At 35.7% G+C, this 57,671-nt stretch carries 49 protein-coding genes and 1 tRNA gene (1 of these 50 cut by a window edge); 32 read left to right on the top strand and 18 right to left on the bottom strand.

The genetic code is table 11. The features are described from left to right. Nucleotides 1-74: 74 nt before the first annotated feature. Both FTRAC_RS07925 and FTRAC_RS07930 read left to right on the top strand, forming a co-directional pair. On the top strand, nucleotides 75-1,223 hold the full coding sequence (locus tag FTRAC_RS07925) for a methionine aminotransferase (RefSeq protein WP_013453718.1): 1,149 nt from the start codon (nucleotides 75-77) through the stop codon (nucleotides 1,221-1,223). Beyond that, the gene (locus FTRAC_RS07930; RefSeq protein WP_013453719.1) at nucleotides 1,211-2,005 is read left to right on the top strand and encodes an amidohydrolase; all 795 of its coding nucleotides are present in this window, start codon (nucleotides 1,211-1,213) and stop codon (nucleotides 2,003-2,005) included. Before FTRAC_RS07925 ends, FTRAC_RS07930 begins: the two co-directional genes overlap by 13 nt. Nucleotides 2,006-2,088: 83 nt before the next feature. Here the strand turns inward: FTRAC_RS07930 and FTRAC_RS19250 are convergent, their stop codons facing one another. Both FTRAC_RS19250 and FTRAC_RS07940 read right to left on the bottom strand, forming a co-directional pair. Next, nucleotides 2,089-3,615 (bottom strand): fasciclin domain-containing protein, encoded by a 1,527-nt coding sequence (locus FTRAC_RS19250; protein WP_013453720.1) that lies wholly within the window; start codon nucleotides 3,613-3,615, stop codon nucleotides 2,089-2,091. Nucleotides 3,616-3,712: 97 nt separating this feature from the next. Continuing rightward, a complete protein-coding gene (locus FTRAC_RS07940; protein WP_013453721.1) occupies nucleotides 3,713-5,890 on the bottom strand; it encodes an FG-GAP-like repeat-containing protein in 2,178 nt (725 codons plus the stop codon). Between the two features lie 89 nt (nucleotides 5,891-5,979). Between FTRAC_RS07940 and FTRAC_RS07945 the strand changes: the two genes are divergently transcribed. Beyond that, nucleotides 5,980-7,290, top strand: a complete 1,311-nt coding sequence (locus tag FTRAC_RS07945; protein WP_013453722.1) for a UDP-N-acetylmuramoyl-tripeptide--D-alanyl-D-alanine ligase — start codon at nucleotides 5,980-5,982, stop codon at nucleotides 7,288-7,290. Between the two features lie 95 nt (nucleotides 7,291-7,385). Here the strand turns inward: FTRAC_RS07945 and FTRAC_RS07950 are convergent, their stop codons facing one another. Both FTRAC_RS07950 and FTRAC_RS07955 read right to left on the bottom strand, forming a co-directional pair. Continuing rightward, nucleotides 7,386-8,447, bottom strand: a complete 1,062-nt coding sequence (locus FTRAC_RS07950) for a beta propeller repeat protein (protein ID WP_013453723.1) — start codon at nucleotides 8,445-8,447, stop codon at nucleotides 7,386-7,388. Then, complete coding sequence (locus FTRAC_RS07955; RefSeq protein ID WP_013453724.1) at nucleotides 8,422-10,911, bottom strand: AsmA family protein; 2,490 nt, start codon at nucleotides 10,909-10,911, stop codon at nucleotides 8,422-8,424. The genes FTRAC_RS07950 and FTRAC_RS07955 overlap by 26 nt, the downstream gene beginning before the upstream one ends. A gap of 309 nt (nucleotides 10,912-11,220) precedes the next feature. Here FTRAC_RS07955 and FTRAC_RS07960 point away from each other — a divergent pair. The 3 genes from FTRAC_RS07960 to FTRAC_RS07970 all read left to right on the top strand — a co-directional run bounded on the left by FTRAC_RS07960 (nucleotide 11,221) and on the right by FTRAC_RS07970 (nucleotide 12,010). Next, nucleotides 11,221-11,298: transfer RNA gene (locus tag FTRAC_RS07960), tRNA-Val, on the top strand. 62 nt (nucleotides 11,299-11,360) lie between these two features. Then, the gene (locus tag FTRAC_RS19595; protein WP_013453725.1) at nucleotides 11,361-11,615 is read left to right on the top strand and encodes a GIY-YIG nuclease family protein; all 255 of its coding nucleotides are present in this window, start codon (nucleotides 11,361-11,363) and stop codon (nucleotides 11,613-11,615) included. 140 nt (nucleotides 11,616-11,755) lie between these two features. Continuing rightward, the gene (locus FTRAC_RS07970; protein WP_013453726.1) at nucleotides 11,756-12,010 is read left to right on the top strand and encodes a GIY-YIG nuclease family protein; all 255 of its coding nucleotides are present in this window, start codon (nucleotides 11,756-11,758) and stop codon (nucleotides 12,008-12,010) included. Nucleotides 12,011-12,243: 233 nt separating this feature from the next. Here the strand turns inward: FTRAC_RS07970 and FTRAC_RS07975 are convergent, their stop codons facing one another. Further along, on the bottom strand, nucleotides 12,244-13,839 hold the full coding sequence (locus FTRAC_RS07975; RefSeq protein WP_013453727.1) for a GMC oxidoreductase: 1,596 nt from the start codon (nucleotides 13,837-13,839) through the stop codon (nucleotides 12,244-12,246). Nucleotides 13,840-14,052: 213 nt separating this feature from the next. Between FTRAC_RS07975 and FTRAC_RS07980 the strand changes: the two genes are divergently transcribed. Together FTRAC_RS07980 and FTRAC_RS07985 are read left to right on the top strand one after the other, a co-directional pair. After that, nucleotides 14,053-14,703, top strand: coding sequence for a hypothetical protein (locus FTRAC_RS07980; RefSeq protein ID WP_013453728.1), 651 nt, complete (start codon nucleotides 14,053-14,055; stop codon nucleotides 14,701-14,703). A 51-nt stretch (nucleotides 14,704-14,754) separates the two neighbouring features. Next, nucleotides 14,755-15,663, top strand: coding sequence for a hypothetical protein (locus FTRAC_RS07985; RefSeq protein ID WP_013453729.1), 909 nt, complete (start codon nucleotides 14,755-14,757; stop codon nucleotides 15,661-15,663). Between the two features lie 78 nt (nucleotides 15,664-15,741). Here FTRAC_RS07985 and FTRAC_RS07990 read toward each other — a convergent pair whose 3' ends face one another. Together FTRAC_RS07990 and FTRAC_RS07995 are read right to left on the bottom strand one after the other, a co-directional pair. Continuing rightward, a complete protein-coding gene (locus tag FTRAC_RS07990; protein ID WP_013453730.1) occupies nucleotides 15,742-17,451 on the bottom strand; it encodes a M3 family oligoendopeptidase in 1,710 nt (569 codons plus the stop codon). Between the two features lie 198 nt (nucleotides 17,452-17,649). Next, nucleotides 17,650-18,756, bottom strand: a complete 1,107-nt coding sequence (locus FTRAC_RS07995; RefSeq protein WP_013453732.1) for a ferredoxin--NADP reductase — start codon at nucleotides 18,754-18,756, stop codon at nucleotides 17,650-17,652. A 163-nt stretch (nucleotides 18,757-18,919) separates the two neighbouring features. On the opposite strand from FTRAC_RS07995, the gene FTRAC_RS08000 reads away from it, so the two are divergent. Together FTRAC_RS08000 and FTRAC_RS08005 are read left to right on the top strand one after the other, a co-directional pair. Then, nucleotides 18,920-19,405, top strand: coding sequence for a hypothetical protein (locus FTRAC_RS08000; protein ID WP_013453733.1), 486 nt, complete (start codon nucleotides 18,920-18,922; stop codon nucleotides 19,403-19,405). 221 nt (nucleotides 19,406-19,626) lie between these two features. Further along, on the top strand, nucleotides 19,627-20,391 hold the full coding sequence (locus tag FTRAC_RS08005; RefSeq protein WP_013453734.1) for a tetratricopeptide repeat protein: 765 nt from the start codon (nucleotides 19,627-19,629) through the stop codon (nucleotides 20,389-20,391). A gap of 188 nt (nucleotides 20,392-20,579) precedes the next feature. On the opposite strand, the gene FTRAC_RS08010 is transcribed toward FTRAC_RS08005, so the two are convergent. Next, a complete protein-coding gene (locus FTRAC_RS08010) occupies nucleotides 20,580-20,975 on the bottom strand; it encodes a TerB family tellurite resistance protein (protein ID WP_013453736.1) in 396 nt (131 codons plus the stop codon). 366 nt (nucleotides 20,976-21,341) lie between these two features. Between FTRAC_RS08010 and FTRAC_RS08015 the strand changes: the two genes are divergently transcribed. Together FTRAC_RS08015 and FTRAC_RS08020 are read left to right on the top strand one after the other, a co-directional pair. Continuing rightward, nucleotides 21,342-22,556 (top strand): bifunctional alpha/beta hydrolase/OsmC family protein, encoded by a 1,215-nt coding sequence (locus FTRAC_RS08015; protein ID WP_013453737.1) that lies wholly within the window; start codon nucleotides 21,342-21,344, stop codon nucleotides 22,554-22,556. Nucleotides 22,557-22,696: 140 nt separating this feature from the next. After that, nucleotides 22,697-24,484 (top strand): sodium:solute symporter family protein, encoded by a 1,788-nt coding sequence (locus FTRAC_RS08020; RefSeq protein ID WP_013453738.1) that lies wholly within the window; start codon nucleotides 22,697-22,699, stop codon nucleotides 24,482-24,484. Here the strand turns inward: FTRAC_RS08020 and FTRAC_RS08025 are convergent. After that, complete coding sequence (locus FTRAC_RS08025) at nucleotides 24,468-24,788, bottom strand: DUF962 domain-containing protein (RefSeq protein ID WP_041649637.1); 321 nt, start codon at nucleotides 24,786-24,788, stop codon at nucleotides 24,468-24,470. The two genes, FTRAC_RS08020 and FTRAC_RS08025, sit on opposite strands and share 17 nt — an antisense overlap. A 60-nt stretch (nucleotides 24,789-24,848) precedes the next feature. After that, a complete protein-coding gene (locus FTRAC_RS08030) occupies nucleotides 24,849-25,211 on the bottom strand; it encodes a hypothetical protein (protein ID WP_148230054.1) in 363 nt (120 codons plus the stop codon). Between the two features lie 123 nt (nucleotides 25,212-25,334). Here FTRAC_RS08030 and FTRAC_RS08035 point away from each other — a divergent pair, with 123 nt between their 5' ends. Beyond that, complete coding sequence (locus FTRAC_RS08035) at nucleotides 25,335-26,105, top strand: prohibitin family protein (RefSeq protein WP_013453741.1); 771 nt, start codon at nucleotides 25,335-25,337, stop codon at nucleotides 26,103-26,105. A 57-nt stretch (nucleotides 26,106-26,162) separates the two neighbouring features. Here FTRAC_RS08035 and hemB read toward each other — a convergent pair whose 3' ends face one another. After that, nucleotides 26,163-27,137, bottom strand: coding sequence for a porphobilinogen synthase (gene hemB, locus FTRAC_RS08040; RefSeq protein WP_013453742.1), 975 nt, complete (start codon nucleotides 27,135-27,137; stop codon nucleotides 26,163-26,165). Between the two features lie 185 nt (nucleotides 27,138-27,322). On the opposite strand from hemB, the gene FTRAC_RS08045 reads away from it, so the two are divergent. Together FTRAC_RS08045 and FTRAC_RS08050 are read left to right on the top strand one after the other, a co-directional pair. Beyond that, nucleotides 27,323-28,129, top strand: coding sequence for a 5'-nucleotidase, lipoprotein e(P4) family (locus FTRAC_RS08045; protein WP_013453743.1), 807 nt, complete (start codon nucleotides 27,323-27,325; stop codon nucleotides 28,127-28,129). Between the two features lie 239 nt (nucleotides 28,130-28,368). Continuing rightward, nucleotides 28,369-30,186 carry an ATP-binding protein gene (locus FTRAC_RS08050; protein ID WP_013453744.1) on the top strand — a complete coding sequence of 606 codons (1,818 nt, stop codon included), beginning with the start codon at nucleotides 28,369-28,371 and terminating at the stop codon, nucleotides 30,184-30,186. 1 nt (nucleotide 30,187) lies between these two features. Here FTRAC_RS08050 and FTRAC_RS19255 read toward each other — a convergent pair whose 3' ends face one another. The 5 genes from FTRAC_RS19255 to FTRAC_RS08080 form a co-directional block, all read right to left on the bottom strand. Further along, entirely contained in the window at nucleotides 30,188-31,633 is a 1,446-nt protein-coding gene (locus tag FTRAC_RS19255; protein ID WP_013453745.1) for a GAF domain-containing protein, read from the bottom strand. A gap of 295 nt (nucleotides 31,634-31,928) precedes the next feature. Next, nucleotides 31,929-32,282: a hypothetical protein gene (locus FTRAC_RS08065; protein WP_013453746.1), complete on the bottom strand. Its 354-nt coding sequence runs from the start codon at nucleotides 32,280-32,282 to the stop codon at nucleotides 31,929-31,931. Between the two features lie 198 nt (nucleotides 32,283-32,480). Beyond that, nucleotides 32,481-32,804, bottom strand: a complete 324-nt coding sequence (gene hpf, locus FTRAC_RS08070) for a ribosome hibernation-promoting factor, HPF/YfiA family (RefSeq protein ID WP_013453747.1) — start codon at nucleotides 32,802-32,804, stop codon at nucleotides 32,481-32,483. Continuing rightward, a complete protein-coding gene (locus FTRAC_RS08075) occupies nucleotides 32,804-33,154 on the bottom strand; it encodes a hypothetical protein (RefSeq protein WP_013453748.1) in 351 nt (116 codons plus the stop codon). The genes hpf and FTRAC_RS08075 overlap by 1 nt, the downstream gene beginning before the upstream one ends. A 459-nt stretch (nucleotides 33,155-33,613) precedes the next feature. Beyond that, nucleotides 33,614-34,114, bottom strand: a complete 501-nt coding sequence (locus tag FTRAC_RS08080; RefSeq protein ID WP_013453749.1) for a Fur family transcriptional regulator — start codon at nucleotides 34,112-34,114, stop codon at nucleotides 33,614-33,616. Nucleotides 34,115-34,362: 248 nt separating this feature from the next. On the opposite strand from FTRAC_RS08080, the gene FTRAC_RS08085 reads away from it, so the two are divergent. The 9 genes from FTRAC_RS08085 (at nucleotide 34,363) to gcvT (ending at nucleotide 44,238) form a co-directional block, all read left to right on the top strand. Beyond that, a complete protein-coding gene (locus FTRAC_RS08085; RefSeq protein ID WP_013453750.1) occupies nucleotides 34,363-36,792 on the top strand; it encodes a heavy metal translocating P-type ATPase in 2,430 nt (809 codons plus the stop codon). Further along, nucleotides 36,789-36,995, top strand: a complete 207-nt coding sequence (gene ccoS / locus FTRAC_RS08090) for a cbb3-type cytochrome oxidase assembly protein CcoS (RefSeq protein WP_013453751.1) — start codon at nucleotides 36,789-36,791, stop codon at nucleotides 36,993-36,995. The genes FTRAC_RS08085 and ccoS overlap by 4 nt, the downstream gene beginning before the upstream one ends. Beyond that, nucleotides 36,985-39,102, top strand: a complete 2,118-nt coding sequence (gene ccoN / locus FTRAC_RS08095) for a cytochrome-c oxidase, cbb3-type subunit I (protein ID WP_013453752.1) — start codon at nucleotides 36,985-36,987, stop codon at nucleotides 39,100-39,102. The genes ccoS and ccoN overlap by 11 nt, the downstream gene beginning before the upstream one ends. Nucleotides 39,103-39,115: 13 nt before the next feature. After that, the gene (locus tag FTRAC_RS08100) at nucleotides 39,116-39,319 is read left to right on the top strand and encodes a hypothetical protein (RefSeq protein WP_013453753.1); all 204 of its coding nucleotides are present in this window, start codon (nucleotides 39,116-39,118) and stop codon (nucleotides 39,317-39,319) included. Continuing rightward, on the top strand, nucleotides 39,303-40,265 hold the full coding sequence (locus FTRAC_RS08105; RefSeq protein WP_041649640.1) for a c-type cytochrome: 963 nt from the start codon (nucleotides 39,303-39,305) through the stop codon (nucleotides 40,263-40,265). The genes FTRAC_RS08100 and FTRAC_RS08105 overlap by 17 nt, the downstream gene beginning before the upstream one ends. Nucleotides 40,266-40,517: 252 nt before the next feature. Further along, a complete protein-coding gene (gene ccoG, locus FTRAC_RS08110; protein ID WP_013453755.1) occupies nucleotides 40,518-41,927 on the top strand; it encodes a cytochrome c oxidase accessory protein CcoG in 1,410 nt (469 codons plus the stop codon). A 2-nt stretch (nucleotides 41,928-41,929) separates the two neighbouring features. Further along, a complete protein-coding gene (locus tag FTRAC_RS08115; RefSeq protein WP_013453756.1) occupies nucleotides 41,930-42,349 on the top strand; it encodes a FixH family protein in 420 nt (139 codons plus the stop codon). 3 nt (nucleotides 42,350-42,352) lie between these two features. Further along, nucleotides 42,353-43,054, top strand: a complete 702-nt coding sequence (locus tag FTRAC_RS08120) for a sulfite exporter TauE/SafE family protein (RefSeq protein ID WP_013453757.1) — start codon at nucleotides 42,353-42,355, stop codon at nucleotides 43,052-43,054. Between the two features lie 95 nt (nucleotides 43,055-43,149). Continuing rightward, nucleotides 43,150-44,238: a glycine cleavage system aminomethyltransferase GcvT gene (gene gcvT, locus FTRAC_RS08125; RefSeq protein WP_013453758.1), complete on the top strand. Its 1,089-nt coding sequence runs from the start codon at nucleotides 43,150-43,152 to the stop codon at nucleotides 44,236-44,238. A gap of 54 nt (nucleotides 44,239-44,292) precedes the next feature. On the opposite strand, the gene FTRAC_RS08130 is transcribed toward gcvT, so the two are convergent. Together FTRAC_RS08130 and FTRAC_RS08135 are read right to left on the bottom strand one after the other, a co-directional pair. Beyond that, complete coding sequence (locus tag FTRAC_RS08130) at nucleotides 44,293-47,880, bottom strand: ABC transporter permease/M1 family aminopeptidase (protein ID WP_013453759.1); 3,588 nt, start codon at nucleotides 47,878-47,880, stop codon at nucleotides 44,293-44,295. An 11-nt stretch (nucleotides 47,881-47,891) separates the two neighbouring features. Next, complete coding sequence (locus FTRAC_RS08135; protein WP_013453760.1) at nucleotides 47,892-48,776, bottom strand: ABC transporter ATP-binding protein; 885 nt, start codon at nucleotides 48,774-48,776, stop codon at nucleotides 47,892-47,894. A gap of 281 nt (nucleotides 48,777-49,057) precedes the next feature. Here FTRAC_RS08135 and FTRAC_RS08140 point away from each other — a divergent pair, with 281 nt between their 5' ends. The 8 genes from FTRAC_RS08140 to FTRAC_RS08175 all read left to right on the top strand — a co-directional run. Continuing rightward, entirely contained in the window at nucleotides 49,058-49,816 is a 759-nt protein-coding gene (locus tag FTRAC_RS08140) for a peptidase associated/transthyretin-like domain-containing protein (protein ID WP_013453761.1), read from the top strand. A gap of 164 nt (nucleotides 49,817-49,980) precedes the next feature. Further along, nucleotides 49,981-51,258 carry a hydroxymethylglutaryl-CoA reductase gene (locus FTRAC_RS08145; RefSeq protein WP_013453762.1) on the top strand — a complete coding sequence of 426 codons (1,278 nt, stop codon included), beginning with the start codon at nucleotides 49,981-49,983 and terminating at the stop codon, nucleotides 51,256-51,258. Further along, on the top strand, nucleotides 51,255-52,226 hold the full coding sequence (locus FTRAC_RS08150; RefSeq protein ID WP_013453763.1) for a UbiA family prenyltransferase: 972 nt from the start codon (nucleotides 51,255-51,257) through the stop codon (nucleotides 52,224-52,226). The genes FTRAC_RS08145 and FTRAC_RS08150 overlap by 4 nt, the downstream gene beginning before the upstream one ends. Beyond that, nucleotides 52,223-54,829, top strand: a complete 2,607-nt coding sequence (locus tag FTRAC_RS08155) for a PEP/pyruvate-binding domain-containing protein (protein WP_013453764.1) — start codon at nucleotides 52,223-52,225, stop codon at nucleotides 54,827-54,829. The genes FTRAC_RS08150 and FTRAC_RS08155 overlap by 4 nt, the downstream gene beginning before the upstream one ends. Next, nucleotides 54,826-55,914, top strand: a complete 1,089-nt coding sequence (locus tag FTRAC_RS08160) for a DUF3419 family protein (RefSeq protein ID WP_013453765.1) — start codon at nucleotides 54,826-54,828, stop codon at nucleotides 55,912-55,914. The genes FTRAC_RS08155 and FTRAC_RS08160 overlap by 4 nt, the downstream gene beginning before the upstream one ends. After that, nucleotides 55,911-56,570 (top strand): diacylglycerol/polyprenol kinase family protein, encoded by a 660-nt coding sequence (locus tag FTRAC_RS08165; protein ID WP_013453766.1) that lies wholly within the window; start codon nucleotides 55,911-55,913, stop codon nucleotides 56,568-56,570. Before FTRAC_RS08160 ends, FTRAC_RS08165 begins: the two co-directional genes overlap by 4 nt. Then, the gene (locus FTRAC_RS08170) at nucleotides 56,567-57,577 is read left to right on the top strand and encodes a GNAT family N-acetyltransferase (RefSeq protein WP_013453767.1); all 1,011 of its coding nucleotides are present in this window, start codon (nucleotides 56,567-56,569) and stop codon (nucleotides 57,575-57,577) included. The genes FTRAC_RS08165 and FTRAC_RS08170 overlap by 4 nt, the downstream gene beginning before the upstream one ends. Next, nucleotides 57,577-57,671: the beginning of an AMP-binding protein gene (locus tag FTRAC_RS08175; protein WP_013453768.1), read on the top strand. The gene runs 1,441 nt beyond the window's last position; only the first 95 of its 1,536 coding nucleotides appear in the window; the start codon lies at nucleotides 57,577-57,579; its stop codon lies off the right edge, out of view. Before FTRAC_RS08170 ends, FTRAC_RS08175 begins: the two co-directional genes overlap by 1 nt.

Raw genomic sequence — 57,671 nt, forward strand, 5'->3', positions numbered from 1 at the left:
GCAGTTTTGTCAGCCTTTTTTTTTGACTTATTTTTAATAATCATTCTAGAAAATGATTTCAAAAATTATTTAAAATGACAGAAATTCAATCCAAACTACCTAAAGTTGGCACTACAATATTCACCGTCATGTCTCAAATGGCTGCTGAATCTAATGCCATCAACCTCTCACAAGGATTTCCTGATTTCCCGGTATCAGAAAAATTGATAGACCTTGTATATCAAAATATGCAAATTGGGCATAATCAATATGCGCCTATGCCTGGACTTCCTCAACTCAGAGAAGCCATTGCCAACAAAATCAAAAATACGGGAGGTGTAAATATTAATATAGATACAGAAATTACCGTATCCGCAGGAGCTACAGAGGCTATTTTCTCCAGTGTTTTGGCCACCGTAAATCAAGGCGATGAGGTAATTGTACTCGAACCAGCTTATGATTGCTACATCCCTGCTATTGAATTGGCGGGCGGAAAAGTGGTTCCTGTAGGTTTAAGTTTACCCAATTTTACTCCAGATTGGCAAAAAGTAAAAGATAATATCACGAAGAAAACCCGTATGATCATTATCAATTTTCCGCACAATCCTTCAGGGGCTATTTTAACTCAAGATGATATTACTGCATTAAAAGAGCTATTAGAAGAAAACCCTCAGTTGATTATTTTAAGTGATGAAGTTTACGAGCACATCATTTTTGATGGAAACACACATCTTAGTGTCTTAAAGGATAAGTTTTTAGCAAGAAGAAGTATTGCTGTTTCTTCTTTCGGAAAAACTTTTCATGCCACAGGTTGGAAAATAGGCTATATGGTAGCACCTGAAGCAATAATGAAAGAAATTAGGAAAGTGCACCAGTACAATTGTTTCTCTGTTCATACGCCTAGTCAATATGCTATGGCTGAATACTTACAAAATGAGAAAAACTATTTAGGCCTGAGTGCGATGTATGAAAAGAAGAGAGAATTTTTCCAGCAAGCCATGCAAGATTCTAAATTTAAGATAATTCCTTCTTATGGGACTTATTTCCAAGTATTGGATTTTAGTGAAATTTCGGATATGGGCGATATGGAGTTTGCACAATACCTCATCAAAGATAAAGGAGTTGCATCCATTCCTGTTTCAGCATTCTATTCTGACAAGCAGGATGACAAATTACTAAGGTTTTGCTTTGCAAAAGGAGAAGAAACATTACAAAAAGCAGCAGATATATTATGCAAGATTTAAAAGTAACGCTTATTCAAACGCCTTTGTATTGGCAGGATAAACAAGCTAATATTTCCATGTTTGAAGAAAAAATATGGGAAATACAGGAAGAAACTGATTTAATTGTGTTGCCTGAGATGTTCAATACAGGTTTTAGTATGGAAGCCGAAAAAATGGCTGAACCTATGAATTTGCATACTTTCAAATGGATGAGGCAGATGGCGAGTCAAAAAAAGGCTGTGGTTACAGGGTCATATATTGTGAATGATAATGGAAATTATTTCAATCGCTTAATATGGATGCAGCCTGATGGCGACTATTTCACTTACGACAAAAGACATCTCTTCAGAATGGCAAATGAGGATGAGCATTATTCGCCAGGGCAAAAAGATTTGATAGTAGAATTAAATGGTTGGAAAATAAAGCCGTTAGTTTGCTATGACCTGAGATTTCCCGTTTGGTCTCGAAATAGATCAAATGATAAAAATGAGTTGGAATATGATTTAATCCTTTTTGTAGCAAACTGGCCGGCTGTTCGGGTAAATGCATGGGATACTCTTTTAGAAGCCAGAGCTATTGAAAATGTAAGCTATTGCCTTGGGGTAAATAGAATTGGAGATGATGGAAAAGGGATTGCGCACAATGGTCATTCTGGAATTTATGGCCCTAAAGGCAATGCATTATATTTTGCTGATGACAGAGAGGAAATTAAAACAGTCACTTTATCAGGTGAAGAATTATTAAGATTTAGAGAAAAGTTTCCAGCTCAGTTGGATGCGGATGGGTTTGTGATTAATAACTAAAGACTGATCATTATTTATTATTAATAAGGAAGGCAGCAGAATTTAAAATTATAAAATCCTGCTGCCTTTTCAATTTTTACAATTTATTGGTCAAAAAGACTTTTTTTCATAAATCTGTTTTTGACTCTCAATTTACTTTTAATAGATGCAGCAGTTTTAGATCGATTAGAATTCTTAGAAATATTGAGATCCCCCTGATAAAGCCCAGTTATCGTTCTGTCATACTGATCTGTTAATTCAAATGTAATATCTAATACATTGTCAGATGTAGAAACATTTATAACTCCACTGTTAATGTATAAGGTGTTTTCTGTTCCTTGATTGACATTGATATTAAACACAGAATAACCGAAATGATTTTCTCCTGCTGTATAAGTATCGTCAAAAACATATTCCCCGTCAATAAACTCTTCAGTAGATTCCGAAAATAATTCAATATAAAAATAATGAGCACCTGTTAAATCAGCGGCATCGGGATCTCGACTAAATAGTTCGATATCAATATTATAACCACTACCATCAAAATCACCATAGTCAATCACATTCGACTGCGAAACTGGGAATCTAACTTCTTCAACGTAGATATTATAATCTGACTGATAATCATCTCCGGTATTCGTAATTTCACCACTTCCACCATCCTCATTCTCTTGTTCTTTAAAAGGATAGCTAATGTGAGCTCTTAAATCTTCACCATTAACTAAAGTCAATTCCATGGTAACGGTATAAATATCTCCCTCAATCGCAATGTCAACATACCCACCATCTATTTCGATCTCTTCTTCAAGACCTCTTAACCAAACATTACCACTATAAATGAATTTTTCGACCCCTTCATCGAAACCATTCTCATTAAACTCAAAACGTCCTTCTGTAAATGATGCACCTTCTGATTCCAGCCACAAATAGATAAAATGGTCAGAGAGCAAATCGTCAGTCTCTTCAACTTCATTTAAGTTCTCTTCAACTTCAGTCATTATAAGATCGTAATTTGTATACCCAGAGTTGGCTCCATAATTATAATAAAAGCCCCAACCTAACGAATACCTTTCCCCTTTATACATAAATTCATTTTCCAAGGGTAAATAAGCCCTAGGCAATAAAACTGCATCAATTACATGAATAACGCCATTCTCTGCCTCTACATCTGGGGAACTTATATCAGCAATATCATTTAATTTCACAGCATTCCCATTTACGACCATATTAATGAACTCACCTAATAGTGTTGCTGGAGAATCACCTGAAACCATATCTCCCAATCTTAGGACAGTGCCAGAGATAACATGATATTCTATGAAATCAAGAAGTACTTCATCTTCCAAGTCACTCATACTATTTACCCCTTCCATTGACTCTATAAAGTCTTCAAATGCTTGATTAGATGGAGCAAAGACTGTGAATTCAGAAGTTAAATCACCTAAATCATCTAATAAATCTGGGTTTCGTTCAAATGCTGATTTAAACATGCTTAAATCAGCATTTTCATTAATCACTTGTACAAGAGACTTAGTCTCTTCTTCCACTAGCTCGTCTGACTTGAACAGATCACATGAAACTAATAATCCGCCAATCAACAAAAACCATAAAAAATCGATCACCTTTTTCATAAAAAAACTTTTTTTAAATGAAATTAATGATTTTCTTTATGATTACAATTAATTACATAAGTTTATTTTACTCTAGTATTAAAAATTATTACTATTTTTAATACAAAACCACCTTCCGACTTACTCTTCTACCATTTTCAAAAATGGCACTAACAATATAAATACCTCCTTCTAAATTAGAAACATCAATAGCTTGATTAGCAAAGGCTTGATAAAATTGATCTTGTAAAACTTTTTGTCCATTTAAGCCTATAATGGAAACTGATATATCTTGATTGGTTTTAATGTAAAGTTGCCGACTTTGATTAGGATTAGGATAAACTTGAAAGACTAATTCTTCCCCACTTTGAACTGGTAATTCTTCACTATTTCTAAATATTCTTATTCCACCAGAAACTGTCCCTAAAACCAAGGCAGGATAATCATCATTGAATAGTGGAGCAAAAGCCAAATTATTTCTTTTACCGAAATAGAAATCATCGAAATTTTGACCTAATGCATTATAAATATTTAATGAATCAAATTCATCTTCATTTGCTCTCAGATTGGAAAAAACTCTTATGTTCCCGCTCAGGTCTGCTGTAATCAAATCGTTTTCGTTATCATTATCAATATCAGCTACATGAACCCTTAAAGCTGAACGGAAAAAATCATCTCCTATTCCCAAATACGAATTATCTTCTAATTGAAATTGAGGGTTTCTGCCTGCTCCAATATTTTCATATAAAATCAATCCGCCAGAAGATTTTCCTACTAGCAAATCAGCATTATTGTCTCCAAATACATCTGCGAAGTGCACAGAATAACCAAAACCAATAAACACATCCTCTATTGAAATTGTAGAGTTTAGATCCAACCCTGATTCGTTTTGAAAAATGATCCGCAATTGATTAATATTCTGCAGTGTACCCTGTAACACCAAATCTTTTCTTCCATCTAAATCAATATCTACCCACTGAATAAATAGATTAGCTAATCCTTCTTCCGACAAATTGAGATAATCATTGGTCACGAACTTGAAAGTCGGATTCTCACTGGTGCCGGTATTCTCGTAGAGCACAATAGCACTGAACAAGGTGTCGGCTCCACTCAAATCTGTATAGGCTAAGAATAAATCCAAATCACCGTCATTATCATAATCATGAAAAGCGGGACTTGCCTGAGCTCCCCAATCTATCATGTCTTCTTGCAAGAATTCTTTTGTAATCAATTCATACTCATTTCCACGTTTTTGATAAAGCCAATTGGAAGATGAAAAATCAATTGGACTACCTAAATTCGCTTCAATATTTGGGCTGATAATCAACTCTTCTTTATCATCCTCTATTACATCCATTACCATGGTATTAGGATAAAAATTGAAACTAGCTGGATTTGTTTGATTTGGAAAGTCGGAGGTAAAACTATCGAAATCAGGCCTTTGATTTGCCGTTGCAGCATTATTAAAATAATAGAGTTCTCGACACTCTTCATGACTGGTAACTAACTCCAATTTACCATCTTCGTTAAAGTCAAAAAGTGCTAAACTTTTACCACCAGCATGTCGGGCATTGCTCATCAACCTCCCGAAAACATCCTGACAATCTTGACCATCAAAAGCAAAGACGCCACAATCACAATCCTCCACAGTTCCCCAATAATTATCAACTACTTTAAAAGATCCTAAATCAGGACTTCCACTATTATCTATACTTAAGTTTTCGTAAAAAAGAATCCGGCTTTGAATGCCGGAAAAGTTAAAATTCAAAATATCAAGATCCCCATCATTATCAATATCGCCTATGAAAGGATAATCGTTAACATTTACTTGTAGATTTACTTCATTTCCTGAAAGACTTTCATAGCTAATAAAATCAAGTGCTTTTTCCCATTTTAGAATACCAGAACTAACATTTCTATAGGCTGTTATTCCTAAGTTTCCTGCGGTAAAAAGATCTGTTTTCCCATCTCCATCAAAATCTTTCAGAATAAAAAAGTTTTGGATTTCGGATGGAAAATATTGTTCATAGTGTGGTGCATAATCATAATCATTCCCGCGTTTGAGAAAACACAAAACTCTGGCCGAACTACGATCAAATCCAACCAAATCTTCACTTCCATCATTATCTAAATCTATTTTACCGTATTGAACACCATTCAATCCTCCAGCCCATGGGAAATCTTTTTCATCCTCGCCTGAGTGACTAATAGGTGTGTCCTGCCAAGGAATAAAACGATATTGTGAATAGCTTAGAAGCGGGAGTAATGAAAGAAGTAGGAAAAGGAGAAATCTCATAACACAAATTTAATGCTCTTTATATTTTTTTTATTATAAACAATAGGAAGCTTTTACAATTTTATAGATTTGTATAAACCTATTGCACGATGACTAAAATTGAAAAGCTATACGATATATATTTAAAAAGCAGCGGTATTTGTACAGATAGCCGTAAGCTTGAAAAAGGGAATCTGTTTTTTGCTTTAAAAGGACCTAATTTTAATGGAAATAAGTTTGCGCAGAAAGCTTTGGAAGAAGGAGCAGCTGCAGTAGTTATAGATGAAATTGAATATCAACAAGATCAAAAAAACACTATACTAGTAGAAGATGCACTTGAAGCGCTGCAACTTTTAGCTACACATCATCGCGAAAAATTAACTATACCCATTTTAGGAATTACTGGCTCCAATGGAAAAACTACTAGCAAGGAATTAATCCATGCAGTTTTAGCCACAAAATATAAGGTATTTGCCACTTCAGGAAATTTGAATAATCATATTGGTGTTCCTTTGAGTTTGCTATCCATTCAAAAAGACCATGAAATCGCAATCATTGAAATGGGAGCCAACCATGTAGGAGAAATCGCTTCCTATTGCCAAATGGCACAACCTACTCATGGATTAATCACCAATATCGGCAAAGCCCATATTGGAGAATTCGGTGGTTTTGAAAATATCATCATTGGTAAAAGTGAGCTTTTTGATTTTTTAAAGAAAAACGATGGCGTTCCATTTATCAATACACAGGATGCGGTTTTAAAAAACATGGAAAAACGCTTTTCAAATGCCATAACCTTCCCAAATGAGGGAGATGATCTACAGCTTAAACCTGAAAAAGGCACTGCATTTTTGAGATATTCAACGGAAGGCTTTAGCCATATTGACACACATTTAGTTGGTCAGTTTAATTATCTTAATGTGGCTGCTGCCTTGTGCATAGGAAAATATTTTGAGGTTACTATGGAAAAAGCCATTGAAGCCACTCAGGAATATATGCCTGAAAACATGCGTTCGCAAATGATCAAAACAGATAATTACACTATTCTATTGGATGCTTATAATGCCAATCCAGATTCAATGGAATTGGCTATGAAAAGCTTAAGTGCAATTGAAAATACAGAATCCGTAGTGATTTTGGGAGATATGCTGGAACTGGGAGATACTGCTGAACTTGAACATGAGAAATTAGGCGAGTTAGCAGTAGACTTAGGGATCAGCAAAAGATATTATTGTGGTAAACAAATCCAATCCGCTTCCAAAAAGGATAATTTTGGTAAGTATTTTGAAACTAAGGATGAATTGATCGAGCACCTGACCGCAAAACCATTGAAAAAAGGTAGTACGATTTTAATCAAGGGCTCAAGAAAAAACGCTTTGGAAGAGATAGTGCCTTTTTTGGTGAAGTTGGAGGGGAGATAGGAATTATTGAAACTTCGTTTCAATAAGGCAAGATACCTGCCTTCGCAGGTATCTATTGATTTTAACCAAAGGTTAAAATATCATATTCATGAAATCTATTCCAACTCCACCTTAAACATTTTGCCATTCCTGCCTGCCATTAAAGCTGTTCGGCCATCAATGAAGGTTGCTGTCCAGATATCTTCATCACTTAGGTTTTGCCACTTCTCTTGATCACCCAACCAAATCTCTGCTCCTTTTGGGCCACAAACTAACACGAAATCATTCTCTAAATAATTCGTAACTGTTAAACCATAAAAAGAACCGGAAGTCTGATGGTCAGGGAAAGCATTCCAGGTTTCTCCATTAGCTTCGGAAAAGTAAACATTTTCCAATTGTTGATCAGTAATGGCTAAGTCACCGCCCGTGATCCATAATTTATCATTTGATTTTTTAATGGCGGTCAGTCCTGCAAATTCACCTGTCATCATAGGAGTACTTTTCACTTCCCAACTTCTGCCGTAATCCTCGGTATAAAAAACTCTGGCACTTCCATTAGCTCCTGTGGCAATCCAAGCTTTTCCTTCCTCTCCCGTTAAAATATTGCTTCCGCTTGAGGCAAAACCGCCTTCACCTTTATTTGCAATGGGGGCAGTAGGGATTCGAGTCCAGCTTCGGCCAAAATCAGTGGTTTTGAGAATGTATGCTAATGAATCAATGGCATCTCCATAAACTAAACCTTGTCCGTTTCCCCAGAATTGTACTGCATCAATAAATCCTTGCTCATGTTCCATTTGAAAAACTTTTCTCCATCCTGATTCCTCATGAAAATAGAAGATTTGACTAAGTTTTCCTTCGCCTGCACTCAGCACAATAGCTTCTTTATCACTTATAGGATGAACATCGCGAAATTGAAGGCTATCGATTTCAGGATAAGTAAAAACTTTCCAGTCTTCGCCTGCATTGGTTGATTTCAGTAAGGTAGAATAAGTTCCACTTGCCCAAACTATGGAATCATTGAATGACTGCAAACCTATAATCAGCGCATCAGTTTTGGTATCAAGCTCTTTCAATTTAAAAGTCACTTTATTATTTCCACATGATGCAACAAAAAATACTGCAATTATCATTAAGCTAACGTTTGCTATTTTTTTACCAATCAAAATATTCTTCTTCATTTAATTCAACTTCTTTTTCTTCTTTCTCGGGGAGTTTTTCTCCTTTTAGGATTTTCTTAAAGGTCTTGCCTTCTTCTTTAATTCTTTCAGCCACAGATTGTAAAGAACGCTTTTTATCCCAGCTTACTTCAAAATCGTCTGTAGTGCCTATAATTCTCAAATAGAGATTGGAGTATTCCCCACTTTCTTCAATAGCTCCAAATGCTGCGTCACTATCCTGCTTTTTATAATTTTTTAAAGGTACTAATAATCTGTAACTAATCTCCTGACTAAAAGTATGCGTTCCTTGAATTAAAATATCAGATACATTCGATTGAATGGACATTTCAGGTAAATAAATCACTTTATTCTTGATTTCTATGGTGTTGCTCAATTCGCCAAAATTCAAATGTGTCAGTTCATCTTCCCGCACATAATCCGACAAACTCAGCATAGGCTCAAAATTGTTTAATTCTCCATTTTTAACTTTAGCATCAATAATTGCAGTAAAAGCATCCGATTGAAAATTTAACTTCTCATCCAGTAGAATAAAAGCCGCAACATCAGCATTTATCTTTCCTTTTAAATGGCGATCAGTCAAGAAATCCTGTTGGAAATTCTCGAAAGTATAAAATATACTATCCACATTCATCCCATCGAAATTTGCCTTAGTATTGATGCGAATCTCATTTCTCTTTTCGGCATTCACTTCTCCGCTCAAGGTCATTTTCCCACCATTGCTTTCCATTTCTAATTGTGAAGCTTCCAGAATTTGATTGGACAATTTGATATTACCCGCTATTTGCCTTCCCTCGAATCGTTTAAATTCCAATTTTGAAATATGAGAAGTTAAATCCAACTGCAATTTTGGGCTTAGAGCAAATTTAAAGGACTCTTCCTGCTTTTCGATTGAGTTTTCATCATTGGACAAACCAGACAATAATTCATTTAGATTGATGTTTTCGCTTATCGTTTCGGCTTCAATTAATAGCGACTGGTTATCCTTCAAGAAATAAGGAATAATATTGAGGAAAAAGCCGCTCAGTTCAATATCCGATTCCCCGATTTTACCCTGTAAATGATTAATAGCAATATCATTTTTATTAAACATCAACCTTCCATTCACATCTTTAATTGGCAGTGGATAATCCACATAAACACCACTCAAATTAGTCAAAATAATCTCACCTGAGTTATTGATTCTTGAAGCAGTAGAAGCTTGCTTAAAATCATCCAAATAGCCTGCTAAGCTGATATCAAAATCAACCAAGCCTTCCAGCTTAGAGTATTTTTTGTGATTCGGAAAGAAAGTAAATAAATCCTTCGTTGAAATTTGTCCTGCCGTTGAAAGATTAATGAGATAATTTTCAAAATCTTTAATACCCAAATCAGCCGTGAAAGTCTTGCCTTTTAAATTTCCTATCAATTCTTTCAATACCAATTGGGAGGTTTTAAGGCTTTGCCTTGCACCATTACTGAAATTGCCGTGAAAGCTCAAATCTAGAAATCTGGTATTGTATTCAGGCTGAAATAGTGAAGCATTCTCCACACTAAAATTAAAATTGATTTCTGGGCTTTCTGTGGATGTCAGCTTTCCAATCAAACTTCCTTCGAACTGAGCATTACCAGTGCTTTCATATTCCGATAATTGCTTTCTATAATTATTAGGCAATAAAGAAATAAGGGTAGTGAAATCAGATTCTATACCATTGACCTGAATATCCATATAACTGCTTAGGATTTCATAATTTCCGGAAACCTCAAATTCATTATTTGACAGTAGCAATTCCGAAGGTAAGATATCAACGGTTTCTGCACCTTGAGTGTAATTAAGTTTAGCCTTGACGGTCAGATTTTTATTTTCAAAATAGCTGTACTCTCCAATTTTAATCGCTTTGGAATCAATTTTTCCATCAGCAATAATATGGTAAAGATCTCCCACCTTATTTAAGCTTGCCTTCAATTCTTCTGCATATTGCAAATAAGTTTGCTTTAATGCTTCATCCACATAATTGACTTGCACAGCTTGAATCTGAATATTCTTCAAATTGAAATTGACCGATTGATTAGATGATTCACCTGAACTTTTGATGATATCATAATTTCTCTCTCCTGTTCTAGTAGTGCGAATAGTCACCTCTCCCCTTTTCAGTATAATTTTCTCAAAAGAATAATCTCCTTTCAGAAAATCTAAGGTGTTAAAGGACAAAGCAAGCTCCTCTAACTTAGCTAAAGGAAGACTGCTTCTCTCCAGTGATTCTTCAATGAAAACATCCTGAAAGCGAAGTGAGATATTAGGAAAATCAGTCCACCAATTGATATCAATAGCCCCAACTTCCACAGGCGTTTGAATCGATTTATTAACTTCAGATAGAATTTTATCAATCAGTTGGTCTTGATTGTAATACAAATAAGCCGACCCGCCCGCAAAAAGCAGGATAAAAAATAAAAAAAGATAAAGAATAAACTTTCTGATGCGTTTCAAAGTATTGCTTTTGATTGATGAACGAAATTTGTGAATAAGGGGTATAAATCCAAATTATTTTTTTTAAGGATATAAACAATTGATTTTCAACTCTATAAACAAAGGAGTGAAAAAAAGTTAAATTATTTTACAAAATCAATTTGTAAATATAAAAAGCAGTACTACATTTGCATTCCCAAAAGACAACAAAAGGTTGTTAAAAATTAAAAAAAGGGAAATATAGCTCAGTTGGTTTAGAGCATCCCGACTCACAAAGTCGGGAGAGTCAAAGGTTCGAATCCGAACTATCAACTGGTTTTTGATATAAATGGGGATATAGCTCAGTTGGTTTAGAGCACCTGCCTTACAAGCAGGGGGTCGTAGGTTCGAATCCTACTATCCCCACCAATAACCTAAAAAGCCTTTTGATTAATTTCAAAAGGCTTTTTGCATTTATAAACTCAACCAATATGTGCAATTTCTACATCCTTTTCTCCCCATCTCTCAACAAAGACTATTACGGACACACCTGTGATGAGCTTTCCGAAAGAATAAGAAAACACAATTCCAACCACAAAGGCTTCACTGGTAAAACTGATGATTGGGAACTCGCCTATAATGAAGAATACCCTACCAAATCAGATGCACAAAATCGAGAACTTCAAGTTAAAAATTGGAAAAACAGAAAAAGAATTGAAACTCTTATCAATAAATCAGAGATATAGCTCAGTTGGTTTTGAGCATCCCGTAATGCAATGTCGGGAGGGTCGTAGGTTCGAATCCTACTATCCCCACCACAAACAAAGCCTTTAGATTGATTTCGGGAGGCTTTTTTACATTTATAGCATTTATAAACTCAACCAATATGTGCAATTTCTACATCCTTTTCTCCCCATTCCTCGACAAATACTATTTCGGCCACAATTGCGATGAACTTTCCGAACGAATCAGAAAACATAACTCCAATCACAAAGGCTTTACAGGGAAAACAGATGACTGGGAACTAGTCTACCAAGAAGAATACCCTATAAAAACAGATGCCCAGAATCGAGAACTTCAAGTCAAGAATTGGAAGGACAGGAAACGAGTTCAGGCTCTCATCAATAAATCAGGGATATAGCTCACTTGGTTTTGACCCTCCCGACATGCAATGTCGGGAGGGTCGTAGGTTCGAAAGCCTTTAGCTTCGTGAGGGGAAGTGTGGCATGGATGTGGGAATGAACAATCCAACTATCCCCACCACCTAAAAGAGTTACAGACAGAAAGTTTGTAACCCTTTTTTTATTTATCTACTTTTATTGAGGTGTTAAGTTTTCTACTTATTATATCTGATAAAACACCTATAAACCAATTTTATCCCTTCTCAAAATCAGCTTGTATACTTGACTTTTCCGGCACCTGGTTCATTGCATGCTCTGCAATAGCGGTAATAGACAATGAAGGGTTAACTCCCGGGTTGGCCGATATCATGGAGCCATCTATGACCATCATATTTTTATAGCCAAAAACATTGTTATTCCTATCAATCACTCCTTTTTCAGCGTCTTCCCCCATCACAGCACCACCCAAAATATGTGCTGTTGACGGAATTCCTGCCAGCGTTTCCAGAGAGAAAGCAGTGGCATTCCCATTAATGATTTTTGCATAATCTTTAGTTAACTGAGCAGATTCCGGGATGTCCGGACTCGGTGGTTTTCCATTTCCCACTTTCGAAACCATATTGCCAAGCCATCCTCTTTTAAAGTTAATGGTGCTATCAACAGATTGCATAAATAACAAAATCACCGTTCGTTTTGACCAGCTGTTGAGCCAGTAGGTTCTGAAATAACGGACAGGCGACTTAAACATATTCACAAAGGTGTTTCCTATCCTTTTAAAAATAGTGTTCCCCTGTGACATGGGTAAATGCAGCAACTTCCAAAAGCCTGAGCCTTCAGAATAGCGACAAATCTCAAGATGTGTATTTTCATCAGTATGCAAAATACTGCCGATAGCCACTCCTTTAGACACATTAATATTTTTCTTCAGACTGGATACGCTGATCAGTGTTTCATTATTGGTTCGTATTTCTTCACCCGTTTTATCAGAAAGGAGTGGCAAGGAGCCTTTTTTCTTCAGTTTTAACAATAATTTTACGGTACCCATTACCCCACCTGAGAAAATCACTCCATTTGCAGTAAGAGATTTTTTTGTTTTAAAAAACTTTGTACTGGATTGAAGCTGAACATGATAACCATTTGACCCTTCTTTATTGTCGATTGGCTTCACATCAATTACTTCCTGTTCGGCTAATATTTCAGCGCCTTCTTGCTGGGCAAGATGTAAATAATTTTTATCCAATGTGTTCTTTGCGTCATATCGACAGCCCGTCATACAGCCCCCGCAAAAAGTGCAGCCTGTCCTTTTAGGACCTTTACCACCAAAGTATGGGTCTTCTACCTCTACCCCTGGCTTACCAAAATATACAGCCACTTTAGTAGCTTCAAATTGACTGCTGATATTTCGCTCTTCAGCCAGCTTTTGAAGGGCAAGATCACCGTCAAATAACTCTGGGTTTTCTGCAGCCCCCAACATTTTATGGGCTATTGCATAATAGGGCTTTAAGTCTGTTTCCCAATCCCTTAAACTAGCCCATGAACCCGTTTTATAAAAGGCGGCTTTAGGCACAGGTAATGTATTGGCATAAACAAGGGAACCGCCTCCTACACCAGCACCCGAGAGAATGGCTACATGCCTGAAAACTGTGAGCTTCATAATACCGAAAAAACGCAGCGATGGCAACCATAACCACTTGCGTAAATTCCAGTTGGTTTTGGCAAAATCTTTTGACTGGTACCACTTTCCTTTTTCGACCACAAGAACCTTATATCCTTTTTGTGAAAGTCTTAATGCACTAACCGAGCCCCCAAACCCACTGCCAATTACAATGTAATCGTAATCAAACTTCATAACGTTGAATTAAAGCAAATAAGTGATTGTTTTAGATATATAGATTAAATATATAGAAAATAATGATGGCGTAAGTTGTTTATGGATAATTGGTAGAATTGATTTTATAACACCTACAATCCATTATCTCTTAAATCCTGAATTTCTTCTGAATGCTAGAATTGCTCAAAACCCTTACCTCCATTATCAGTTACTGTAATCATAAATAAATCTATGGTAACCATCTCATTAATAAATTACTCTCAAAATAAATACTGGGCATTTAAACAAATGCAATTACTTCCTCCTCATCTTGCTAAAATCAAGGGTTGTGAATTTGTAAAGCTATTGGGTACAGGAAGCGGATTTGGATTTAGCTTATGGCCTGATTTTTCTACCTATGCTTTGTTGATGAAGTGGAAGGATGAGAATCAAGCTGAAGATTTCTTTCAGAATTCAAATGAATTCAATGAGCTAAAAAGTAAATCCAACTCCATAGAAACACATTATTTAGAGTCTCTGGGTGCGCATGGTAGCTGGTATGGAGAAAATCCATTTCCTGAAAAAGGAACTTACAATGGTGGTCAGATTGCCGTTATCACCAGAGCAAGAATTAACATCCATAAACTTCCACGGTTTTGGCAATTTGTACCAAAAGCCAGTAAGGCCATTGAAAATGCAAAAGGCTTAATTACTACGAAAGGGATTGGTGAATGGCCATTAATAGAACAAGCTACTTTCAGTATTTGGGAAAATGAACAAGCTATGAAAGAATATGCTTATGCCGATACTCACAAAGAAATCATTGGCAAGGTGAAAAAAGAGAATTGGTATAAAGAGGAACTATTTAGTCGTTTTAATTACATTAAGAGCATTAATCACTAACAGCTCATTCTTTAATCCGTAAGCAATAAGTAAACACCAAATTTCAAAATCATGAAAAATCTTCTACTCCTTCCGTTTTTATTAATTTTATTCCATGCCTGTGCACAAAAAGCTGACAAGCCTTCATATGAAAAAGTCAATCTTAAGCTTAATGAGCAGTTTGGAGACTATTGGTATCAGGGAAAGGCAGAGTTGACCTCCTACGATTTGGAGCAAGTCCGATATGGAGAAAAAAGAGAAGGTGAAGCAGTACTAATTTTTGTAACTGAGGATTTCTCAAAAAGCAAGCAAGTGAAGCTGGACAATCTAAAAGAGGTAGGGGATGATGCTGAAAAAGTATTGAAACTTAATTTCACTAAAAAATTCAATACGGGGATTTATCCATATTCTATAATGACCTCTATATTTTCACCTGTTTACCCTGAAAATGATTTACATGCGAGAAAAATCACCACATCGGTTCAGGAATGGTGCGGGCATGTTTTTATGCAGCTCAACAATAAGAGAAAAGATTATGATTTACTAGTTCGCTCATACTTTGAAAGTGAAGGAGATATGGAAATGAAACTTGATAAAGTTTGGATGGAGGATGAGCTGTGGACTTTATTGCGTTTAGATCCCAATCAAATTCCTGAAGGGGAAATTCAACTCTTCCCTTCCACTCAGTATTTGCGTTTAAAACATAAAGAATTGAAGGCTTATGCCGCTAACGTCAGCATCAATAGAAATGATGATTTAAACGAACTTAAAATTGAAATTCCTGAACTGGAGCGTGATTTATCTATTTTCTATAAAAATCAACATCCTTACAAAATAGAAAAGTGGGAAGAAACTTATCCTGAAAATGGAGACATGATGACCACTACAGCCACTCTAAAAGAAAGAATTATGTTGGATTATTGGAATAGAAATAATGTGAAGGATAGCACTTATAGAGAGGAGTTGAAGCTTGGATTTTAGATTTAAGTTTCAAGGGTAATAAATAAAAAAGGAAAGCTCGATTGGGCTTTCCTTTTTAAAAATAAATTTTATCAGTTTTTAAAGCTTCTCCATCTCTTCTTTTACAAAGCTCATCAATTCGCTGATGTTCTTTTTGCTGAAATCAAATTTGATATCTGCAGCTTCGTAAACTTCAGGAATAGATTTGGTATACCCCATTTTCAGAGCTTTCATATAGGATTCCAATCCTTTTTTGGGGTCTGTTTTATAGTTTTTCCAGACTGCCACTGCACCTAATTGTGCCATTCCATATTCGATGTAATAAAAAGGCACTTCATATAAATGCAATTGCTTCTGCCATAGATTATCCTTGAATTTCTCCAAGCCTGACCAATCTGTTATGGAATCTGAAAAATCATCCAAAATTTCATTCCAAGCTCTGGTTCTTTCGGCTACCGTATGCTCAGGATTTTCATAAATCCAATGCTGAAATTTGTCAATTGTAGCTACCCAAGGAAGTGTTTCAATAATTCCTTCCAAATGCTCGGTTTTAGCCCTTTTTAAATCCTCCTCATTATCGAAAAAGATATCCCAATAATCAAGTGTAATCAACTCCATACTCATGGAAGCCAATTCCGCTACTTCAGATGGCGGGTTTTTGAAATCATTCAATTCCAACTCATTCATTAGGAAAGAATGCACGGCATGTCCACCTTCATGTAATAGCGTTACCATATCACGCAAAGTGGAAGTCGCATTCATAAAGATAAAAGGAACTCCCGTTTCGGAAAGAGGATAATTGTAACCGCCTGGCGATTTCCCTTTTCTGGAATCCAAGTCCAGATGTTTCATTTCCACCATCTTTACAAGGCAATCGCCTAAAAATGGATCTAATTCATTGAATACTTTAATTGTTTTATCAGTTAAATCATCCGCTCCGTTAAAGGGCATTAAAGCTTCTTTACCTGAAATATCAACTGCTTTATCCCAAGGTCTTAATTTATCTAATCCTAACTTACTCTTTCTGTCCTTTGCTATTTCATTCAAAAAAGGCACTACCTCTGTTTTAACAGATTCATGAAAATCAAAACAATCCTGAGGCGAATAGTCAAAACGACCCATAGATGCGAACATAAAATCTCGGTAATTTTCGAATCCGGCATTTTTTGCCACTTTGGTTCTTAGCTGAATCAGTTCAGTAAAAAGGTTATCCAGCTTATCTTTATCGGCTAACCTTCTGGAAGATATTTTACGATAGATTTCTTCCCTTAATTTCCTATCGATGGATTGTAACATTACAGCTGCTTGTTGCAAGGTCATTTCCTTGCCATCATGCTCAATATCCATAGCCCCGGAAATAGAGCCGTATTTTTGAGAGAGACTTGCAATCTCGGTTTCCAGTGGAATGTTTTCTTCTCTGAAGATCTTCACATCCTTCTCCATTTCCCGAATCATGATGTCATAGCCGTCTTTCTCTTTAACTGAAGCTAAGTAAGGAGATGCCAAAGCCTTCCGGTTCAGTTTATCACTATAAGGGGCAATATGTGGCTGGATATTACGAACAAAATCTTCGAAAGAGGCCGCTAATTTTTCATCCGAAGTGTCACATGTCATTTTAATATAACGCCAAGCCATATCTTCTGAAACTACTGCTTCTAGCTCACTTAAATTGGCAAACCAATTTTCTAAATCCAGTGCGGAATTAATTTCTTCCTCCAATAATTTATCAAAATAAGGCTTTAAAGTCTCCCAATCTTTTACTTTAAAATCTTTAGGTAAAAATTGTCTTTCTTTTATTTCGAATTCCATGATATGTATATTTTAGTTCTAACTATCTTCCAGATATTCTTATTCATTCATAATTTTAATGTATAAGATTTCCGAAATGAGTGCACCAATCACTTTATGGTTTGTGAAGAAACAAACCATGGCGAACAGAGCAGGTATAAATAAAAAAAGAGGATTAAAAATCCTCTTTTATGTTTACTTATATAATACCGAAATGTTTTATCCGATTTCTATTTTCACATCAGCAGAGGTAGGATGACCTACACAGTTTAAGACAAAGCCTTCGTCCTTTTCTGCATCAGATAAGCCTTCGTCTTCTTCCATACGAACTGTTCCAGATAATAATTTGCCTCTACAAGCGGTGCATAATCCACTTTGACAAGAGAATGGTAAGTCAATATCTAAGTCTAAGGCAGTTTCTAGTATCGATTTATCCGATGGCACAGGGAATTTATATTCTTCTCCATCAAATAAAATGGTTACTTCATATTCTTGACCTTCAGCAGTTTCTCCAGTTTTCTTTTCCGCTTTATCGATAGTTCCTTGAACGAAGCTTTCTTTAAAAACATTGGCTTTATCAACCCCGAAATTCTCTAGGTATTGCTCCACATTTTTCATCATTCCTTCCGGACCACACATTAAATATTGTGTTTGATCATTTCCCCAATTTGGAATTCTATCCAATATTTTCTGAAGCATTTCCTCATTCAATAAACCAGACTCGCCTTGCCAATTGATAGGTGCATCATCCAGCACATGAATTACGTGCATTCTGCCTTCATATTCATCTTCCAGTTTATCGAATTCACTTTTAAAGATTACAGATTCCAGGTTTCTGTTAGCGTAAATCAAAGAAATAATGCTGTCTGGCTCTGCATGCAAAATGGATTTTGAAATCCCCATCATGGGTGTAATTCCACTCCCACCAGCAAACATTATTAAATGACGCTTCTTATTGGCATCAACTGTAGTGGTGAAATTTCCCATAGGTTCCAACACCTGAATTTTATCACCAGCTTTAAGGTTGTCGTTCAAATGATTGGACATTTTACCATTCTCTACTCTTTTTACGGTAACCGCAGGGTATTCATCCACTAAAGGAGAGGTGCATAAGGAATAAGCTCTTCTCACGCTTTCACCGTTGATGTCTGTGATGAGTGTCAAAAATTGACCTGCTGTATAGCTCAATTCCCATTCAGGTTTTTCAAATTCAATCACAATAGCATCAGCTGTTGCATTGATAACTTGACGAACCGTCAGTTCCTTATATCTCTTTGATTTTTTATCTTCTTTATTTTCTTTCTTTTTGAAAAAATTAAACGCCATGCTTTTTAAATTTTTATTTGAGATAACTCAATGTTTCCATAATAGTTAAGCAAAATTAACAAGCTTTAACAATTTTCACTTATTAATTCCAAAAATGCTTCAAAATTCATTACAATAATAAACTTTTCAGCCCACCAGATAGTTACAAAAAGAAAATATAATTATGGCAAGACCCAACATTAAACTCATAAAAGCAATTAGAACTGCTGCAATAAAGATTCAAGAGGGCACTCATTACCAATGGGGACATATGGGCGGTTGTAATTGCGGGCATTTAGCACAAGAACTAACTCCTTACAGCAAAAGAGAAATTCATGAATACGCCATGAGAAAATCCGGTGATTGGACCGATCAAGTAGAAGATTATTGTGGCACTACTGAAATGCCAATGGATGAAATTATATCTAGCATGATGGATTCAGGCTTAGAAAGAAAAGATATGATTGATCTGGAAAGATTAAAAAATCAAGAGGTTAGAAGATTTATGGGCGAAAGAGGTATGAAACTCTATCACAACAGTAAAGAAGATGTGGTGAATTATATGCTGGCTTGGGCTGATTTGCTAGAAGAGAAATTATTAAATAAAATTAACCTACCAGCAGATATAGGAGAATTTGACTCCATTTATGAAAACCAATTAACTCAATAGTTGATTGGTTTTAGTCCAGTTCTTAAAAAGTTAATAATGATCATCCAAGTCAAAAGAAACTATTCAAGTAGTTGTCTTAATGAGATAATTGAATCCATTGTTCCATTAATTTCTACTTCCCAAGAGTAAATCCTCCATCTCCATACTCAACAATACTAGATTTCATTCGTTATCCGAGCAAAATATCTATTCATCATTTTTAGAAGAAAATTGCTTATAGCATGAGATTCAATAAAATCACATTTTTTATATCAATACTTTTTGTTTCGACCAACCTATTTTCCCAATCCAAGCTTGAGAAAGCAGAACAATACTTTGATAATAGACATGAAACAATACAAAATGGAAAAGCCAATCGTAAGAATATTGATGAAGCAATAAGTCTTTTTCAGGAAGTGGATTCAGAACCAGAAAAAACAATTGGGTTGCTGAAAAGCTACGAGTTTAAAGCCTCTTGGACTAATGTTCCGGAAAATGAGAAAAGATCACTCTACAAAAAAGCCATAGATTTGGCCGAAAAAAAGTCAAGAGAGTTTCCAAAAAACGGAGCTATTGCGTACTGGTATGCAGCTAATTATGCTCGCTGGGCAGATTTAATTGATATTACAGAAGCTGCACAAGAAGGTGTACTAGATGAAATTAAAAAATTAGCCGAAAAAGCTATTGAATTAGATGAAAAATATAATCAAGCAGGTGCATTAAGACTATTAGGAGGCATGCATCTTGAAGTTCCCAATATCCCTTTAATTTTAAGTTGGCCTTCCAATGCGCAAGCAAAAAAGATATTACGCAAAGCCTATAGAATTGCCCCTCAGCATCCTGCTAACGTATATTTATATGCCAAAATGCTACATATCACTAAAACTAGTACAAGATCTAAAAAGGTATTTGAAGAATTGATAAAGAAAGAACCTAGAAGTGAATATTTTCTAGTTGATCAAAAATACATACAAAAGGGAAGGGAGTACTTCGAAGAGAATTTTTGAGAATTATACTACAATGAATTTTTCGTCACAATATATCTATAAGCAACAATCGCCTTTTCCAATTTACTAAGTTTCGTCAAATCTTTTTTAGCTAAACTGGGCAATATAATTTTATTAATTTTCGCCAGAATTTTAAAGAATGATTTTTTCATAAAAAAACAAAAAGCCCCAAAAAGGGGCATTTTTTTTTATCTAGTAGAATATTTTCTTAATCTTCTTTTCAATTCTTCTCTATCGCTTGTAATACTTGGGTCACTATAAATACTTTTTGATAACTCTGCTACAGATTTCTTTTTATACCCTAACTTTTGAGCGATTTCTTGGCAGAAAACAATCTCACTTTTATATACTTTCCCATCAATTTTCATTAATTGAATGATATTATATAAATATTCAAATCTTTGATCTTCTGATAAACTATCCAAATTTTTGATTGGCTCCGGGTTTTTAATCATCTGATAAATTTCATCCTCTGAAACTCCATTAGCCTTACCAATTTTTTCAATCAAGTTCGCTTCTTTATCTGCCAGCTCATTATCAATTGTGGCTAATTTAATTAAAATTTTTAGCTGTTCTTTTAACATGGTTTGAATTTTAGACTTTTAAGTTTTAGTATCTTCTATGGTATTAAATATGCAATAGAGGTCAATAAATAATGACTATTAGCATACAATTCTTTCATTAACGCATCTAAAGTTAATAATACTTTTGAAAAATCACATTTTTTTATCGGCTAATGTAATTATTCAATACTTTTTTAAGTAAAATTAAAATGTCAGCCTTCTGTCATTAAGTTTATTTCAATTATCTATTTGGCTGGAATTTCCTAAATTGAGATTATTACGCTAGTCCGACTTAATATAATGGTATTAAGATTAATGTTTCAAGCTACGAAATTTAGCGACATCCTATTCGATTTATAATAAATAAGACTGTAAAAGTGGTTTAACATGAAAAAGGAAAAAATAAATTTTGAAGGATCAATGGGAGATCAATTAGCTGCTGAAATTCATTTTCCCGCTGATGATCACGCTCATAACTTTGTAATTTTTGCACATTGCTTTACATGCAATAAAAATCTTAACGCAGTAAAAAATATAATTCTTGGTATGACCAAAAAAGGTTTTGCAGTATTAAGTTTTGATTTTACTGGATTAGGGCAAAGCCAAGGCGACTTCTCAGACACCAATTTTTCTTCTAATATAGAAGACCTTATTAAAGCAGCAGAATATTTAGAGAAAAAATATCAAGCAGCAACTATGCTTGTTGGCCATTCTTTAGGCGGGGCAGCAGTATTAATGGCAGCGGCTAAAATTGATTCAATTTCATCAGTAGCTACTATTGGGGCTCCCTCTCAACCAGATCATGTACTGCACTTAATAGAAGATGGAAAGGAAGAAATCAAAAGAAAAGGTGAGGCAGAAGTGAGTATCGGTGGAAGACCTTTTAAAATAAAAAAGCAATTCCTAGACGATCTTCAAGACAAAGACAATCTAAAAAAGATAGAAGATTTAAGGAAGTCACTTTTAATTCTACATTCTCCGCAGGATAATACTGTGGACATTTCAAATGCGGCCGCTATTTATGAAAAAGCACATCACCCAAAGAGCTTCATTTCATTAGATGGTGCAGATCATTTGCTAAGCAATAAAGATGATTCCTTATATGCTGGTGAAGTAATTGCAACCTGGGCAGCCCGATATGTTCATAAGCCGAAGCAGCAACAAATCTCTACAAATTCGCAAACTGTTGCATTCATAGGGGATAAAGATCAAAAATATACTACTCAGATAGTGGCTGAAGGTCATCATTTAGTAGCAGATGAACCTGAAAATGTTGGCGGAAACAATTTCGGCACTTCCCCCTATGGATTATTGACTTCAGCTTTGGCTGCTTGCACTGCCATTACAATGCGGATGTACGCCAACAGAAAAGAATGGGATGTGGATGAAATTTTGGTTCATGTGGATCAGGAGCAAAGATATGATGAGGACAGTGAAGATTGTGAATCAGACAATAGCAAAATCACATTCTTTGACAGAACTATTGAAATCAAGGGGGCATTGGATGAGAAACAAAGAAAACGGTTAATAGAAATAGCTAATAAATGCCCAGTCCACAAAACTCTGGAAAGTAAAATTAAAGTAGAAACGAAGGAGAGATAAGGAGATGGAAGTTATAAGACGGAAGCTTGTCAATACCTAAATAGCATTGACCTTTTTGAAAAAAAATCAGTTCTGACCCTCTTAAGTCATGTGAAGCTAAAATTCTTTTCTATCTTCAAGCAAATTTTTATGGCTTCACTATGATTTTAAATACCATTGACTGGGTTATTCTTTTTGGTTTTTTATTAATTTCCTTAGGAATAGGTTTTTGGACTTCCAGAAAAAATAAAAGTGCCTCTGAATTTTTTGCAGCTGGAGGTAAAATGCCCTGGTGGCTTTTGGGTGTTTCCATGGTCGCAACCACATTTTCAACCGACACCCCAAATCTTGTAACTGATATTGTTCGTCAAAATGGTGTGTCGGGAAACTGGGCATGGTGGGCTTTTCTTCTGACTGGGATGTTGACGGTTTTCGTTTATGCTGGGCTCTGGAAAAAATCAGGAGTGTTGACTGATGTTGAATTCTATGAATTAAGATATTCGGGCAAAGCCGCTAGATTCTTAAGAGGCTTCAGGGCGATTTATTTAGGATTTCTTTTTAATGTAATGATTATGGCTTCGGTAAGTTTGGCCGCTATCAAGATAGGAGGTGTTTTATTGGGGCTCAGCCCAGTGGAAACCGTGGTCATTGCAGGAGTTATAACGGTAATCTATAGCAGTCTGGGCGGATTAAGAGGTGTTTTATTTACAGATTTCCTGCAGTTTTTTCTTTCTTTAGGTGGCGCTTTTGTAGCTGCATACGTAGCCTTGAATCATCCTAAGGTAGGGGGATTGGATAATTTATTAGTACATGAAAATGTAGTGGATAAATTATCTTTTTTTCCTTCATTCTCAAATCCAGAAATGTGGGTCATGCTTTTGATCATTCCACTTTTGGTACAATGGTGGAGCACATGGTATCCGGGGGCTGAGCCAGGTGGTGGTGGCTACATTGCACAACGAATGTTTGCAGCAAAAAATGCCGATCATTCTATAAAAGCCGTCTTATTTTTCAACGTTGCTCACTATGCAATCAGGCCATGGCCCTGGATTATTGTTGCACTTTGTTCGATCATTGTTTTTCCCGATTTAGATAGTTTTGCAAAAGCTTTCCCAGCAGTAAACTCAGGAGTTGCTACTCATGATATGGGCTATCCTGCTATGCTAACTTTTATTCCTGCCGGATTATTAGGACTGGTAGTCACTTCATTAGTAGCTGCCTACATGAGCACCATTTCCACTCACTTGAATTGGGGTTCTTCTTATTTGGTGAATGATGTCTACAAAAGATTCATCAATCCTACAGCTTCAGAAGGCAAGCAGGTTTTATTAGGACGATTATTAACTGTTGTATTAATGATTTTCAGTATGCTGATGGCTCTAGTTTTAGAAAATGCCTTGCAAACTTTTGAAATACTATTGCAAATCGGAGCTGGTACTGGTTTGATTTTTATTCTCCGCTGGTTCTGGTGGAGAGTAAATGCTATTAGTGAAATAGTTGCTATGGTGGTCAGTTTCTTAATTGCCCTATATTTTGCTTTTGCAACCCATCCTTTTGGCTTCGAAGAACTATTATCTTGGCAGAAATTAATCATAGGCGTAAGTATCACAACAATAAGTTGGGTAACGGCTAGTTTTCTTACACAAAAAACTGCTGATGAACAATTAGCAAATTTCCTCAACAAAGTAAATCCCGGAGGCCCGGGCTGGAAGAAAATTATAGCAAGATTATCAACCAAAGGATTAATTCAGCATAAAGCTCAAAAATGGAAAGTCCCGACAGGAATTATTTGTATGATAGCGGGAAGTATGGGCGTTTACGGCTTACTATTTAGCACTGGATTATTTATTTATGGCGAGCTATTAGAAGCGAGTGGTTTATTACTTTTTAGTGTATTTTGTGGATATGTGATTTTTAAATTGTACCCAAAAATTATCGCTGAGGATTAATGGGTTGCTTCCCTATTAAAATCTGGAAAAACATTTTAAAATCAGAAGCTAAACTCCAAAGTGGATAAGTGAAAGTAGCGGGCTTGTTTTGCTCGAAAAAGAAATGACCAACCCAAGCAAATCCGTATCCTACAACTGGGATCAAGGCTAAGCCCCAATAGGTTTGAGTAATTAAAGCCCAAGCTAAAACACCAAACAATAAAGCGGTACCTGTAAAATGCAATTTCCTACAAGTAGGGTCTTGGTGTTCGGTTAAGTAGTATGGATAAAACTCTTTAAAGCTTTTATATTTTCTTTCAGCCATGACCTTAAAATTTGTTAACAAATTAATCAAAAAGGACAAGATTCGAAAATTAGTAAGTCTTTAATCCTTTTTGAATTTATTTTTATTTACAAATTTTCCTTGTGGCTTTTTTACCTTTCTATAAAATATAAAGGAAAGCGTAAGTAAAAATACTATTACAAGCTCAATTTCTAAATTTTCCAATTTAATCATTTCGTAACTATATGCTAAATAGAATAAGCAAAGTGCCATTGCAACCAAAATGCCTGCCCCAGATTTTTCGTATTTAAATCTTCTCTTTGCAAGCTTAGGTTCAACGGAATTTAATAAAACAATATCATCAACCTCCTTAATTATACTTGCAATCTGCTTTTCGTGCAGACCCTTTTCTTCTAACTCTGTCCTAATTTGATTAAAAGGAAAATCCTCAAATACTACTTTCATGGCATAATTCGCTTCTAATTCTAATTTTCCTTGTTCACTCATCATTTCTGTACAATATAACAGACCAAATACTTAACACATTGGTATAATTATTGGTTGTAAATGGAAAAAAACTAGAAAACCATGAAAAATCTAATGATCCCCTTAGTTGCACTACTAATTTGCAGTTGTACTGTTGTCCGTCAAGGTGAAGTTGGCGTAAAACGAAAACTTGGCAAAATCGACCCTGATGTATATTATGCTGGTCTTTACGGAATAAACCCATTTTTTACGAAGATGATCAAAACCCCTACAAGAACCGAGAACCTTGAACTAAATCTTAGCCTGCCCAGTAAAGAAGGTTTAAGCATTCAGTCCGAAATATCCATCCTTTATCGAATAAAAGAGGATATGGCTCCTTTAATAATTGAAGATATTGGTCAAAACTATGTTAGAAATGCCATACTGCCTGTTTTCAGATCAGCTTCCTCTGATATTTCCGCCAATTTTATGGCCAAGGATATGCATTCGGGAAAAAGAAAGCAGATAGAAACGGAAATTAAAGAAAGAATGACTGAAGTATTAAGTCCGCGAGGATTCATCATAGAGGAAGTTTTAATGAAAAGCATTGAACTCCCACGTGAATTATCAGCTGCCATAGAACGGAAATTACAAGCGGAGCAAGAATCTATGAGCATGGATTTTATTTTAGAAATTGAAAGGAAAGAAGCAGAAAGAAGAAGAATTGAAGCAGAAGGCAACAGAGATGCTCAGAAAATTTTAGCTGAAGGCTTAAATGATGCCATTATTCAATTAAGAAGTATTGAAGCTTTTAAAGAACTTTCAAAAAGCCCCAATGCTAAAGTAATTATTACTGACGGCAAAACACCTTTATTGATCCCAGGTGATAATTAAAAAGAGGTCCTAAGATTAGTCTGAAAATTTTCTTAGGACCCATTCCCATTTATCAATTTATTTATTCAATATTTGAGCCGCCTCTTTAGCAAAATAGCTTAAAATCACATCTGCTCCAGCTCTTTTGATGCTCAATAAACTTTCCATCATGGTGGCTTCTCCATTTAACCAGCCCTTTTCTGCAGCTGCTTTTATCATGCTATATTCACCACTCACATTATAGGCAGCAATTGGCAATTCATTATTCTCTTTCAACAAATGAATGACGTCCAAATAAGCCAAAGCGGGCTTCACCATTAAAAAATCAGCTCCTTCTTGGGCATCCAACTCCGCCTCAATTAAAGCTTCATATTTATTGGCAGGGTTCATCTGATAGGTTTTTTTATCCCCTGATTTAGGAGCTGAATCCAAAGCATCGCGAAAAGGACCATAAAAAGCAGAAGCATATTTGGCACAATAACTCATAATGGAGGTATTCTCAAATCCATTTTCGTCTAAAACATCACGGATATATTCCACTCTGCCATCCATCATATCAGAAGGGCCAATAATATCAATCCCAGTTTCTGCTTGAGCTAAAGCCATATCAGCCAAAACATCCAAAGTTTCATCATTGAGAATATTGCCGTTTTCATCTACTATTCCATCATGCCCGTCACTGCTGTATGGATCCATAGCTACATCCGTCATGATGCAAGCTTCCGGAAATTTGGCTTTAATTTCTTTTAAGGCTTTCAAATAGAAAAAACTCTCATCTGCACTTTTAGTAGCCATTTTATCTTTATGCTTTTCCTCCACCACTGGGAAAACATCAAAAGCTTTAATGCCTAATTTCATGCATTCCTCGATTTCTTTTAACATTAAATCTACTGTGAATCGATAAATGCCAGGCATGCTGTCTACTTCGACTTTCTTATTTTTTCCCTCCAATAAAAAAAGGGGAAAGATAAAATCTTTGGTAGTTAAAGTGGTTTCCTCCACCATTTCACGGATGGCTGCTGATTTGCGATTTCTTCTCGGGCGTATTAACATCAATATTACTTTTTCTTAGCTCAAAGTTAAGCTTTTATGAAATGGAAATTGGAATCAGATTTAAAAAATCATAAGATCATAGATAATTTTACATTTTGATAAAAATAAAAATTACGAGATGACGGATTGTTTCAATTTACCGAATTACCTTCTACTTTTGCAAAAGTTCTAAAATACAAAATAATATGCGTTCATTAATCTTCATCATCTCTATTTTAACCATTAGTGCTTGCCAACAAATTTCTAATGAACCCCCCTTAAGTCCTGAAGAAAAACTTTCCATGCAACTAGGTAATGCTACAGTTTGGTTTCAGCAATCAGCAGAAATGGAAGCTTCTTTTTTACAAGCTTATGACAAAGGAAAAATGCTTTTAAAAATTAAAATGGACACTCTTAAAGATTCTGAATTAAAGCCTGCGGTAATCTTAGATTTAGATGAAACTGTTTTGGATAATAGTCCATTTGAGGCGAGATTATTTTTAGAAGGTGAAAATTATAGTTCTGAGAGCTGGGAAAATTGGTGCAAAGAAGCGCAAGCAGATGCATTACCAGGTGCTGTAGATTTCCTTAACTATGCTGATAGTCTAGGATTGAAAATATTTTATATTTCCAATAGAAAAATTGGTGTATTCGAGCCTACATTAAAGAATTTGCAAACGCTGAAATTACCTCAAGCTGAAAAGGATCATCTTTTATTACGCACTTCGAAAAGTGATAAAACAGAGAGAAGGGAAACGGTAAAAGCTGACCATCAAATCATATTATATGTGGGCGATAATTTGACAGATTACAGTCAAAAATTTGCAGAAAGAGATTCAGCATTAGGGAAAGATTTAGTTAAAAAACATCAAAAAGAACTATCGCATAATTTTATTATGCTTCCTAATCCGATGTATGGGGAATGGGAATCTGCCGTTTACGGAAATGATTTTTCCAAAGCAGCAGAGGAAAAATTAGAGTTGAGAAGAAAAATTTTAAGTAGAAAACGATAATTACAGTTTTAAAAAGGCCTAGTAAAAGAATTAGGTTGAAATTTATAGAAATACTGTTATCTGGTTTGAATTTGATCAGCATCAGATCACAGTTTTTCTTTATTTAATATAATATCTCTCAGGTTGCTAATTTATTAAAAGTATAATAGGACAAATCTATCACCAAATTCCATTCATACATAGAATAAGTTTCATCAAGTTAAGTAATTTTCATATTTTGTATAAATTTTTTTACATACATGAAAATTCATAGTACTTTAATTATATTTCTTTCTTCTCTTTTTGCTATACAAAATTATGCGATCGCTCAAAATGAAAATTGGGAAGAAGCCCTTAACAAGAAAAGTGCAACACTCAATCTTCATTGGTATGTCTCGCAACCATTTGTTTATGAAGATAATTCTGGAAATCTGACAGGCTTGGAAGTAGAAATTTTCCAAGAGTTTAAGAAGTATATTAAAACAACCCATCAAGTAGATGTAAATCTAAATTGGATCGAATCAAAAAGCTTTGGCAATATTTTAACAGATATTAAAAACTCAAAAGAACCAAACTGTTTTGGAGTATCGGCCTTTTCCATAACTAAGGAAAGAAAGGAAATAATCAAATTCACACAAGCTTATTTATCCGATGTGGCGGTTTTGGTATCAAGTGAAGGGACTCCAATAGTTCGAACGCTTGAGGAAATCAACAATCTTATGAGTGAAATGACTGCTGTTACGATTGAAGGAACAACCTATGAAAAATTCCTAAATAATTTAGAAGAACAGTTTAGTCTTGATTTTAAGACGATGTACATCAAAAGCGATGAAAACATATTGGATGCCATAAGTCAGGCCGAGAACCGCTTTGGGTTTATTGATCTTCCAATTTACTTAATGCTTATCAAAAACGGGGGTAATTTGACAAGGCAAAATTTCTTTACTGTTAAGGGCAAAGGTTATGCCTTTATAATGCCAAAATCAAGTAGTTGGGATACTGTCTTTAATGAGTTTCTAGATGATCCTAAAAGTAAAGCAAAGTTGGCCGATATCGCAGCCAAGTATTTGGGGTTAGAACTGTATAAATTCATGGAAGGAATATATGAAGAAGAGAATCTGAGGGCGTCAATCTTAACCAAAGAAAAAGAAATACAATTAGAGCAGTTAAAGAATACAAATCTTCTTTTAGAGAAAGAAAAGAACTCACAGCTAACTTACATCATCATTGCCATTGTTACTACAATTCTACTTACCATCATATTCTTAATGTTTTACAGAGAGCAAAGAGCTTCCAAAATGCTAAGCCGTAAAAACAAGCAGATCGAACTACAGCAACATAGTATCCAACATAAAAACGAGCAATTGTACAACAGAAATTTGCAGCTTACAAGCCTAAATGAGGAAAAGAATAATCTGGTCAAAATTCTGGCTCATGATTTAAGATCACCTATTAACCAAATCACTGGCTTACTGGATATTTTAAAATTGAGCCATAAATCCTTAAGTGATGAGGAAGAAAAAATAATTTTTCAAGCAAAGGATTCAGCTCAAAGACTAAACCAAATGATTTCTAAAATATTGGATTTTGATGCGCTAGAAGGCAATCGTATGAAAGTAATGCCAGAAAAAATGGAAGTTAAAGAGCTTTTCAATACCGTGGAAAAAGAACTAAAAGTTGCTGCAGATAAAAAAAACACTAGCATACAGTATCAATACAATGTCAATTTTCGGTTCGAATCTGACCACCTATTCCTTACTCAAATTTTAGAAAACATAATTGTAAATGCTATTAAATTTTCAAATGCTGGTAGCGAGATAATTGTAAGAGCTGAAAAACTAAAAAGTAAAATCGTTTTTTCTGTCACAGATCAGGGTCCAGGTTTAACCGACACTGATAAGTCACTTATTTTTAAGAAATTTCAGAAACTAAGTGCACAACCCACGGCTGGTGAAAATTCTACTGGTTTGGGTTTATCCATTGTTAAAAAGTATGTGGACCTATTGAATGGTGAGGTCTGGGTTGAATCCGAAGAAGGACGAGGAAGTACTTTCTACGTAGCACTTCCTGTCAAATAAATTATTTCATTTCTGCTAACTGCTTCTTCAGTTCCTCATTTTCTTTTTGTGAATTTGCCAACATTTTTTCGTAGTCTTTTTGAGTCCTTTGCATTTCTTCCTGAGTGGCAGATAATTCCTCCATATTTTGCCTCATTTCCTCTTCCTGAGCTCTCATCTCCTCTGTTTGTTGTTGAGATTGCTGGTAAAGTTCAGTTGTTTTCTGATTTACTTTTGCTGTATTTAATGCTACAGCTATACTCTCACCTGCTTTTTCTAGAAAATCTTTCTCAAAGTCTTTTAAAACTCTGAAACTGGCAAGCTCAATTATACCTTCAATTGTAGCGTCCCTCTTAACAGGAGTAATCACAATTGATCTTGGATTAGCATCTCCTAAACCTGATTTAATATTGATATAATTTTCGGGGACTTCAGTTAAATAAATACTATCTTTTTCTTGATAGGATTGCCCCACTAAGCCTTCACCTGGCTGAATCCTTTTATTCAGCTTCTTTCTTCTGTCATAAGCATAACAACCTTCCAACTCCAAGAAAACATCATCGCCCTCTTCCATCACTATAAAAAAGCCTCCTTGATTGAGCTTCATATATTTTACCAAAAACTCAATTACTTCGTAGGTTAAATCTTTTAAGTTACTACCATTATCTCTTATTATATTGGATAGTTCTGCTAATCCTTTGTTTGTGAAGCGTTCTTGTTCTTCTCTAATTGAACTTTTCTTCAAGCTCTCTTTCATTTCCATCAAAGCACCGCTTAAAGGATCCTCTTCGTTTAAATCAAAGTCTTTCTCATAATTATTATTAGCAATTTCTCTAGCAAACATTATATTGATTTTAGTAATCTCAGCTTGCTCCTCACTTTCAACTAGTTTTTGAAAAAGAATTTTCGAGCGAGAACGGCTATTGATAGAGTATGCCCCGGCAATAATAACTGCAACCACAACTAAGCCTACATGAAACAGAAAAGTTTGGAAATCCATATAATCCAACTGTGTGAAATATATCGACTGATAAGATTCATTATCATTGACAAATCCTAGATATTGAATATATGCAAAAGCGGCATGGTGAATGGCAATAAAAAGGGTTGCGGGCAAAAACACTTTATAATTTTGGTAAGCCATTAAAACGATTATAGCAACAAAAGCAGTAAAATGCATCTCAAACAAACCATGCATTTGGTAGATAAATTGCGCCATAAAAATACCTAACACTAGACTTCCTATATAATGATGAGCATATCTACCTTTAAGTAAAAATTTTATCCCAAAATATAAAATTAATGATAAAGATCCCACTCCAAGCCCTACCAACCAGGTATCATAGAAGAATGCTAAAAACAAGCCAAATAAATAGTAGCCACCAATTGTAAATTCTGTTACCCTATCTGCCTTTCTATATATTTCGTCAAAATAAGGCCTAAATTTCTTTTTAGAAATAGCTGTCATAAACGTAAAAAGTTAAAAAATTTATCAATTCTTGTATTTGTATTACCATTGGCAGGCAATTCACATCCATATGCAATAGTGGCCAATTCAGGAAAAACTGGAGCATCCTTACCTTTAACCATTGCAGAAAGAGCTAAACTAGCGAATTTTGTATTTTGAGTGGTACAAAACCTTGCTTTATTATAATTACCGCTAAAATAAATTCTATGATTTTTGATTAAAACCGCTTGTGGTGTGCTATAGACGCCTAGTTGCGCTGCGATTTCCCCTGTTTGATCTAAATGAATATCAATACCTAAATCATATTTTTTTCGGAATTTATTGATTTCACTTTCTTTTTATCAATTGTTTCCAAGACAGCTAAAAACTTAACTTCTGATTCAAATTGAATTACAAGATTCTGAAATTCTTTGATGTTAAACCTTGAACAAGGACAATCAAAATTGTAGAAATGAATGAAAATTTGATCATTTTCTTGTAGATTCAAAGAGGAAAGTAATTCATTGGAGATGGAGTCGCCACTTTGAACATTAGAATAATTGGCGGGTACAGGTGTAGGTCTGGAAAATTGCCACTCCTGCTGCCAAAAAATTAATCCTATTCCAGCAAGGATTGAGATGGTCAATAAACTCGCAAAAATTATTCTCATTTGAAACTCCCCTATAATCTAATAAACAAATGCTTTTATCTCAAAATTGTTCAAATAAAAACGAAATAAATAGATTGTTGGATTTCCGAAGAGTTCAAATAATTTGAATTAAAGAAATAGCATAAAAAAACTGCCGCGATATAATGAAACAAGTATTCATGTAATCATGACAGTTTAAATATAGAATTATATTGATTCTTAATATTTATCTGGTCGGTTCTGTTGTCTATCCTTCACCTTTTCTTTTGCTTTTCTCACATGCCTTTTCGCCACTTCATAGCAGTCTTGCGCAGCAGAAACAAAACTATCGCCTTGTCCAGATACGAAAATATCGTTTCCTGGCAGAAACACCTTCGCATCTACTGTTTTCTCGCCATTCTCATCATTTGCATTAGATTTTAAATACAAATCAATGCCGACAATTTGATCATTATATTTTGAAAGTTTATTGAACATCTCACGCATGTGATCATTCAATTCTTGGCTTATGTTGAAATCTACGGGTTCTAAAGTTATATTCATTATGATAAGTTATTTTGGTATAAATCTGAAGTTTCAATGGTCTCTGCAATTTGGCGTAAATCTGGTAGCATATTGAACACCTGCTGGTGACCAGTTTCAGCTTCTTGATTATAGCGCGCATTTCGAAAAGCCACTAAGGGTTCAAGATTTATCTCACCTGGCAGCTTTTGATTATTAGACAACTCCCTAGCCGCTTGACCAATTTCTTGAAGATATTCGAAGACCGTTTCTTTAACTGGCTCATTTCGTCTAAAATCTTCATAGGTCATGCCATCCGTTTGGGCATTCACCTGAGCTATATTATCTACTATTCTGTTTAAATGTTGAATTGTTTCTTGTAATTGCATCATGCTATATTAAGCGATTAAAAGACGGATTTGTTGCGGTTATTTTAAATTAAGGTGATTGTAGGCTGTTTAACTCAGGCTTTTCCTAAAACCATAAGGTCGTTCCTATGGAACTTATTGTACAGGTTAGCTAAGGATTACCATATGAACGTCCCTCTGGGACTTTTCAAAATAGGGTAAACACTATTTCCTTCGTTCTTTTTAATTACATGACCATTCGAAATCCAATCCATTGTCTTTTCTATTACTTTCATAGCCCTGTAGGGGCTATCTTATGGTAACATCATGCAAAACCAATTTACTAAACTCCGTAGGAGTGACCTTATTATTGATCTGTTGACAAATAATCATTTGAATGGAAAAGAAGTGCAAAAAATGAGACTTATCTGAATCAGAAGATAATGTAAGGGTAGATAATTTTACGTATCCCAAAACTCACTTAAAAACCACCATAACTTAAAATCAACCCTTAACCACCTCTTTTCTTTTCAAATTTTCACAGTTTTCGATAGTGCAATCTCCATAAAAAACTAAAGAATGGTTTTTAATATCTGAGCCTAATGATTTTCCAACCCGTTTTTTAATATCTTCTATGCTAGGATCTAAAAATTCTTTGATTTTTAGACAATTATTACAAACCAAGTGATCATGATGTTCATAGGTAAGTGCTGGTTCATAAAGTGCATTTTTATCTTTGAAATTATGCTTCACTACTAAACCACATTCTACCAATAAATCAATAGAATTATAAACTGTAGCACGAGAAATTGTATATTCCTTATTCCGCATTCTCAAGAAAAGGGTTTCTACATCGATATGCTCATCTTGAGGCAAATAGTATAGTTCTTCCAAAACCGAATAACGTTCTGCTGTTTTTCTTAAGTGTTGGTCATTCAAATATTCATCTAATATATTTTTTGCGCGCTGCAAAATTTCCTTCATCACCGGCTTAGACATCGACATCTTTCAATCTATTTATTTTTAAAGACTAAGTTAAGTTTTGAATGTGAAGTTTGAAATATCATAGCTGGTTTTTATTAAAGTTTAAAGACATTCTAAACAAGAATTCTTGAATTAACCTATAGGATATTTACAAAAGTTCACAAAATTAACTAGATTAACGAATGATTAATCTCAAGCCGAAGCCTGACTTAAGTCATGTTTTTGGACTGCTACAGCTATTACTTTTGAAAAATAAAAATTAGCCATTAATGAGTATATCAACAGCAAAAGAAAAAAACCTTGAATGTAGCCACTGTGGAGAAAAATGCGACCAAGAGCTAATCGAAAGCAATGGTCAGAATTTCTGCTGTGAGGGCTGCCGAACGGTCTATGAAATTTTGCTGGAAAACGACCTTGATAACTTCTATTGTGTTGCAGACGCTCCAGGTGTAAGTTCTAAAAAGAAAAAAGCCAGTAACTTCGAATTTCTCAAAGATGAGGCTTTTGCGAATAGCCTTTTAGATTTCAAAAATGAAGAAATTAGTAAGGTAAGATTCTATATTCCCGCCATTCATTGCAGCGCTTGTATCTGGCTTTTAGAAAAATTATATAAACTTAACTCTGGCATCATCAGTAGTCGAGTAGATTTCAATAAGAAAACAGTCATTATCTCATTTAAGCATCAGGAAATTGCTCTTTTGGAATTAGTGAAGCTATTAGACTCCATCGCATACACTCCTGATATTCAGTTAGAAAAATCTAAATCCAATACTTCTCCTTACAGAAGAATTTGGCTACAAATTGGAATTGCTGGATTTGTTTTTGGAAATAGTATGCTGTTTAGTTTACCGGAATACTTCGGGCTGAACTTGTTCGATGATGATATCATTTCGAAGATATTCCCTTTCCTTAATGCGGTATTGGCGCTACCAGTAGTATTTTTTGCCGCACAAGATTATTTCAAATCAGCATGGGGAGTGCTCAAGCAAAAGCAAATCAATATGGATGTGCCGATTAGTATAGGGATCGTTACATTATTTGTCTATAGTTATCACATCATCTTTTTCCAGTCTGGTTTGGGTTATATCGACTCACTTTCCGGGCTGGTTTTTTTCCTTTTATTAGGGAAATACTATCAACAAAAAACATTCGACCATTTAAGGTTCGATAGAGATATTCAGTCCTTCTTCCCTTTATCTGTAACCAAAATAAAAGGACAGCAAGAAGAACAAGTATTGCTCAATAGCATAATTCCTTCCGATATTTTAAAAATCAGAAATGAAGAAATCATTCCTGCTGATAGTCTTTTGATTTCAGATGAGGCTTCTATCGATTATAGTTTTGTCACAGGCGAATCCTTACCTGAAATCAAGCAAAAAGAAGAATTGATTTATGCTGGCGGAAGATTAAAAGGTGCTTCTATTTTGGTGCAAGTGAAGAAAAGTCCTTCACAAAGCTATTTAGCTCAACTTTGGGATGATGAATCCATTCAACAAGGCGCAAAAGCACAAGTTCAAAGCACGGCAGATAAAATCAGTAAATATTTCACTGCAGTTGTTTTAGCCATTGCTTTCATAGCTTTTGGTAGCTGGCTTTATTTAGGGGATTTTGAAAGTGGGATAAGAGCTTTTACCACAGTGCTGATTGTAGCTTGCCCTTGTGCACTAGCATTGGCCACACCTGTCACTTTAGGTTATGCCATGAGAATGTTGAGCAAAGCTGGATTTTTTGTAAAAAGCACTCAGTCAGTAGAGGATTTATCCAAAATTGATTCAATTGTTTTCGACAAAACAGGTACGCTTACATTTTCAGATAAAGCTGAGGTAGTTTTTGTAGGAAATATGCCAGAACATAAAGTATTAGCCGCTGTCAAAACTTTATTTAATCAATCCAAGCATCCATTATCTCAAATTATTTACAACTGGCTACCTTTTTATCCAACTCAAGAAATTGAGGATTATAAGGAAATAAGTGGACAAGGAATTAGTGCCAAAGTAAACGGACAAATCATCAAATTAGGCAAGAAGCAATTTGTGGATAATCAGGCAACTGATTTTGACAAAAAAGCCAATAGCTCTCAAGTTTTCATCAATGTAGATGGCTTGACTTATGGATCCTTCAATGTAAAGCATGTATTCAGAGAAAATATAGGTGATTTATTCGACAGCCTGAAGACTGATTACAAATTGAATTTATTATCGGGTGACCAAGCTGCAGAGAAAGAATACTTAACTCAATGGTTAGCAGAGGAAAATATGCATTTCGAACAATTGCCAGGAGACAAAAAAGAATTCATCACGAAATGGCAAGATGCTCAGCAAAAAGTTATGATGGCCGGTGACGGATTAAATGATTCCGCTGCCTTACGCAAAAGTGACTTTGGTTTGGCTATTACTGAATCTACAAGGCAATTTAGCCCTGCTTGTGATGGCATTCTTCTGGGCGAGAATTTGAAGCAATTACCTAATATCATGAAATTTTCAAAAGCCGCATTCAAATTAGTGATAGCAGGCTTTATACTCTCATTTTTATATAATGTGGTGGGCTTAAGTTTTGCAGTTCAAGCACTTTTATCACCCGTAATAGCGGCTATTTTAATGCCAATCAGTTCATTCTCAGTGGTGCTTTTAGCAACCCTTGGAACACGCTATCTAGCAAATAAATATTTATTGGGAACTGAAAAAAGCAGAGATATATGAACATACTAGTAGTATTAATAATAGTGAGTTTGATAGTAGCAAGTGGCTTTTTAGTGGCTTTTATTTGGGCTGTACGTTCCGGACAATTCGATGATGCCTCCACTCCATCTTACCGCATGTTGTGGGATGATGCCATCACTAAAAAAGAAAATAAATCAAGTAATCAATCAACAAATCATAAACAAGAATCACATGGAAATTGAAAAGTTTCATTATGACAACAAAGTCGTCAAATACTTTGCTATAGCAACAGTAGTTTGGGGCGCCATAGGGATGCTGGTTGGTCTTTTGGCCGCAACCCAGCTATTTGCACCTGAGGCTAATTTAGGTTCGGAATATACTACCTTCGGTAGGATAAGGCCATTGCACACCAATGCTGTTATTTTTGCATTTGTGGGGAATGCCATCTTTGCCGGAGTTTATTACTCCATGCAGAGATTACTGAAAACCAGAATGTTCAGTGACACTCTTTCATGGATTAATATGTGGGGCTGGCAGCTCATTATTCTCTCAGCCGTAATTACCCTTCCTATGGGATTTACCTCTTCAAAGGAATATGCTGAGCTAGAGTGGCCAATTGATATTGCTATCACTTTAATTTGGGTTGTTTTTGGTATCAATATGATAGGTACCATCATCAAAAGAAGAGAAAAGCACATGTATGTAGCCATTTGGTTCTACATTGCCTCTTTTGTTACGGTTGCAGTTTTACACGTGGTAAACTCTTTTTCACTACCCGTTGACTTCATGAAAAGTTATTCAGCCTTTGCCGGTGTTCAAGATGCATTGGTACAATGGTGGTATGGTCATAATGCGGTAGCTTTCTTTTTAACTACACCTTACTTAGGTTTGATGTACTACTTCTTACCGAAAGCTGCAAATCGACCTATTTATTCTTATAAATTATCGATTGTTCACTTTTGGGCTTTAATATTCTTATACATCTGGGCAGGACCTCACCACTTATTGTATACTTCTTTACCTGAATGGGCACAAGCATTGGGTACTGCCTTCTCCATTATGTTGATTGCTCCATCTTGGGGTGGTATGGTAAATGGACTTTTAACCTTGAGAGGTGCTTGGGACAAAGTTTCAAAAGACCCAATCTTAAAATTTATGGTAGTAGCCATTACTGCTTATGGTATGGCTGTTTTCGAAGGCCCAATGTTGTCTTTAAAAAGTGTGAATGCGATAGCACATTATACTGATTGGATTGTAGCACACGTTCACATTGGTGCTTTAGGTTGGAATGGCTTCTTAACCTTTGGTATGCTTTACTGGATGATTCCACAAATGTGGAAAACGAAATTATTTTCAACCAAATTAGCAAATGCTCACTTCTGGTTGGGTACTTTAGGTATTATTTTCTACGCATTACCGATGTATGTATCAGCTTTCACACAATGGTTAATGTGGAAAGAATTTACTCCAGAAGGTATATTACAATACCCTAACTTCTTATCTACTACCCTACAAATTATCCCGATGCATATGCTAAGAGCATTTGGTGGTTTACTCTACCTATCAGGTGTTTTTGTAATGGTTTACAATTTAATCAAAACTGCTAAAGCAGGAAGTTTTGTAGCCAATGAAGCTGCTGAAGCTCCAGCTTTGGAAAAAGCAGTAAGCAAAGGAAAAGAGTACTGGCACAGGGTATGGGAAAGAAAACCGATTTTCTTCACCATCTTAACTACTGTAGCCATTTTAATTGGTGGAATATTCGAATTAATCCCATCCTTTATGATGAAAGATAATGAAGCCACTAAAATTGAGGCAGTAAAACCTTATACCCCATTAGAGTTGGAAGGTCGGGATATTTACATCAGTGAAGGCTGTGTGGGTTGTCACTCACAAATGATACGACCTTTCCGATATGAAACGGAACGATATGGCGAATACTCCAAAGCAGGTGAGTATGTCTATGATCATCCGTTCTTATGGGGGTCTAAACGGACAGGGCCAGATCTACACAGAGTAGGTGGCAAATATCCTGATTCCTGGCATTTCAACCACATGTATGATCCAAGGTCAATGTCACCAGGTTCAACCATGCCGCCATATCCGTGGTTATTGGAACAGCCTTATGACTTAGAAGGACTTCCTGATAAAATTACGGTAATGAGAAAATTAGGAGTTCCTTACGAAGAAGGTTTTGAAGATGAAGTTCAGGCTAATGCAATGGCGCAAGCTGAAAAAATTGTCAAAAGTCTTGAGGCTGACGGAATTGAAACAGTTCCTGAAGCCAAAATTGTAGCCTTAATCGCCTACTTACAGAGATTAGGTACAGATATAAAAGTTGCAGATAAATAAAAATTGAAAAGACATGTTTAAGCACTATTTCGAAACAATTGAAAATGTGGAAATATTCCCCATCATTTCGCTAAGTATATTTTTTATTTTCTTTATCGGACTGATTTGGTGGGTGATAAGAGCAGATAATGGCTATATCAAAAAAATGAAATCCTTACCCATGGAAGAGGATATTGTTACATACAAAAATGATTCAAAAGATGAAAAAAGTCACTAAAATGATATGGAGCAGCCTTTTCCTTTTAGGATTGGCCGTAACACCAGTTTTTGCACAGGTGGAAGAAACTGTGGAAGAAATGGAAATTGAAAAAGTTAGTATGTGGGAACAACTCATGCAATCAGAACAAGGCCGTCTATTATTATTAATAGGCGGGCTTCTGCTTGTGTTGATCGTATTAATGGTTATTCTGGCTGTATTAATGTTGAAAACTGCTGATTTAATTTTAAATAAAAAAGCAGCTGAAAAAGGTGAGGAACGCTTAAGTTTCTTCAAGCAATTTAAGCAAAAATGGATTACTGGTAAATTTAAGCCTGTTGATAAGCAAGGTGACATGATGCTGGACCATAATTATGATGGAATTCAGGAAATGGATTACAGCATGCCACCTTGGCTAAGATACGTATTTATAGGAACATTCTTATTTGCTGTTTTTTATGTGCCCGCCTTCTTGATTTTCGATATTATTCCTGACCAACAAACGGAATATCAAGCTTCTATTGAGGAAGCAGCACTTAGAGCTGAGGCTCGTGCAAAAGCAGGCATGGTTCAAATCACTGCTGAAACTGCTGAGTTACAAACTGATGAAGAAGTAATGAAAGCAGGACAGGTTTTATACAAAAAGAACTGTGCCGTTTGCCATGCCGATGATGGTGGTGGCGGAGTTGGTCCAAACCTAACAGATGATTATTGGATACACGGAAATGACATTAAAGGTGTATTTACTACAGTATCTGAAGGTGTGCCAGCTAAAGGCATGATTCCATGGAAGGGGAATCTAAGTCCGAAGCAAATTCAGGATGTATCAAATTATGTTTTGAGTTTAGTGGGTACTACCCCTGCTAGCCCGAAAGAACCACAAGGCGAAATCAAAAAGCAAGAAAAAGCGGAAGAACGCATAGAAGAGAATGTGGATGAATTGCCTGAGGTGGAGGAAGTGGAGTAGAAATAAATTGAAACCTGACAGGTTTTAATTGCTTTTTCATGCTCAACTTCAATTATTTATGAAAGTGGATTAAAGTAAACCTGACAGGTTTAGGTTGATGCAAGTGGTCGGTGTGCCACCGACCATGGCTCACTTTCTACCCCGGTCGGTGGCACACCGACCGGAATCTGGGCTAAAAAATTATAATAACTCATAGACCTTCCAGGTTTTGAAAACCTGGAAGATCAAAAAGTACAACATATAACTAGTAAAATGGACAATTTAGACCAAGAACAATTTAGAGGACAACTCTCCACCGTTGGAGAGGGAGGAAAGCGGAATTGGATCTATCCCAAAAAACCAAAAGGGATTTTTCATAATTACAGAAGGGTTTTGGCTTGGTTGCTATTAATATTATTCTTTGCAGGCCCTTTCATAAAAATTGGAGGGCATCCTTTACTGTTATTCAATATATTTGATCGTCAGTTTGTGATTTTAGGAAGTGTTTTCTGGCCACAAGATACTCACCTGTTAATTTTCCTATTACTGATATTTGTAGTCTTTATTTTGCTCTTCACTGTAGTATTTGGAAGAGTCTGGTGTGGTTGGGCTTGCCCGCAAACCGTATTTATGGAAATGGTTTTCCGAAAAATTGAATACTGGATTGAAGGAGATGCTAACCAACAAAGAAAACTAGCTAAAGCTCCATGGACTTGGAACAAAATCTGGAAGAAAACGGCCAAACAAGGAGTATTTCTGCTCATTTCCTTTTGGGTTTCTCATACATTTATGGCTTATCTAATTGGAATCGGTGAAATGACTGAAGTCATTCAAGCTGGTCCGCAAGCCAACTGGAGTGCTTTTACTGGACTATTAGTTTTTACTGGCATTTTCTATTTTGTATTTTCCTATTTCAGGGAACAAGCTTGTACAGTAGTTTGCCCGTATGGAAGGCTACAGGGTGTTTTCCTCGATAAAAAATCCATAGTGGTGATTTATGATTGGTTGAGAGGCGAACCAAGAGGGAAATTAAAGAAGAATGAACCTCAAGCTGATAAAGGCGATTGCATTGATTGCAATTTGTGTGTGCAAGTTTGTCCTACAGGTATTGACATCAGAAACGGGACTCAAATGGAATGCGTGAACTGCACCGCCTGCATTGATGCTTGTGATGAAGTAATGACAAAAATTAATAAACCAAAAGGACTAATTCGCTTTGACTCTGAAGAAGGCGTAGAGAAAAAGAAGAAAAAGCTGATTACTCCAAGGGTTATGGCTTACTCTGTAGTTTTGGCTATTTTGGTTGGTGCAATGGGATTTTTATTGGTGGGCAGAGCTCCAATTGAAGTTACTATGACTCGAACTCCAGGCTCTATTTATCAGATTAAAAATGATTCTATTATTAGCAATATGTATCAAATGGAGATGATCAATAAATCATTTGATCCTATGAACTTGACTTATAAGATTAAACCACAATCCGCAAATTTATTTTTTCCTTCAGGACCAATTGAAGTATTGGAAGGGCAAGAAAAAGATGAAGTTTATGTATTTGTGGAAATGACTAGAAGAGAATTTGCAAAAATAGATGAAAAAATCCAAGTTGAAATTTACCGAGAGGATGAATTGATTCAAACCATTGATTCAAGATTTCCTGGACCTAACACTTTTAGTAGAAAATAATTATGAACTGGGGAAATAAAATAACATTAGTATTTATAGGATTCGTGATTCTGATCGTTTCCATGGTCATTTTCAGTACACAGCAAGAGTTCGACATTGTGGAAGAGAATTACTATGAAGAAGAAATAGCCTACCAAGGAAAAATAGAGGAAATCCAAAATGGAAATGACTGGAATGGAGTAGTTTCGGTGAAGCAGGAAGGCAATAATCTGGCCTTGAAATTTGAAGGAGCTGAAAAGGTAAATGGTAAAATTCAATTTTATAGACCAGCAGATGCAGATTTAGATTTTTTTGTTCCCATCAGTGAGGAATTGAACATTCCAATTGAAAAATTTAAGGCAGGCAGCTGGAAAATTTCTTTTAACTGGGAAATGGATGGCAAAAGGTATTTTAAAGAGGAACAAATTTTTATTCAGCGTTAAAAAATGATCTGGGCAGCACTAAGCATAGGTTTATTAGGCGGGATACATTGCACTTTTATGTGTACCCCATTAATGCTGGGCGTTTTCCGAAATCAATCCATGGCTTGGGGATTTGCTGCTTACCAAACTGGTAGGATTGTCACTTACATCATTTTAGGTTTAGCTTTAGCTTTTGTTGGGGAAAGTTTATCCATCTTAGGTTGGCAAAATAGTCTCTCCATCATCATGGCCATTTTCATAGTTTATTTTTATGTATTGCCTGCTCGTTTCAGGTTTTTAAAGTTTATCAATAAAATCGAATCAGTTCCCTATCAAAAAGTAAAAGATGGATTCAAAAAATTTATAGGCAAGCAAGATATTCTCTCCAGATTTTCAATTGGTCTGCTAAATGGACTTTTACCATGCGGGCTAGTGTACTTAGCACTTTTAAGCTCCTTTGCTACCGAAACCATAATGGATTCTGTTGTGTTTATGGCTGTTTTCGGACTTGGCACACTACCTTGGATAGTAGGAAGCGTTTGGGCTGGAAAAGTTACTTTCAGAAAATTAAACGGAATTACTCAGAAGTTAAGACCTGCCTTGGCCTTAACACTTGCTTTATTCTTATTCTTGAGAGGACTGGAAGTGCAATTTATTCATATTCCGCTTCCTGATTTAGGACAGGCACAAACTACCATGGATATTCCAATTTGTGGGGAGAGGTAAAAAACCAGTATATAAGTTTAAAATATCCACTTCCAAAACCCCATATTTTCCATACTTTTGCCTATCAGGAAATTTAAGATCATAATTCAACTACTATGGAATTGAAGAAAATTGCAATAAACCACATTCACGAGCAACTAGGTGCTAAAATGGTACCCTTTGCCGGTTATAATATGCCTGTTTCCTATACGGGTCTGATTGAAGAACATAACACTGTCCGCAATACTGTTGGTATGTTTGATGTTTCCCATATGGGAGAATTCCTTATTTCTGGTCCAAAAGCATTGGACTTGATTCAAAAAGTATTTAGTAATGATGCTTCTACATTGGTAGTTGGAAAAGCGCAATATGGCTATTTACCAAATGATAATGGCGGAATTGTAGATGATTTATTGATATACCGAATAGGAGAGGAAGAATACATGTTGGTTGTGAATGCTTCCAATATTGAAAAAGATTGGAATTGGATAGCCAAACAAAATGAGGGCTTCGGAGCTATAATGAAAGATATTTCTGATGATTTTTCTCTTTTTGCCGTACAGGGTCCAAAAGCTGAGGATACTTTACAGAAGTTGACCACTGCTATGGACTTATCTGCTATCAAGCCATTCCACTTTCAAGTAGCGCCTTTTGCAGATACTAAGTATGTGATTATGTCCAACACAGGATATACCGGTGCAGGTGGTTTTGAAATTTATTTACACAATAAAGATGCGGAAAGTGTTTGGCGCAAAATTTTAGATGCAGGTGAAGAGTTTGGCATCAAACCTATCGGATTAGGTGCAAGAGATACCTTAAGAATGGAAATGGGATTCTGTTTATATGGAAATGATATAGACGATACCACCTCTCCAATAGAAGCAAAACTAGGCTGGGCAACCAAATTCACCAAAGATTTTATCAATGCCGAAGATCTTAAAAAGCAGAAAGAACAAGGTGTTGAACGTAAACTAATCGCCTTTCATATGAAGGATAGAGGTATCCCAAGAAAAGGATATGAAATTTTGGATATGGATGGCAACACTATTGGAGTTGTTACATCAGGAACCCAATCTCCTACTTTAGGTCATGGCATTGGAATGGGCTATGTTAAAACAGATTTTGCGAAACCTGAAACAGAAATTCAGATTGCGGTTAGAAAAAATCAATTGAAGGCAGTAGTAAAGAAGTTACCTTTGATTTAAATAAAAAAAAATAGCCTCCGAAGAAATTCAGAGGCTATTTTCATTTTTGTTATATTACTCAATTAACTCCTCTTTCACACTCTTGATATTATCCTTAAAGACTCTATCAATCAAAAGATGTCTCGGATCAATACCCGCCTTTGCAGGGATATTATCCACCACAAAAGTAAAATCCATTTCTTCTTGATCGATTTTAACTCTCTTTTGGAACATTAAATCTTCTTCCTCTGCATCAGCAAATAAACCAATATCAATCCAATCATTAATGGGAACATTCGTTTCATTACCCAAACTGTCTGCTTTTATTTTCTTGCTTTCTACTTTTAAGTTGACCTCGTAAACGCCATCCTCAATTTTCCGATAGCTAGCATCTGTCATTCTATTGTCGTACAAAGTGATTTCCTTAAACCAGTCATCGATTAGATATTTCATAGAATCTGGAACCTGAGGTTCTAAATACTCGAGAAAATCAAGAGAAGTCGGATATGGGGGACCTTTGTAGCGATACTCCTCTAGGAATCCTCTCATGGCTTTGTTCACATTGTCTTCGCCTATATAATCCTGCAAAGCAAATAGAATAACACTCCCTTTTCCATAATGAATATACCCTTGATTCTCTACTTTATAGAGTGGTAATTCTTTCTCTAATTCTCCACTTCTACCTCTTAGATATCTGTTATGATTATACTTATTAAACTCTCGCATTTTCATAGGATCATCGGTTTTACTTTTCATCGTCATCAAAGAGGAATACTCAGAGAAGCCTTCACTAAACATAGTGCTACCTTGCATTTCCGCTCCAATCACTTGATGAGCCCAGTATTGATGGGCAATTTCATGCGCAATAACCGCATCGATCACATTATTCTCGCTTTCATCTTCCAAATTGATCACAAAACCAAAAGACTCGGAATAAGGCATAGTACCCGGAAAAGCTTGAGCAAAATTGGCATATCGTGGGAATTCTATAATTCTGCTTTGTTTATGATAGTAGGGACCAAAGTTATCTGTATAATATTGCAGCGATTTTCTGATAGCTGATTGCATTTTAGGCACATTGACCTCATGCTTTTTATCATAATACACTTCTATATCAACATCATTCCATTTTTCTCTGGACACCTCAAATCGTGCTGAAATAAAAGAGTAAAAATTCATAGATGGATGATCCACTTTATAGTGAAAATATTTTCTCCCATCTTCTTCCCATTCTTTCAGTAAACTACCAGGTGCAATGGCTATTTGATCTGAAGAAGTAGAAATCACGGTTTCTACCTCTATGAAATCCGACAAGCCATTTGTTAAGTAGTTTTTGTCACAAGCAGGCCCACAATTTTCTTCCAGAGCAGGCATTCGTTCCTTTTCTGGCAAATCATATTTCTTACGTGTATTATTGTCGCTTATCTCAGCTCTTGAATTGTACCCTAGAGAAGGTAACACTTCAAAATTATTCAAAAAGGTACCATTTTCTACTATTGAAGTATTGCTCACCTGATTTTCAAATCCTTTGGTAATATAATTATTCAAAATGGTAGCATTCATGCTATCTCCAGGTTGAAAAGGCTTAGCCAATTTGTAAATCCGATAATCAAATTCATCATCTTCAAAAACCAATTCTGCTCCCTCGATCAATATTTCCGTATCCCAAGCAGGATTACAGCTAAAATGAAGTGAATCGATCGCTACATCCGTTTCATTTGTGAATAAAACCTCAGCTTTTACTTTCACATCTCTTTTATATGGAAATATATCAATAAAATAATCGACAGCGCCTATTTTCGGCATAGCGATATCTTCATACTTTTTATAAGTCTTTTCGTACTCTATCGCCTGTAATTCTCGTTCATCTGAAGTATCATACGTATTCAAAACTTGTGTATTGTAAAATACAAAACCCGATAAAGATAACCACACCGCAATCACTAAGAAAAAACTAATCTTAAATGACTTAGGCATTCCCTTTCTCATCAACTTTATTTTTTCTTTGAAAGTTGCTGTGGTTCCTCTTTTCCAAATCATGGTCGCTAAAAACAAGCAAATTAGTGCAAAGGAAATCCAATAGAAATTGAACCAAATAGAGCTCATTAAGGCTGGTCCAAAAGCATTCATATCAGAATAAATGATCCTAGGAGTAGCACCCAAGGAAATCATATTACTTTGAATATCTACAATTACCAATAAAATATCTAATGCAAAAATTAAGATTATAGAAATGAAATAGCCAATATATTTATTGCTCACCATCGCATGAATCAACACCATCACCATGCTGTAAATAATGTAATAGCCGAGATAGCTGATAAAAAAGTCGCTGAAATATAATCCCAGTTCTATTCTGCTATAACCTGATCCTAATTGATAAATCACGGCACTCAATACGAAGAAGGCATAGAGCACAATGGTAATAGCCACCAAGCTACTCACTTTAGCAATTAAAGAAATAAAAGACTGATGCGGAGTGGCATCTATTACTTCATTGATGTAATTGTCTTTATCTCGCCAGATCAATTCCCCACTAAAGAACACCACGATTATGATGGTGAAAAGACCCGATACACTGGAAATAATATCCAGCATTTTATAGGTAACTGGATAAGATTGCAAACCAAAATACTCGAAGCCTCCTGCTAAATTTGAAATCAGCATTAACAAACTGAAAATGATCAAAATCTTAAAAGTGGTGCTTTTAATAATACTCAGAAAGTTGATATAAAAGAAGCTTCTAAACTGCTTCCATGATGTTGCTGAAGAAAAGTTAATAGAAACGTTCGGCAAAACAAATGGCTCTCTTTTGATGGCCTTCTCCTTCTTCTCCGCTTTTACTTTTTTATTTTTCTGCTGGAAGCTAAAACTAAAATAAGATGCTAGGAGAATAATCAAGCCTACTCCAAACCAAAGCAATCTATTATATAGTAATATCGGAGTCAACTGCAGTCCCAAAGAATTCTTTTCTACTGGCGTATAATACTTTGACATGAAGGAATAGGTCCTGATGCCGAAAGTATCTAAAAGTGCTGCCATACTCTCGTTTTCAATGTCCGACATTAAGGTTCCTGATATAATATAGGCAACAATAACTGCCAATGCTCCCACAAATGAGATCACCGTGTTTTTCCAGATATTCGCGAAAGCAAAAATAATTGCGCCTGCAAAAAACATATTAGGTAAAACTATGAAAAAGTAGTTATTGATAAAGGAAGAAAGATAAAAAGCCCCAAAGCGATCGGCTTCAATCCAGCCAAAAATAGGAGCTAATGCAGAGCCAATTAAAATCCCTAAAAACACACCCAACATTGGGACAGTAGCTAGAATTAGTGCACCAAAGAAGCGACCAAGAAAGTAGCCCGACTTCTTGATGGGAGTACTGAACAATATTTCATTGAATTGATTTTGATAATCTCGTAAAGCCGCATTATTGAAAAATGCAGTAGCTATTATCAGACCAAATATGGTCATCACTCCGGTATAAACCGCGATGATATGAGGTGCATTCCTGTATACATTACCTATTGAGCCTCCAATGGTCACATTATCGCTGACCACCGCAAAAAAGACCAATAGACCTAATAAAGCCGTGAAGATATAAATCATCGGCTGCTTAAAGGTGTACTTTAATTCAGTTGTAAAGAAGTGTTTAAACATGTCTGATGAGTTTATACTAAGATGTTAGAAGTATTGATTTTTGAGAAGAATACATCTTCTAAATTTGGCTGAACCTGCTCAAAGCCATCACCAGGATTACTATCACTGAAAATGTGAATCAAAGGCTTTCCTCCTACCATTTTATTAGAGATGATAGAATATTCTTTAGCATAATTATCTAACTCTTCTCTCTGAACGATTTTTTGATAAACTTTTCCAGATAGATCTTCAATTGCTGCTTGAGGAGCCCCTTTAAATACGATTTCCCCTAGGTTCATAATTGCCATATTGGTACATAGTTCACGAACATCGTCTACGATATGAGTAGATAAAATTACCACTACTTTTTCACCCACATCCGCAAGTAAATTATAAAATCTATTTCTTTCACTAGGATCCAAACCGGCAGTTGGCTCGTCTACTATTATCAATTTTGGATCTCCAATCAGAGCCTGAGCAATGCCAACTCTTTGTTTCATTCCTCCTGAAAACCCTTTGATCGCTTTACTTCTTTTATCATAAAGATTCACTTTATCCAAAAGGTATTTCACCATTTCCTTTCGCTCGGATTTTTTAGAAATCCCTTTCAAAATCGCCATATGATCAAGCAATTGTTCAGCTGTTATCCTAGGATATACGCCAAATTCCTGTGGTAAATAGCCCAAGACTTTACGTAGTTCATCGGGTTGGTTTAAAATGTCAATTCCATCTAATTGGGCACTGCCTGTATCTGCTTCTTGCAAAGTAGCAAGTGTCCTCATTAATGATGATTTTCCAGCGCCGTTGGGTCCTAAAAGACCAAACATGCCGTTATCAATTTCCAAATTGATATTATCTAATGCTTTTACGCCATTCGGATAGGTTTTCGAAAGCTGGCTGATAGTAAGTTTACTCATGTTCCTTTTTTTAAATTTAAATCTCAGTATATAGATGCACTAATCGATACATTAGTAACTCGAAAAATAATATTTATTACTAAACTTACATCTACCTTTCATATAAAAGATCAAAGGATAATAAATAGGATAAATGGTTAAAACTTAGAAGACGGCATTTTTTTGGGCTAATATCCAAAACACCACGTGCATAATTATTAAAAACTATTTAAAAAGATACATAATATAAATTCGCACATTTAGTTTATAGGTAAGTATTCAATAAAAATACTCCGCAATTCATGAAATCAGTTTTTTACCTTCTAATACCTTTTTTAACAATCAATTCAGCTTATGCTCAAACATTAACAGGTATTGTACAATCATCCGAAGATGGTTTAAGCATAGAAGGAGCACATGTTGTGAATATTTCTAAGAATGAAATGGCGATTTCTTCTCAAATGGGGAATTTTACGATAGTGGGTGAAATAGGTGATACATTAATAGTCAGCAATATTAATTACATCAAGAGACAGTTCATTGTGAACACAAAAAACCGAATATCAATATTACTGACACCGAACTTAATTCAGCTTGAAGAAGTGATCGTCAGCAACCTCCCAAAGACTGCAAATGACTTCCGTAAAAAATTGATAGCAATGCCGATGCAGGATAATGGTAAATTTTTACCTTACGGTATGAAACCTGCAAAAACAAGATCTGAAATCCCCCCTCTTTACAACCGAAGTCTGAATAGTGGTTTAGGATATGTGGTTATGAACCCATTGAAGAGCATCACAAGAAAATTGAGTAGTGAATATCAAGAAAAAGTAAAGTACTATGCTCTTAAAGCAGATGAAGACGATAAAATCCTAAGAGATAAAAAATTTAATAGAGCATTAGTAGCTTCCCTTACCAAATTAGAAGCCGATGAACTCACCAACTTTATCCATTTCATGGATCTAGCTGATTCATTTATTAGCAATGCTTCAGATTACGAAATTGCTAAGAGAATACAGGAAGAGCTGAAAAAGTATCAAAACGAAGAAAGAAAGGAATAATCAATTTTTAAGATATTCACAATGCTATATTTTCTACTCATGAGGAATAGGCTCAAGAACCACAAATTAAATACTATAGTAAAAAACATGAGTTTAGGATATGATTATTTAGTATAAGAATTTACATTTACTTAATTTAGAAAGACTGAATCAACTTAAAAGCTATGTCTTCATCCAGTGAACGAACCAAAAAAGCACTTGAAACCCTCAGCAAGCTTCAAGATATTTCTGAGCTTATCAGTAAAGTGCAAAATAAAACTGGGGATGTGGACGATAAACAATTTTTCCCAATAGAATTTCCGGCTAGTAAAGAAGGAACAAAAAACAGACAAGCTTTTATAAAAGAGGAGCTTCAACTAAAGCCCAATCATTTATTTCAAGAAGGTAAAAAATTGACCGCAGAAGATTTCAGGGGCAATATTGAAAGTTTCATAGGTTGTAGCCAAGTCCCGACTGGTATGATAGGTCCAGTGAGAGTAGTGGGTTCTGTAGCACAAGGAGATTTTTATGTCCCTCTGGCAACAACCGAAGGCGCATTAGTAGCTTCCTATCAAAGAGGGGCTAAAGCATGCACGCTTTCCGGTGGTGCCACTTCCATTTGTTTGATCGAATCTGTGAAAAGATCCCCTGTTTTCAAATTTGACAACTTAGGCGACTTAGGCGGATTTCTGGTTTGGTTTTATAATCAAACCGATCAGTTGCATGAATTAGTCAAAAAAAGTAGTCGTTTTGCTCAACTGCAAGATATCAGTTCCAATATTGAAGGCAATCACCTTATTTTAACATTTGAATTTCAAACAGGAGATGCTTCCGGACAAAATATGGTGACTATCTGTACTGATCAGATTTGTCAATTTATTCTAGCCAAAAGCCCTATTAAACCTAAGAAATGGTATGTAGAAGGAAATTATTCTGGCGATAAAAAAGCTACTTCTCTATCTTTTTCAAGCGTTCGTGGCAAAAAAGTAACAACGGAAATCACACTACCTGTGTCAATTGTAAAAGATGTATTGAAAAGCAGTCCGAAGCAAATGGAAGAGTATTGGAAAACCTCCACCTTGGGAACTATTCAAAGTGGTGCCATAGGCGCACAAGGTCATTATGCCAATGGGCTTACTGCCCTATTTCTGGCAACCGGGCAAGATGTGGCCTGCATTGCCGAGGCAGCAGTTGGCATAACCCGGATGGAGGTCAATGAAAATGGCGACCTGTATGCCAGTGTTACTTTACCAAATTTAATTGTGGGGACCATTGGCGGAGGAACAGGATTACCGACTCAAAAAGAGTGCTTGGAGTTAATGGATTGCTACGGTGAAGGCAAAGCACGGAAATTTGCTGAAATATGCGGAGCCGTTGTTTTAGCAGGTGAGTTATCCATTGCGGCCGCATTATCAGTTGGTCATTTTACATCTGCACATCAAAAACTAGGTAGAACAAAATGAGTGATTATATCATCAATCAACATAGTAAAGAAGAGGAAAACAAAGCATCATTCTTAAAAAGATTATATATCTATCAAAAAGAAAGATTCCCCATTTTAGGACATGGAGTTTTAGTTGCTGTTTTCAGTTTTTCAGCAATATCCTATTCAAGAATCAGCCGCGGTGCCGAAGGCTTTGTCAGCACAGAAAAATTTCTACTGGGAATTTTTACTACTATTACACTCTTTCTACTAGTCCGCATATTGGATGAATTCAAGGATGCTAAAGATGATGCAAAATTCAGGCAAGAACTACCGGTTCCAAGAGGACTAATTTCCCTGAAAGAATTAGCCGCTATCGGATGGGTTGTTTTTATAGCCCAAATCATCATCAATACTGTTTTCTTTCCAAAAATGTTACTGCTATATGCCGGAGTCATCATTTACCTGCTATTGATGACCAAAGAATTTTTCATTGCCGAATGGCTGAAAAAGCATCAATTTTGGTATGTCACTTCTCATATGTTCATCATCCCCTTTATAGATGTCTATGCCAGTGGTCTCGATTGGTTTTTGGCTGATGTCCAAGCCCCGGTCGGATTACTTTTTTTCTTTGCCGTATCTTATATGAATGGCATTGTCTTAGAAGTCGGCAGAAAAATAAGAACTCCTCAACAAGAATCAGAAGGTGTTTTGACTTATACCTCCATGTTGGGGATTCCAAAAGCTGTTTACCTTTGGATTGTAGTATTATTTGCAACTCTCCTGCTGAGCATTACCGCTTCCTATTTTGCTAATTATAGCATGGAAATCTATATGATTTTATTGTTTGTATTTTTGATTTGCCTCTTCCCAGCCTTCCTTTTTTTAGGAAAGAAAGATGCCAAAACAGCAAAATTCATTGAACATGCTTCCGCCATTTGGACCATTGCCATGTACCTGATCCTAGGCGCTGGCCCTATGATTTCACGTTTGATTGGTTCAATATGAAAATCATTTCAGAAAACGATATTGAAATTATTGACATTAAAAATGCTGGTGGAAAAGGAACAAATCTGATCCACCTAAAGAATCAAGGTTTTCCCGTTCCTAAATTCATTATTATTCCTGCAAATGAGTTGACTGATCTGATTTCTCAAAATGTAAATGACGATAATGCTATTATCAATTTCATTGAAAATTACCGATTCCCTGATAAATTTATTCAAGACATCGAAGGGTTATTTGGCAATCAGGCACTGCTAGCGGTTCGCTCTTCTGCCAGCATGGAAGACGGCCAAGAATCTTCATTTGCCGGTTTATTTGAAAGCATGATGTACGTTCCGATTTCGGATATTCAATCTGCCATTCGAAAGGTTTGGTTGTCTGTATATGCTGAGCGAGTAAAAAAATACATACATTCCAAAAAATTAGACAGTAGACATCTTTCTATTGCCATTATTCTACAGGAAATGGTAGAGGCAGATGTTTCGGGAGTGGCTTTTGGGGCTAATCCAGCAGATGGAAATGAAGAGGAGCAAATTATTAATGCTGTATTTGGCGCAGGTGAAGGCTTGGTTTCTGGACAATTAGATGCAGATATGTACTTGATCAACGCTGCAGGAATAAAAGAAGAAATTGCTGACAAAAAGCATCAATTGCTTTTTGATGATCAAAGAGGTCATGGATTGAAAAAAGTTACTCTTACTACAGAGAAACAAAAGCAATCCACGCTAAACTCATCTCAAATTTCAGAATTAAAAACCCTTCTTTCCCAACTGAGAAATCATTTTAAAGCTCCACAAGATATTGAGTTTGCCTATCGAAATAAGGAATTATATCTATTGCAAAGCCGTCCGATCACAACTGGAAATAATAAAAGCAAAACTGAAAATTATATCCTGTGGGATAATAGCAACATCATAGAATCTTATCCTGGTGTAACCACGCCTTTGACTTTTTCATTTATAAGTCAATCTTATCAGCAGGCCTATCAGCTTTTCAGTGCTTATATGGGTGTTGATCCAAAAGTAATTGCTAAAAATCAACAAGTTTTTAAAAACACATTAGGGTTAATAAGAGGCAGGGTATATTATAATCTAAAAACCTGGTATTTGATGTTAGCCATGTTGCCGGGCTATAGCCTCAATGCCCGCTATATGGAAACCATGATGGGCGTTAAGGAACGCTTTGACATTCCAAAAGACTATATCATTTCAAAAGGACAAGCCTATTGGTCAATCGCCAAAACTGCTTTTAAGATGCTGAAGCGGATGTTTTCTTTACCGAGAAAACGGAAAGAATTCATGCTGTTGTTGGAGGAAATCATCTCCCAATATAAGGCCATTGATTTCAATTCAAAATCTGCACCTGAACTTTTGAAACTATACCTAGACTTCGAACAACAGCTGCTCAATCAGTGGAAAGCACCTTTATTGAATGATTTCTTTGCCATGATCTGGTTTGGCAGTTTGCAAAAGAGCACGGTCAAATATTTGAAAAGCGAAAATCCAAATATTCATAATGACTTGTTATGCGGAAGCTCTGATATAATTTCTACCCAACCTATACACCGAAGTATTGCCATAGCCACTTTTATAAATCAAGATGAGGATTTAAAAGCATTTTTCGAGGGTTCTCCTGAGATCGTCTGGAAGAATTTACAATCAGAAAAAACAGATCCTGATATTCTAGCACTTAACAAAAAAATTGAAGATTATATCCATGATTTTGGTGAAAGATGTGTGGGCGAATTAAAGCTCGAAACGCTATCGTATGAACAAGCTCCAGAGCAACTGATCCGCGTTTTGCAATCTTATGTGCAGCAAAATATAACGGTAAAATCGACCTCAGGCAATTTAGAACTAGAGTTGCGAGCAAATGCTGAAAAAGAAATTCAAGAAAAATTAAGATTCAAATTTATCAAAAAATGGTGGCTGCGCTATATTCTTAAAAACACCAGACAGTTGGTGAGTGGACGAGAAAACTTGAGATACGAAAGAACAAGAGCTTTCGGAATAGTCAGAATGCTATTTTCTCATATCGGAAAAAGGTTTTATGAAGAAGACCTCATCGAAAACAGTCGGGATATATTCTATTTGACTAAATCTGAAATAGAAGGCTATATAGAAGGACGCGCAGTTTTTAGTGATTTGAAATCTAACATAACCATTCGAAAAGCTGAATATGAGCGCTTTGAAACTGAGGAACCTCCTCCAGAAAGATTTTCAACGAATGGCATTGTGTATAGCAGTGAAATTTCTGGAAGCGAAGAAACCAGTTCAAATGATGGAGAACTGAAAGGAATTGGTTGTTGCCCTGGAAAAGTACGAGCCAAAGTCCGCTTGGTTAAACATCCAAATGAAGTAGACAGCCTAAACGGAGATATTTTAGTTACTTCTAGCACGGATCCAGGTTGGGTCACCTTATTCCCCTCAGCTTCAGGCATCATAGTAGAAAGAGGAAGTTTGTTGAGTCATTCTGCTATTGTCTCCAGAGAAATGGGGATTCCCTGTATCGTAAGTGTTACAGGCTTATTGAAACAATTAAAATCGGGAGATGAAGTGCTGATGGACGGAAGCTCAGGTATCATTAAAATCCTTGAAGCAAAATGAGCAGCTCCATTGAAAAAGTAAGTTTTGACAAAATTAGATATGCAAACTGCTGGGAGGATGCAGATATTTTATTGCAAGGACTTAAGCCTGCTTCAACTAGTAAAATTTTATCCATTGCTTCTGCTGGAGATAATAGCTTTGCACTACTTTCTAGCAATCCTGAAATAGTGGTTGCTGTAGATATCAGCAAAACACAACTGCACTTATGCGAATTAAAGAAAGTAGCCATCCAAAATTTAGAGCGAGAAGAGTCCTTACAATTTCTTGGATTTTGGCCTAATGAGAATAGACTGAAAACCTATGAGAATTTAAAATCGCAATTAGGTCGGGAGGCAAAAGCCTTCTTTGATCAACAGAAGAGCGAAATCCAAAATGGAATCATCCATCAAGGGAAATTTGAAAAGTATTTCCAATTATTCAGTGAGAAAATATTGCCATTCATACACTCTAGAAAAACAATCAAAAAGCTATTTCAAGAAAAGTCTGAATTAGCACAAATAGATTTTTATAAAAATAAATGGAATACCTGGCGTTGGCGAATGCTATTCAAGCTATTCTTTAGTAAAGCCATAATGGGAAAATTCGGAAGAGATCCTGAATTCTTAAAGCAAGTTGAAATTCCCGTAGCAGAATATATTTTCCGCAAGGCGGAAGTGCATTTGCAATCCCAAAGAGCTCAACAGAATTTCATTCTAAACTACAACTTAACAGGAGAATTCGGTGTCCATTTACCGTATTATCTTAGAGAAGAAAATTATGGCAACGTCAAAGGAAATTTGAAAGCCCTACAACTTTTTGAAGGATATGCACAAGATGCAATAGGTCAATATGATGCATTTGACTACATGAATTTGTCCAACATATTTGAGTATATGGATGTAGAAACATTTCAAAATACTGGCAAAGAATTAATCAATGGATTAAAAAAAGAAGGTAAAATGGCTTACTGGAATTTGATGGTAGCTCGCCAATTATCTAAGGAATTTCCACGGGATTTAGCCTTTCAAACTTCATTGTCAGACACTTTAACACAAAAAGACAAAGGCTTTTTCTATCACCAAATACTCATAGAGCAACGGAAATGAAAGTAGATTTGATTGCGATTTCTTTACTTGCAGTATCATTTCTTTTCCTATTTGGAATGACAGAATTACTGTACCATCGATTCAAATGGAAAGTCGAACTCACCAGAAAAATCGCACATATCGGTACTGGAATCATCACCCTACTATTTCCAATTCTACTGACTAGCCATTGGTCTGTTTTACTACTTAGCAGCAGCTTCTTATTACTCCTGAGTTTAAGCATGCGGTTTAATTTTCTGCAATCGATTAATGATATTGATCGCACCTCCTATGGAAGCCTATTATATCCAATCTCAGTTTACGGCTGCTTCTATGCTTATGACAGCTTTAATCAAGAAATACTTTTTTTCTATTTACCTATTCTAACTTTAGCTATTTGTGATCCTATTGCTGCTTTAGCAGGAAAAAGAAAGCCTTTTGGCAAATACAAAAGAGGCAGCAAATCGCTTTCAGGAACTCTTGGTTTTATGGGATCTTGCCTGATCTTATCATGCATTTTGATGTGGATGCTGACGGATCTCAATACATTCAATATAATTCTATACAGCGCTGTAGTGGCTGTCTTAACTAGTTTGACTGAAACCATTAGCGGCAAAGGATTTGACAACCTCAGCATCCCGCTAATAGTCATCATTATCTTAAAATTCATTTTATGAGTCTTAAAATCAAAAAAATATCTCCCGAATCGGCTGAATTCAACAGATTCTATAATTTCCCAAAAGGAATTTATCCTGAAGATAGTCCCAAATGGAAGGTGCCGGAGGACTTTGATTTTAAGAATTTGATTGCCATTTACGGAGTAGAAGATGAAAACAATCTTCTAGCAAGAGCCGCTTTATACCAAAACCCTAATTTAAATTTTCAAAATCAACCAACATGTAGCATCGGAAATTATGAAGCCGAAAATCACCCGAAAGCAGCACAAATTTTAATTGATCAAGTTTCTGAAGATGCCAAAAAGTTAGGAGCAAAATTCCTTTTAGGGCCTATGAACGGAAGTACATGGAGCACATACCGTTTTGCGGAAAGCACCAATTCACCATTCTTTTTGGAACCTCATTACCTGAATTATTATCAAAAACACTTTTTAAACGCAGGTTTTAAGTCTGTCAGGAATTACAATAGTAAGCTGGTGGAAGAAATCCCTACAGATTCTTTAGAGCCTGAAAATGAGCTGATTGAATTACAAAAATCATTAAAAGTGAATGTTCGCCCCATCAATATGACTGATTTTGCTGGCGATCTTAAAAAATTGCACGAATTAGTTCACCAAGCCTTTGCTCATAATTTTTTATTTACGCCTCTCGGAAAGGAAGAATTTGTACAAAAATATATGAGCACTGAAAAAATTCTTAATCAAGAATACACGCGCATTGCTGAAGATGAAGACGGGAATTTCCTAGCTTTTTTCTTTTGTCTGGATGATCACCTGAATCCTGCGGAAAAAAGATTAATTATTAAAACCATAGCTCGCCATCCTGACCCAAAATGGAAAGGTTTGGGACAATTAATGGGCAGTCTGCTATACCGAAAAGCTAAAAAAGATGGATATCAATCCATAATCCACGCCTTAATGGATGAAGATGCGAATTCTTCCAGTATCTCTACCAAATTTGCCGGAAAACCTATAAATCGCTACTTTCTGTATGCAAAAGAACTCTGATGGAAGCTGGCCAATTCAATATCGTCTCTCTTTTTACGGAATCAGCAAAGCATTTTCCTGACCGAATCGCGATTATTGAGAAAGAAACTCAAAT

This window comes from Marivirga tractuosa DSM 4126, from assembly GCF_000183425.1.
Lineage (GTDB): Bacteria > Bacteroidota > Bacteroidia > Cytophagales > Cyclobacteriaceae > Marivirga > Marivirga tractuosa.

Bases quoted from the DNA above. Each gene is read 5' to 3' on its own strand.
- FTRAC_RS07945 (WP_013453722.1), top strand. From the start codon at position 5,980: ATGACTAAAATTGAAAAGCTATACGATATATATTTAAAAAGCAGCGGT.
- FTRAC_RS08130 (WP_013453759.1), bottom strand. From the start codon at position 47,880: ATGTTTAAACACTTCTTTACAACTGAATTAAAGTACACCTTTAAGCAG.
- FTRAC_RS08065 (WP_013453746.1), bottom strand. From the start codon at position 32,282: ATGAGAATAATTTTTGCGAGTTTATTGACCATCTCAATCCTTGCTGGA.
- FTRAC_RS07980 (WP_013453728.1), top strand. From the start codon at position 14,053: ATGGTAACCATCTCATTAATAAATTACTCTCAAAATAAATACTGGGCA.
- FTRAC_RS08140 (WP_013453761.1), top strand. From the start codon at position 49,058: ATGAAATCAGTTTTTTACCTTCTAATACCTTTTTTAACAATCAATTCA.
- hpf (WP_013453747.1), bottom strand. From the start codon at position 32,804: ATGAATATAACTTTAGAACCCGTAGATTTCAACATAAGCCAAGAATTG.
- FTRAC_RS08135 (WP_013453760.1), bottom strand. From the start codon at position 48,776: ATGAGTAAACTTACTATCAGCCAGCTTTCGAAAACCTATCCGAATGGC.
- FTRAC_RS19595 (WP_013453725.1), top strand. From the start codon at position 11,361: ATGTGCAATTTCTACATCCTTTTCTCCCCATCTCTCAACAAAGACTAT.
- FTRAC_RS07940 (WP_013453721.1), bottom strand. From the start codon at position 5,890: ATGAGATTTCTCCTTTTCCTACTTCTTTCATTACTCCCGCTTCTAAGC.
- FTRAC_RS08150 (WP_013453763.1), top strand. From the start codon at position 51,255: ATGAGTGATTATATCATCAATCAACATAGTAAAGAAGAGGAAAACAAA.
- hemB (WP_013453742.1), bottom strand. From the start codon at position 27,137: ATGTTAATACGCCCGAGAAGAAATCGCAAATCAGCAGCCATCCGTGAA.
- FTRAC_RS08005 (WP_013453734.1), top strand. From the start codon at position 19,627: ATGAGATTCAATAAAATCACATTTTTTATATCAATACTTTTTGTTTCG.
- FTRAC_RS08045 (WP_013453743.1), top strand. From the start codon at position 27,323: ATGCGTTCATTAATCTTCATCATCTCTATTTTAACCATTAGTGCTTGC.
- FTRAC_RS08015 (WP_013453737.1), top strand. From the start codon at position 21,342: ATGAAAAAGGAAAAAATAAATTTTGAAGGATCAATGGGAGATCAATTA.
- FTRAC_RS07970 (WP_013453726.1), top strand. From the start codon at position 11,756: ATGTGCAATTTCTACATCCTTTTCTCCCCATTCCTCGACAAATACTAT.
- FTRAC_RS08100 (WP_013453753.1), top strand. From the start codon at position 39,116: ATGTTTAAGCACTATTTCGAAACAATTGAAAATGTGGAAATATTCCCC.
- FTRAC_RS07985 (WP_013453729.1), top strand. From the start codon at position 14,755: ATGAAAAATCTTCTACTCCTTCCGTTTTTATTAATTTTATTCCATGCC.
- FTRAC_RS08120 (WP_013453757.1), top strand. From the start codon at position 42,353: ATGATCTGGGCAGCACTAAGCATAGGTTTATTAGGCGGGATACATTGC.
- FTRAC_RS07925 (WP_013453718.1), top strand. From the start codon at position 75: ATGACAGAAATTCAATCCAAACTACCTAAAGTTGGCACTACAATATTC.
- gcvT (WP_013453758.1), top strand. From the start codon at position 43,150: ATGGAATTGAAGAAAATTGCAATAAACCACATTCACGAGCAACTAGGT.
- FTRAC_RS19250 (WP_013453720.1), bottom strand. From the start codon at position 3,615: ATGAAAAAGGTGATCGATTTTTTATGGTTTTTGTTGATTGGCGGATTA.
- FTRAC_RS08085 (WP_013453750.1), top strand. From the start codon at position 34,363: ATGAGTATATCAACAGCAAAAGAAAAAAACCTTGAATGTAGCCACTGT.
- ccoN (WP_013453752.1), top strand. From the start codon at position 36,985: ATGGAAATTGAAAAGTTTCATTATGACAACAAAGTCGTCAAATACTTT.
- FTRAC_RS08155 (WP_013453764.1), top strand. From the start codon at position 52,223: ATGAAAATCATTTCAGAAAACGATATTGAAATTATTGACATTAAAAAT.
- FTRAC_RS08020 (WP_013453738.1), top strand. From the start codon at position 22,697: ATGATTTTAAATACCATTGACTGGGTTATTCTTTTTGGTTTTTTATTA.
- FTRAC_RS08160 (WP_013453765.1), top strand. From the start codon at position 54,826: ATGAGCAGCTCCATTGAAAAAGTAAGTTTTGACAAAATTAGATATGCA.
- FTRAC_RS07950 (WP_013453723.1), bottom strand. From the start codon at position 8,447: ATGAAGAAGAATATTTTGATTGGTAAAAAAATAGCAAACGTTAGCTTA.
- FTRAC_RS08165 (WP_013453766.1), top strand. From the start codon at position 55,911: ATGAAAGTAGATTTGATTGCGATTTCTTTACTTGCAGTATCATTTCTT.
- FTRAC_RS08115 (WP_013453756.1), top strand. From the start codon at position 41,930: ATGAACTGGGGAAATAAAATAACATTAGTATTTATAGGATTCGTGATT.
- FTRAC_RS08035 (WP_013453741.1), top strand. From the start codon at position 25,335: ATGAAAAATCTAATGATCCCCTTAGTTGCACTACTAATTTGCAGTTGT.
- FTRAC_RS08080 (WP_013453749.1), bottom strand. From the start codon at position 34,114: ATGTCGATGTCTAAGCCGGTGATGAAGGAAATTTTGCAGCGCGCAAAA.
- ccoS (WP_013453751.1), top strand. From the start codon at position 36,789: ATGAACATACTAGTAGTATTAATAATAGTGAGTTTGATAGTAGCAAGT.
- FTRAC_RS08075 (WP_013453748.1), bottom strand. From the start codon at position 33,154: ATGATGCAATTACAAGAAACAATTCAACATTTAAACAGAATAGTAGAT.
- FTRAC_RS08145 (WP_013453762.1), top strand. From the start codon at position 49,981: ATGTCTTCATCCAGTGAACGAACCAAAAAAGCACTTGAAACCCTCAGC.
- FTRAC_RS07930 (WP_013453719.1), top strand. From the start codon at position 1,211: ATGCAAGATTTAAAAGTAACGCTTATTCAAACGCCTTTGTATTGGCAG.
- FTRAC_RS08025 (WP_041649637.1), bottom strand. From the start codon at position 24,788: ATGGCTGAAAGAAAATATAAAAGCTTTAAAGAGTTTTATCCATACTAC.
- FTRAC_RS07990 (WP_013453730.1), bottom strand. From the start codon at position 17,451: ATGGAATTCGAAATAAAAGAAAGACAATTTTTACCTAAAGATTTTAAA.
- FTRAC_RS08105 (WP_041649640.1), top strand. From the start codon at position 39,303: ATGAAAAAAGTCACTAAAATGATATGGAGCAGCCTTTTCCTTTTAGGA.
- FTRAC_RS19255 (WP_013453745.1), bottom strand. From the start codon at position 31,633: ATGACAGCTATTTCTAAAAAGAAATTTAGGCCTTATTTTGACGAAATA.
- FTRAC_RS08050 (WP_013453744.1), top strand. From the start codon at position 28,369: ATGAAAATTCATAGTACTTTAATTATATTTCTTTCTTCTCTTTTTGCT.
- FTRAC_RS08010 (WP_013453736.1), bottom strand. From the start codon at position 20,975: ATGTTAAAAGAACAGCTAAAAATTTTAATTAAATTAGCCACAATTGAT.
- FTRAC_RS08000 (WP_013453733.1), top strand. From the start codon at position 18,920: ATGGCAAGACCCAACATTAAACTCATAAAAGCAATTAGAACTGCTGCA.
- FTRAC_RS07995 (WP_013453732.1), bottom strand. From the start codon at position 18,756: ATGGCGTTTAATTTTTTCAAAAAGAAAGAAAATAAAGAAGATAAAAAA.
- FTRAC_RS07975 (WP_013453727.1), bottom strand. From the start codon at position 13,839: ATGAAGTTTGATTACGATTACATTGTAATTGGCAGTGGGTTTGGGGGC.
- FTRAC_RS08170 (WP_013453767.1), top strand. From the start codon at position 56,567: ATGAGTCTTAAAATCAAAAAAATATCTCCCGAATCGGCTGAATTCAAC.
- FTRAC_RS08030 (WP_148230054.1), bottom strand. From the start codon at position 25,211: ATGAAAGTAGTATTTGAGGATTTTCCTTTTAATCAAATTAGGACAGAG.
- ccoG (WP_013453755.1), top strand. From the start codon at position 40,518: ATGGACAATTTAGACCAAGAACAATTTAGAGGACAACTCTCCACCGTT.